The following is a 57,671-nucleotide window of genomic DNA, read 5'->3' as shown; positions in this document are numbered from 1 at the left end:
AGAGAAACTAAAATCCGCCGGACTGAATGCCGTATGGAAAGATAGTCGTGAACTGATCGTTACAGATAACAATTTCGGTAATGCAGCTGTCAATTTTCTGGCAACTAACCATCAGACTACCCAATACTATCAGCAGCAGACAGCAGACTTTTTTGTACTGCCAGGCTTTGTTGCGGCAACCAGTGACAATGAGACCACCACACTTGGTCGCGGCGGATCTGACTACACTGCCGCTATCATAGCTGCTGCACTGCATGCAGAAGTATTGGATATATGGACAGACGTTAGTGGTATGATGACTGCAGATCCCCGCATAGTTTCACAGGCAATACCTATTCCACACATCAGTTACGAAGAAGCAATGGAATTGTCTCACTTCGGCGCTAAAGTGATCTATCCACCAACCATACAACCGGTAATGGATAAACGTATTCCTATCTGGATCAAAAATACTTTTGCTCCGGATGATTACGGCACGCTCATTCACTCTCAGGATGGCGATGGACGTGTATACCCGGTAACAGGTATCAGCGGTATACAGAAAATAGCGCTGCTTACACTGGAAGGCAGTGGCATGGTAGGTATACCAGGTTTTTCCAAACGCCTGTTTGAAGCATTACTGACTGAAAGAGTGAATGTGATACTCATCACCCAGAGCTCATCAGAGCACTCTATAACTGTCGGCATACATGAAGCAGATATGCTGAAAGCTAAGACTGCAGTAGACAGCGAGTTTTCGCAGGAGATATTAGAGAAACGTATAGAACCACTGATTGTTGAACGGGATATGAGCATCGTGGCAGTGGTGGGTGACAAGATGAAAAACCACCATGGCACCAGCGGAAAACTTTTTGCAGCGCTGGGACGTAATGGTGTTAACATCCGCGCGATTGCACAGGGTTCTACTGAAAAGAACATTTCTGTAGTGATCAATAAAGGCGATGTAAAAAAAGCGCTGAACGTTATACATGAAGCCTTCTTTGAAGAGCCGGTGAAACAGGTCAACGTATTCATAGCAGGTGTAGGCAATGTAGGTGGCAAGCTACTGGAGCAGCTAAGTCAGCAGCATAAATATCTGGTGAACGAATTAGGATTACAGGTACGTGTTGCTGGTATTGCTAACAGCCGGAAGATGGCCTTTGGCCATGAAGCTATCAACCTGTCTGACTGGAAAGAGGTATTAGACGCAGGAGAGGCATCAGATATGACTGCTTTTGCACAAAAGATAAAATCACTCAACCTTCGCAACAGCGTATTTGTTGATAATACTGCCAGCAAGGAAGTAGCGGCGATATATGGCGAGTTCCTGCAACATGGTATATCGGTAGTGACTTGCAACAAAATAGCCTGTTCTTCAGATTATGAATACTATAAATCACTGAAAGACCTGGCACGTAAGTACAATGCGTCCTTCCTCTTTGAAACCAACGTAGGCGCAGGTTTGCCAGTTATCAATACATTGAATGACCTGATCCGCAGTGGTGATAAAGTGAATAGTATAGAGGCAGTATTGAGTGGTAGTCTGAACTTTGTATTTAATAACTTCGTGAATGGCGCATCTTTCCGTACCGTTGTGAAAGCTGCACAGGACGAAGGTTACACAGAACCAGATCCACGTATTGATCTGAGTGGTGTGGACGTGATGCGTAAGATACTGATACTGGCACGCGAGAGTGGTGCCAGGATGGAACTGGACGACATCACCAATCATTCCTTCCTGCCAAAAGAGGCCCTGGATGCGCCATCAGTAGATGCTTTCTATGAGCAGCTGGATGTACATGCCGCCCATTTCCTGGCGTTGCGTGAAAAGGCAGATGCAGAAGGCAAACGCCTGAAGTTTGTAGCGCGCTATGAAAATGGTAAGGCTTCTGTTGGTCTGCAGTCGATAGCTCCTGATCATCCGTTTTTCAAGCTGGAAGGAAAGGATAACATCGTACTTTATACTACTAACAGGTATGCGGAACAGCCGCTGATCGTGAAAGGCGCTGGTGCGGGGGCTGATGTAACTGCCTCCGGCATATTTGCGGATATCATCAGATCTGCGAGATAAATCAATTAGGTATCAGGAATTAAGTATCATAGATAATACTGTATGCTGCTTAGTGCTGATGCCTGACTTCAAATTACTAAACACTGACTCTTCATGGAAAATGACTGCATAAAAGTATTCGCCCCTGCTACTGTTGCCAATGTGGCCTGCGGCTTTGATGTTATCGGACTGGCAATGGATGCACCCGGCGATGAAATGATTATGCGCAGAAGCGATAAACCTGGCGTAACTATCACAGCAGTACATGGCGCTTCTTTGTCTACTGAGCCGTCGCAGAATGTGTGTGGCGTGGCCATACAGGCATTATTGCAGAAATACGGACAGCCGGATGTGGGCATTGAGTTGGAGCTGTTTAAAAACATACCTCCAGGTAGCGGCATTGGTTCCAGCGCAGCCAGCTCAGCCGGTGCTGTAGCCGGCGCGAATTATCTGCTGGGTAAACCATTCACACAAAAGCAGCTGGTACGATTTGCAATGGAAGGTGAAAGACTGGCCAGTGGCGCTGCACATGCGGATAATGTGGCACCGGCTATCATGGGAGGATTTACACTGGTGAGGAGTTATAAACCACTTGACATCACTGGCCTGCATACACCGGCTGACCTGTGGGTAACCGTAATACATCCGCAGATAGAAGTGAAAACATCTGATGCGCGTGAGATATTAAAACAGAAAGTGCTGATGACAGATGCCATCCGCCAGTGGGGCAATGTAGGCGCACTGGTAGCAGGCCTGTACCAGGAAAATTATGACCTGATCAGCCGTTCACTGGAAGATGCTATTGTAGAACCAGTACGCGCGATCCTGATACCGGCGTTTTATGAACTGAAGGTGAAATGTAAGGAAGCCGGCGCATTGGGAGGAGGTATTTCCGGTTCAGGTCCTTCCGTATTTATGTTGAGCAGAGGGGAAGAAACTGCGCGCAAAGTCGCGGCTATGATGGATACGGTATATGCTCCACTGGGAGTGGATTATAAAATCCATGTTTCGCAAATAAACAGGGAAGGTGTGAAAATTACAAAAGCGTAAATTCTTATGAAATATTTCAGTCTGCAGAATAAACAACACATTGTATCTTTTGAAGAAGCGGTAGTACAAGGCTTAGCGCCTGATAAAGGGCTGTATTTCCCGGAGCGTATTCCTGCTTTCGATAAGGCATTCCTCGATGATATCGTTAACAAAGATGATCTTGACATTGCCTATGCAGCAATACAACCGTTTGTAGGCGATGAAATTCCTGCAGCGGTACTAAAGCAGATCATTGCTGATACCCTCAGTTTCCCGTTTCCTTTGGTAAACGTGGAAGACAACATATACTCCCTGGAACTGTTTCATGGCCCTACGCTGGCATTCAAGGACGTGGGCGCACGTTTTATGGCGGGATGCCTGGGTTACTTCAGAAGGAATGACAGCCGGCCGGTAACAGTATTGGTAGCTACCTCCGGCGATACCGGCGGAGCAGTGGCAGCAGGCTTTTACAATGTTCCAGGTGTCAGAGTGGTAATACTCTACCCTTCCGGCAAGGTAAGCACCTTACAGGAAAAACAACTGACCACCCTGAACGGTAATATTACAGCCCTGGAAATAGCAGGAACGTTTGATGACTGTCAGCGGATGGTGAAAACAGCGTTTCTCGATGCTGAACTGCAGGCACATTGCCTGCTGACGAGCGCCAACTCTATCAATGTTGCCCGCTGGCTGCCGCAGATGTTCTACTATCTGCTGGCATACAAGCAGCTGATGGCCAAACACCGTGATGTCGTATTCTCTGTTCCCAGCGGCAACTTCGGTAATATCTGTGCCGGTATGATGGCAGCAGCCATGGGATTGCCGGTGAAGCATTTTGTAGCCAGTACCAATGTGAATGATACGGTACCCAGGTTTATGCAGACAGGTGCGTATACGCCGGGTAAGGCTACCGCTACCCTTTCCAATGCGATGGACGTGGCAGACCCCAGTAATTTTGTACGCATACTGGAGTTGTTTGCGAACAGTTTGCCGGCATTGAAAGAGAAGCTGACCTCCATGTCCTTTGGCGACGCAGATACAGTGACGACGATGGAACAGGTATGGCGTGAGCACCAGTACATGCTGGACCCCCATGGTGCTGTGGGTTACCTCGGACTTAAAAAATACTTATCAGCCGCGGGACCAGTGGCTAATACAGCAGGCGTATTTCTTGAAACGGCGCATCCGGTTAAGTTTGCCGATACTGCGCCGGTATCCCTGCAGGATAAAATTGTTACACCGGAACGTGTACAGTCGCTGTACGACCTGGAAAAGCAATCTGTTGAGCTCCCGGCTGAATATAATGCATTAAAGCAATGGCTGACGGCCAACTGATCCGGCATGCAATAAAGATCAGGCAGAATGGCTGACCGAAAGGTTGGCCATTCTTATTTATACCACCAGTCAGCCCCGCTACATTTTATCATAACTGCGGAATTTCCAGCATTTTTTATATAATTGTCTTATGAAATACCTGTTGCTCTTATCTATTCCTTTTTTTGCTTCCTGTCAGGGTGGCCAGCAGGAAGCAGCTGCCGCCAAAGCGGATGCTGACTCAGCTCTTTATGCCCCGCTGGTACAACCATTAACGGACTCAATCGCTCAGTTTCCCGATAACGAGGCCCTGTACTTCCGCCGGGCGTTGATACTGTTTAATACAGATCCGGCATTGTCGCAGAAAGATTTCGAGAAAGCAGCAGCTATCAAACCGGCTGTTACTGATTTCTGGGCGGGCGCAGGGGAAGCTGCCCTGGTACTGGAACGTTATCCGCAGGCGATCGCTCATTTTGAGAAGGCCTTGGAGACAGCGCCTGGTTATCCATATCTGCAATACCGGCTGGCAACTGCAATGATTGAAGACAAACGTTATCAGTCGGCCGATAGCGTAGCTGACGTACTGGCCCGGTCGGCAGGCACGTATGATAAGGCCTACTATCTGAAAGCAAGGATTGCAGAGGAGCATCAGGATACTGCACTGGCAATTAGTCACCTGACAGCAGCCGTTGACCGGGCAGGCCTGCATAGTGATTTTGACGCAGTGATGGAGCTGGGAGATCTGTTGCTGACAAGGCGTTCACCAAATACACCCAAGTACTATCAGCTGGCAGCGAAACTGGATACGTTAAGTGCGGAGCCATTGATTGCGCTGGGGCAGTACTATGAGCAGTCGGGCAATATTGCCGCAGCCATTACTGCTTATAACAGTAGTATCACTGCTGATCCGGATGATGAGAGGTCTTACATGGCCCTGGGTACGATCAACGTACGGAAGAAGAACTGGAAGGAAGGATTGCGTTATTTTGACCTGGCAGCCAAGGTATCTCCGAATAATGCCGAGGCATATTATAACAGGGCGCAGTGTCTGGAGCAGCTGGGACGTAAGGAAGATGCGATTGATGATTACATCAAGGCGATGACATTCAGGAAAGATTACAAGGAAGCCAAAGCCGCTTTGGACAAACTAAAAAAATAAACAAGTATATTCGTAACGATGAATAGCCGTATCGGCCAGGGTTGAATGGCAGGTACGTGATCACTAATCTTTAAACGAGTGGCTTTGGAAAACAGAAATACTTTTATTGCACCGTCCCTCCTGGCGTCCAACTTCCTGGAACTGGGAAAAGAGGTTGACATGCTGAATCACAGTGAGGCGGACTGGTTGCATCTGGATGTAATGGATGGAAGATTTGTACCTAATATCAGTTTTGGCCTGCCGGTCATCTCGCATATCAGAAAGGCTACTACAAAGTTCTGTGATGTGCACCTGATGATCGAAGAGCCGGAGAAATATGCAGAAGACTTCAAAAAAGCCGGTGCAGATATGCTGACCGTGCATTATGAAACCTGCAATCACCTGCACAGAAACATACAACAGATCAAGGATCTGGGCATGAAAGCCGGCGTGGCGTTGAATCCGCATACGCCTGTACACCTGCTGGAGAATATTATTAATGATGTAGACCTGGTACTGATCATGAGTGTGAATCCAGGATTTGGCGGACAGCACTTTATTCAGAAAAGCCTGGAGAAGATCCGTCAGACGAGAGAGATGATCAATCATTACAAAGCGCATGCGCTGATTGAGGTGGACGGTGGTATTACAGTGGAAAATGCCGGCAGTATACTGGATGCGGGCGCAAATGTGCTGGTTGCAGGTAGTACGGTCTTTTCATCAAAAGATCCTGCTGCAACGATCAGGGCCCTGAAGCATGCCTGATAGGAGTAAATACTATAGGGTTAGTATATACGATCCGGTAACATACATTTAATATGTTTTAACACTTACCGGGCGCAAATAAAAGGGGGTTATGTCGCTGATGACATAACCCCCTTCTATATACTAAAAATGTTTGTTGGGTTAACTGGTTTGTAACTTAGTAATGATTTCGCTGGACAAGGGTTTGGTCAGGTAGCCTTTCACGAAAGAGTAAGTGTCTACTTTCCTGCGATCCTTGTCGTCAATGGAAGACGTCAGTACAAATATGCCGATCTGTTTGGCCAGATCTTTATAGAAACCCGCGTAATCATTGAGGAAATCCCATCCGTCCATAACTGGCATATTAAGATCAAGTAAGATCAGGTCGGGCAATTGTTCTGCCTCAAATGAGTACTGACGAAGGTAGTCCAGTACATCCTGTGCGTCAGAAAAAGCCCTTACATTTTCACCTATACCCTGTCTTTTGATCATGATGTTAGCGATCTGCTGATGGATCGGATCATCATCTACGATAAAAATCATATTGTGCAATTGCATACAGGGATTTATTCTGTTTTAAAGGTAATAATAAATTTCGTACCCTGGCCAGGTGTACTTTCTGCGCGGATGCTTCCGCCCATGGCCTCTATCTGTGTTTTGGTAATAAAAAGGCCGATACCTTTGGCGTCTTTGTTCTTATGGAATGTCTTTCTAAACCCGAAGAGTTTATGTCCGAAGCGTTCCATGTCAATCCCGAGGCCATTATCTTCGACGGTCAGCATGGTATATCCGTTTTCACGCCAGCTCTTCAGATGAAGGCGGGGTTTGTGTTCCAAAGTACGGTAACGGATCGCGTTGGTGATCAGATTCTGCAGGATACTGTCCAGGTAAGGGCGCGGAAACTCCAATGATGGAGCGTGCTCAAAATTTGTTGTAAGCAATATGCCGCTATTTTCGATATCCACGTACAGAACGTCTTTCACATACTGAAGGCGCTCGGCAAAGATAAGCTCTTCCCGTTCTACATCCACATCTTTCCTGATCTGGACAACATCTACGAGGTCATTCAGGGTTTCATCGATCTTAAAGATGACCTCCCTGACCAGGCTCAGGTACTGCTCACGCTCGTGTAGCAAGGCAGAATCACTGTGCATCTGCATCAGTGCTTTAAGATTGGCTATAGGAGCACGCAGGTTGTGAGAGGTGATGTGGGCGAAGTCTTCCAGCTGCTGATTCTGGTTTACGAGGCTACGATTCAGCCTGTTAAGCTGTTTATTGGCGCGGAACAGGTCTTTTTGCATGTTCCGGCTATCGGTAATGTCCCTGATAAAGACAGAAACTGTACCGTCGCTCATGGGCGTGATCAGGAACTCGTACCACTTGTACCTTCTGGGAAAGTAACTGCTGAAAGATTGAGAGATGTCATCTGCCAGGGCAGCGGAAAAGCGTGTTTTGAAGGGACTGGCATTTTCCAGTTCCGGCAGCATACTGAAGATATTTTCTCCAGGCAGCACACGTCGGCCGGCCATCTCCTCGCCTTTGGTATTAACGAAAGAGAGGGTCCCGTCGCGTTCCATGGTAGCATAGCCCATATCTACCGCGTCAAAGAAGAGGTGCAGTTGTTCAGTATTGCGTTGCAGCAGGTGTCGGATCTGCCTTTCCAGTTTTTTGTCGGTAATATCATTCACCAGTACGACAACTATCTGTTCCTGGTCTACAGGGTCGCGCAGCGGGAACAGGGTAAGGTCAAGCCATACTTCGCGGTTCTGGGCCGTCCAGCGGCTGTCTTTCGAGAAGTCAAGCTGCTTTTCGACCCGGAGCATCTTATTGTGCACCATCACATGCAGGAAAAGTTCATCCAGGCCGTACAGGCGGGCGAAGGGATCGTTTACCACATTGAAGGGGGTATCTTCCCTATTGGAATCGTACTGGAAGAAGGCGCGCTGGGTCTGGTTGATCCTGCGGATAAATCCGAAGTGATCGAACTGTATATAACCGATGGGCAGATTTTCTATAACGAGATCGAGGAGGCGGGCGCTCTTTTTGAGCTGCATCCTGGAAAGTTGCTTTTCGGTGATGTCGCACATCATCATTACCAGCTCGGTAATAGTTCCTATATGGTCTTTAACCGGGAAGACAGTCACTTCGTAGTAGGCAGGTAGAATCCGGGTGACATGGTTGACAGCATGTTCCCGATAGCCTAGCGCTACCTCGCGGCTGGCAGGTTCGCCGGTATGGAGCGTGGTAGTAAAAAGGTCGGAAAGGCCGGTCTCCTGGAAGGCCGGTTCTTCAAACAGGTTGTATCCCGGTATTGTAAGTCCGGGATCTATTGCTTCCCATATGTCATATTGCAGTTCGTTAGCGTTACGGTGGATCCCCTCGGGGCTGAAGTGCTGTAAACCGAGCGGAAAGGCATGGAGGACGGAGCCTGTTTCAACCGTCTTTCTGCCGGTGATATCGGTGCCGTACAGGAGGAACTGGTCAGCGGCAGGAGTCAGTTGCCATTGGGTCCAGCGGTGGTGATGATCGTACTTCTCGACGCAGGCGGGCCGGCCCATTTTGAGCAAGTGACATAACATGGGCCAGTACAAGCCTGAACTTCTACCGATAACTTCATTAAAATGTAAACAGTTGGTATTTCCTGGCGGATGAAATTCCCCCTCTGGAATCTGGAGCCATGCTGAAGCCGGTTGGTTGGCATACAGGAGGTTACCATGCAGATCCAGTAACAGCGCCGGAATGACATTGGCCAGCGCGTTACCCATAATGGCATTCATCATAAATCCCGAACAATAATCCCTTTAAAAATACTCAATATATGATTAAAAATATTCATTCTTGATAACTATCTGCCGGGGAGACAGTCATTTGTATTATTTAAGGGCTTAATTTTGTGATTTCGGGAACTATGACAGGTATCTTTCTGGCAGATTTGCAGGCGTGGAGCTCCAAAGAAAGAGTATGAGTACCTGATAATATTGGTAACATGCTTTGGCGTGGTTATTGAAGCAGTCTGTATAGCTAATGCACGTCGTAGTGTAACGTATGCATTTGGTTATCTGTCGGTTTTGGAGGCACTGCTAGTCAAGCGGTTTGCCGGGCAGACATAAAACAACAAAGTTATAAACTAGCAGGTTTTTTTAATGTAGGGGGTTTAAGGTATATTGCCTTACAGACTTTACAATAGAATACCTCAAACGATCTAAATAAAATAGCACTTGACAGAATCAATTATCAGCTTAGATAGTATTAACCCTATCGAGTTCTTCGGAGTAAACAATGGAAAACTTGATCTGCTAAAGAAGAAATTCCCATTGTTAAAGATCTTATCCCGTGGTACACAGCTTAAACTTTCCGGCGCACCGGAGGAGGTGGCTTCAGCGCAGGAAAAGATCACTCAAATCATCTCATACCTGGAGCGTAATGGCAATCTGAGCGAAAACTATTTTGAGCAGATACTTGGCGATGAGGAGAAAGTCGATCATTTCAAAGACCGTAACGCCAACGAGATCCTTGTATTTGGACCAAATGGCCGTAATGTAAAGGCCAGAACAGCGAATCAGAAGAAGATGGTATCGCTGGCAGACAAGAATGACATTATCTTCGCGATCGGTCCGGCCGGTACCGGTAAGACATATACAGCGGTTGCGCTGGCAGTGAGGGCCTTGAAGAACAAGGCAGTGCGTAAGATCATTCTGACACGTCCGGCAGTAGAGGCAGGTGAGAATCTGGGTTTCCTCCCCGGCGATTTAAAAGAGAAGATTGATCCGTACCTGCGTCCGCTTTATGACGCGCTGGACGATATGATTCCTGCGGATAAGCTGAGTTACTTCATGACTAACCGTGTGATTGAGATTGCTCCGCTGGCGTATATGCGCGGACGTACGCTGGATAATGCCTTTATTATCCTGGACGAGGCTCAGAACGCTACAGAGTTACAGCTGAAGATGTTTTTGACGCGTATTGGTGCTTCTGCGAAGGCGATCATTACCGGTGACCTAACGCAGATTGACTTACCAAAGAACCAGAAATCTGGTTTGGAAAAGGCTACACGTATTCTCCGCAATATTGATGGTATTGGTTACCTGCAGCTGGATGAGGAAGATGTAGTAAGACACAGGCTGGTTAAGGCTATCATACGTGCGTATGATGCTGCTAAGGACAAGGAGGAGCGCTAACAATTAACACTTCCTTAACAGGGTTTTGAGTATGTTCACGGCTTAGAACCGTAAACTGTTAAAAGTCTTCCTTGCCTATATCGGTTTACATTGGGGAAACCAACAATTTTCAAAAACAGGTTTGAAGCTAAAATTTACAACCCGCTGCACTAGCTGCTTTTTGTAATTTTCTAACTTTCCTCCTATTTTTGTTAACTGTATTATAATGAACAATTGCATGACCAGTTATCTGCGCATTCTCACCTTGGTATTATTTTTCGGTACTGTACTTGGCAGTTGCAAAAAGAGTGCTTCACCTCAGGAGGTGGCGCTGAACTTTATGCATGCTATTCAGGACTCGAATTTTGATCTGGCGAGGGATTATGCAACTAAAGAATCGCAGCAGGTAATACAGCTATACTCCTTCTTCGACGCCCGACGTAATGATTCTGAAAGGGATAAGATTAAAAAAGCAGGTATAAAGGTGATTGATACAGAAGAAAACGGCGATAAAGCAACCGTAACTGTATTGAACTCCTCATCCCAGCAAAAGGAAAGGTTGCAGTTGATCAAGGAAAACGGCCGCTGGAAGATATCTCTCACATTTGAAAGTATCATTCCAAACTATTTACCTCCGGCAAGTGCGCCGCTGGATTCCGCCATGCTTCCCCAAGATTCTGCAGCTCTGCTCCCTACAGTTAATTAAAATATTACAAATCAGCTCATATCTGTTTATTTTTCTGTAATTACGAAAATACAGTTGAGTTCATTATTTTTGCGCTGCGCCAGCAGGCTCAATTCTAAATTCCACATTAGCATACGGTAAATCAGTTGCCAGGGTCCCTATTAAAGACTTTGCGACGTTATGCCTTTGCGATGCAGAATAAATGTTGGCGCCGAAACAATATTACTAAAAAACACAAGTTGATGATGACGACGAATAATCCATGGCATAGTGTCAGCACAGGATCAGAAGCGCCGAAAATAGTTAATGCTATTATTGAAATCCCCAAAGGCTGTCGCGCTAAATATGAGTTGGACAAAGAAAGTGGCCTCCTCAAACTCGACAGGGTACTCTATTCTTCTGTGTATTACCCGGCTAACTACGGTTTTATCCCTAAGACCTACTGTGACGACCATGATCCTCTGGATATCCTCATCCTCTCTCAGGTAGATGTGGTGCCTATGTGTCTCATGGAAGCTAAAGTGATCGGTGTTATGCAGATGATCGATAACGGTGAAGCTGATGACAAAATCATCGCTGTTGCTGCTAATGATATGAGCGTTGCACACATCAATGACATTACAGAACTGCCTCCTCACTTTACAGCAGAGATCCGTCACTTCTTTGAAGAATATAAGAGGCTGGAACACAAAACTGTAAAAGTGGCTGAGTTCCAGAACAGAGAAGTTGCAGAGCGTATTATCCTGGAAAGCATTGAGCTCTACAACAAGACTTTTACTGATAAATAATTACAACGGCCAACTGTTACAAAAAGAGGATGTATCAAAAATAAACGAACGTTCTCAGCATTGCTTAAATGACTACCTGATTCCATCAGGTACCCGAATAAAAAGAGGCTGCTCAATACTTTTGAGACAGCCTCTTTCTATTATATCTTACCGTATCAGAAGTACCGTTTGATAATACGGAGCTTGTGCGTTCTCACGCCAGTATCAATATTGGTGATACCTTGGTTGTCAATAGGGTCTACCCTTACCTTACCGGATGCATGTATGATCTCGTGATCGTTCAGTAATATTCCTACATGTGTGATACGGCCTTCGGCATTATCGAAGAAAGCCAGATCACCGGTCCGAGCCTCTTGCAGAAAATCTACTACCGAACCCTGTGTAGCCTGCTGATAGGCATCCCTTAACAAATGGATGCCCAATGTTTTAAATATGGTCTGTGTAAAGCCGGAGCAGTCTACACCGAACACAGACTTCCCTCCCCATAAATAAGCTGTATTGAGATAAAGAAAAGCTGCTTTTAACAATGCAGGCACTGATATATTTGCACTACTACCGATCTCCGCCGGTGTCTCCTCAAGTTGTACCGTTACCCTTCCCCAGTTTGTAACGGCAGTTGAGCCATGCTTTAACAAGCATCCAAAGGGTACTTGCATCGGCTTTCCATTCAGATGCACCTGGTTGATCCAACCAGCAGTGTAATGGGTATAAGGCGCATTAAAAAGGGCCTCATCGATTGTTTCCAGGTGGTTAACAGTAGCCCAACCCTCATACCCGTCATACTGACATTTCACTCGCACCCAACCATCTGCACCGGTACTAATTATTTCACTGCATTCCCCCCACAAGGCTTGTGAGATAATTTCACTTTTATGAGATTGTTCCGCCCGCAAGGGCATAATAGGAACAACGGTAATCGCGTATGGCATATTAATTGTCTAAAATAATTATATGTCAAAAGACAAGAAAATGAACTTTTTTGTCTTTTAAATGTAAATATAGGTAACACTATGCTACAGCAGTTAACTAATTTATCAGATAAAGAATTGATTTCCCGGGCCAGAAAGCTCAAGGATCAGGAAGCCGAAGGTATACTCATGGAGAGATACAGTCACCTCATGGTCGCCGTTTGTTTACCCTACCTTAATAGTGGTCCTGCTACAGCGCCTGAAGAAGTTTACCCTTCGTTACTGCAACGTCTTAGTGAAAGTCTGAAGACCCAGACTATCCCGAAAGCTAATGAGTGGATACACTATACTATCAGGGCAGCACAAGCCCGGACAGCGAACAATAGTCCATTTTTTCCAAGTACGGAATCCAGAGAGCTGCAGCAGCTTGAAAATAATGTTGAAAAAGCAGCCACCAATCTCAAGGAACAGCAACTGCTGGCAGGTAGATTCACACGTGCACTGGATAAACTGACTGCAGAAGACAGTCATTTTCTAAGAGAATTTTATGTGAACAATAAATCATTTGCTGAGCTGGCGGAAACCAGAAAGTACTCAGTCGTAAAAACGCGGCAGATACTTCAACAGGCAAAGCAAAAAATGGCTTCCTTATTGATGAATGAAACCTATGAGTAACTTGGAAAACAATGAGAAGATACTGAAGATTTTCAGTAACATTCGCTGTCTGAACAGGGATCAGTTGCCCCGTTACCTGGATGGCCGTCTCACAGATGTCGAAAAGCACCTTGTGGAACAGCACCTGGTGGATTGTGACCTCTGTTTTGATGCTTTGCAGGTACTCCAGCAACAACAATACAGGGAAAAATATCAGCCGCTATGCAATAGCATGCAGCAGTATATAAGAAATAGTATAAAAAGCGTTTCCCATGCACACAAAGCTGAACGCTACCAGCGTCAGGAGCAGAAGAAAGAAAGCTTTCTGATCTACTTCTGGGTTGTAGCAGCCATTGCCGCGGGAGCAGGTATTATTTACCTCGTACAACAGCAGGGTAAATTCAAACCTCCCGTAACAAAAGCACTGGCTAGTAACACCGAAATCGCTGCTACACCGATTGATAATCCTCCAGTGCAGGAAGCTGTTATAACACCTGTTCGTGCAGAAGCTACGGATACAGTAACACGACGTCCCATCGCAGTAGCTCCCGCCCCGGTTGCAGTGCCTGCAAATACAGCACCGGCTGAACCTGAGCCTAAACCTGTTACAAAAGACACGGTTAAAGCCACTGTTAAGCCACCTGTTACTACACTGGTAAATAAGGATAGCGTCAAAAAGCAGCCCCCTCCCGCGCCTAAACCGGCAGAGGAAAAAGAGGCAGTAAAGCCACCTGTAGAACATAAAGACACCCCTTCTATAGCTAAAAAAGCAGAGGAGAAACCAACTCCGAAACCCGTTCCGAAAGAGAAGAAAGAAGAAGAACACAAACCTGCGCCAGAACCATCAGGTGGTACTGACGAGTTTCTATACAAGGCCGCTATGGTATACCACCAGCAAGGAGACCTGAATGAGGCTATATCCCGCTATAAACATCTTTCCAGCAGTGCAGGCAAATACGGAGAGCTCTCCCGTTATCAGCTGGCAGTATGTTATCGCAGTAAGGGACAAACGGGTAAAGCCAGACGAATGTTCAAAGAAGTAGTGCGTATGAATGGTAGTATGAAAACGAAAGCCCAGGCAGCCCTGGACAACCTTTAAATTGTAATGCTGATACCGTCAGCAACGCTCATCATACCAGTCCATAGGATATCCCGGCAACGGCATCTTCTATGGACTTTTTTATTGCACTTATTTTTATGGAATCCGGCTGGGTAATGCATCTTAATATTATAAGTATTTTATCTTTATCCAGTGAATTATAAGAACAGCCAGGAATTAACAGACGAAGAACTGCTGGAACGGTATAAAGCCGATGAGAACAGCAATTGGATAGGCATCCTGTTTGACAGGTATGCAATCCTGCTATTGGGTATGTGCATGAAATACCTTAAAAATGAGGAAGATGCGAGAGATAGTGTACAGCAGATCTTTTTAAAAGTACTGGCCGACATCAATAAGCACAAAGTACAGTACTTCCGCGCATGGATCTACCAGGTGGCAAAGAATCATTGCCTCATGCAACTTAGGCATAAAAGCCAGGTCATACAAGAGGAGGTTAGTGAAAAACACCTCAATGATCCTGGTGAAGCAGAAGAAGATAAAGCAAGGTTCGTAGAAAAAGATAACTTGCTGGAAAATATGCAGCATGCCCTGGAACAATTAAACCCGGAACAGCGTGCCTGCGTTAAACTTTTTTATTTGCAGAAACTATCATATCAGGATATAACAGCACAAACAGGGTATTCCCTGTTGCAGGTTAAAAGTTACATTCAGAATGGCAAACGTAACCTGAAACTATTATTAGGAAAGCAGGGCTAGCAGCATAGATATGCCGCGTAATAATTATTGAGGATACATTTTATGAACGAAGAATATCAGGATATTTTCACCACGACTACCTGTCCCACACAACAGCAACTGTTGGATTATGTACAGGGCAGGTTAACGGCGGACGAGCAACATGAAGTAGAACTTCATCTTGCTGATTGTGACATGTGCAGTGAGGCAGTGGAAGGATTGTCTGCCTTTAAAGAGAAAGAAAAAATTCCGGTATGGTTACGGCAGATGAAATGGCAGATGCTGCGTAAGCTGCGTACCAATAAGCGCCGGAAGAATCAAATCTCTTACTTTACAGAATTAGGTATTATTGTCATTGTAATCATGTTTATATTATTAGCCGCCTTCTGGACATATCATTTTGTATCGAACAAATAAGCTGAACCTCTCACTCTACAGAGATGTCTGGACGTTAATGATAATAGAAAATAAAAAGTCCCGGTCTATAGATGACCGGGACTTTTTTATATGTATTGGTATCAATACGATTAAAGGCTTTCCAGCTTCTTCTTAACTGCTTCTACTTTAGCAGTTTCGTTTTTGATAGCATAGATTTTCTGCAGCGCATACAGGCAGCTTTCAAAAGTCTGTTTGTCGCTAGGCTCCAGGGAACCAGCAGCAGTGAAGTTAGCATCTGCTTTCTCGAAGAAAGGCAGCGCCTGATCCATCAGACCTGTTACTTTAGCCTGCAGTTCTTTTGCTTTAGGAGAGCTTTGAGCTTTACTATCCAGTGAGTTCAGTTCTTTGTTGAAACCTACCGCACGGTTGAAGTACAGTGCACCTAACTGGAAGTTAGCAGTCGCATCATCAGCTTTCAGTTCGATAGCTTTCTTGTAAGCATTTTCAGCTTTGGTCATCAGCTCATCGTAGTTAGCTGGTTTAGTCGCTTCTTCTTTACCATCAGAACGCGGATTTGCCAGGTTATCTACACGAATACCGTAGTCCAGAACGGTCTGGAAATCATTAGGATTTTCAGACATTTTCTTTTCCAGCATACTAAGTAATTCGGAAGTTTTACCGGTTTTAGAGTAGTAGATCATCTCCATATCGTTGAAACGCTTGTCTTTAGGGAACATAGCTTTTGCCTCTTCGATAGTTTTGATCCAGTTTGCGTTATCGCCTTTTTCTTCGTAAGTCTGTGCCAGAATTACGTACAGTGCTGGTTCAGCTTTGAACTGAAGATCAGCAGCTTTTCTCAGGAAAGGCAATGCTTCATCTTTTTTACCAGCCTGGTTAGCAGCGTAACCAGTATAGAAAATCATAGAAGTATCTGTAGGGATGGAACCACCCAGATTTTTACCATTGTAGTATTCAGCAACACCAAAAGCGTCTCTGAAATGCACAAATGCTGAATCCCATTTCTGGTCGTTCAGGTTACCATAACCAGCATTACCTATAGTTGCGTACAGATTAAACATACGCTGGTTCATTTCAAGTAATGCATCAGGCAGTTTAGCATTTATATCCAATGCTTTTTTGTAAGCCTCAAATGCTTCCAGCGCCTGCTGTGCATCTTTTTTCTCGGTAGCAATTGCTTCCAAGATCTTACCCTTTACATACCAGGTTTTAGCGTCACCTTTTGTCTTTTCGTTTTCCAGTGCTGCCTGAATATCTGCTTTCGCTTTCTCATAGTCTTTCTTGGCCAGTGCATCATCAGCACTGTTTACCTTCGCACGTTGCGCTACTGCAACCATTCCAACTCCGCAAAAGATAAATGATACCAGTAATTTTTTCATGTTGCTCAATATTTTTTTGTTTTCTATAAGTATGGCCTTAGATTTTAATGCCTGTTTCAACCATAATAAATACAATCCACCGCAGGTTAACCATTAGTTCGCATTAATATTTTGCGGTTTCTTATAATTATTCTGCAGGCGTCACATCTTCAGTCGCATCTGCCGGAGCGGCTCCAGGTTCAGCCGAGCTACCATTCTGGTCTTGCTCACCACCTTCCATACCTTCCACATCAAGCTTTTCTTCCTCCTGTTCATCCAGGCGGGCTACAGCAGCTATCTCATCACTATCATCCAGTCTGATAAGGCGCACACCCTGGGTTGCCCTTCCCGCTTCTCGGATATCAGCTACCGCCATACGGATCGTGATACCGGACTTACAGGTAATCATCAGGTCATCTTTTTCAGTTACGTCCAGGATTGCGATCAGGCTACCTGTTTTTTCCGTGATATTGATAGTCTTTACACCCTTACCACCGCGGTTGGTAATTCTATATTCTTCAATATCAGTACGTTTACCGAATCCTTTCTCTGAAACTACCAGTACAGTGCGCGATTCATCCTCCTTATTTACACAAATCATACCAACAACCTCGTCCTTGTCGTTATCCACCTCAATACCCCTTACACCGATAGCGCCACGGCCTGTGTCACGTACGGTATTTTCAGGGAATCGGATAGCGCGTCCACTCTTGATTGCCATCATAATCTGGCTGTTACCATTGGTCAGTTTAGCTTCCAGCAACTGGTCGCCTTCGTTAATGGTGATAGCGTTCACACCATTCTGACGCGGACGGGAAAATTCTTCCAGCAAGGTCTTCTTAATAATACCGTTGGCTGTACAAAGCACGATATAATGAGAACTGATGAAGTCTTTATCCCCCAGGTCTTTGATATCAATAATCGCCCTGATCTTATCGTCTGTCGGCAGGTTGATCAGGTTCTGGATCGCACGGCCCTTACCACTCTTCTCGCCTTCCGGAATCTCGTACACCTTCAACCAGTAACAACGCCCTTTTTCAGTAAAGAACAGCATGGTATGGTGAGTAGACGCGACGAACAGGTGTTCAATATAGTCCTCCTCACGTGTTTTACCACCCAATGCACCACGACCGCCACGTTTCTGCTGACGATAATCATAAGCAGAAGTACGTTTGATATAACCCAGATGAGAGATGGTGATCACCACATCCTCTTCTGCGATAATATCTTCCATACGCATTTCACTGGCCAGGTATTGGATCTCTGTCTTACGCTCGTCTCCGAAACGTTTCTTTACATCCTCCAGTTCTTCTTTGATGATCTTGAAACGCAGGCCCTCATCAGATAATACTTCTTTCAGATAAGCGATCAGTTTCATTATCTCTTCAAATTCTTCTTTGATCTTATCGCGCTCCATACCGGTCAGACGTTGTAAACGCAGTTCCAGTATTGCCTTGGACTGAATGTCGCTTAGCCCGAAGCGGCTCATCAGGCCATCTTTTGCTTCATCCGGAGTACGGGAAGCACGAATCAGCGCGATCACTTCATCCAGATGATCCAGGGCTATCAGATAACCCTGTAAGATGTGCGCTTTTTCTTCCGCCTTACGCAGATCGAAACGCGTTCTGCGCACTACCACTTCATGACGGAAGTCAACAAATTCAGACAGCAGATCTTTCAGGTTCAATACGCGCGGACGGCCTTTCACGAGCGCAACGTTGTTGATACCGTAAGAAGTCTGTAATTCTGAATATTTATACAGCTGGTTGATCACCACATTGGCAATAGCTTCACGCTTCAGATCAATGACCAGTCGCATACCATCACGGTCACTTTCGTCACGCGCTTCTGATATGCCTTCAATAATTTTATCGTCTGCCAGCTGCGCGATCTTCTGGTGCAGCGCAGCCTTGTTGATCTGGTAAGGCAGTTCATAAATCACCAGTCGCTCACGACCGGCTTTTGTGGTCTCAACGTTGATCTTACCACGTACTACTACCCTACCGCGACCTGTTTCAAAACCCTGTTTCACACCTTCATACCCGTATATTATACCACCGGTCGGGAAGTCAGGCGCTTTTACATGCTTGATCAGGTCCTCAATTGTAATGTCACGGTTATCAATGTATGCAATCAGGCCATCTATCACCTCTGACAAGTTATGCGGCATGATGTTAGTCGCCATACCTACCGCAATACCTGAAGCTCCATTGATCAGGAGGTTAGGTATACGTGTAGGCAGTACTGTTGGCTCCTCCAATGTATCGTCAAAGTTCAGTGTGAAGTCTACTGTTTCTTTGTCGATATCTTCCAGCATCGCCTCTGCCATACGCTGAAGACGGATCTCCGTATAACGCATTGCCGCAGGCATGTCACCATCCACAGAACCGAAGTTACCCTGACCGTCTACCAGCATGTAGCGAAGGCTCCATGGCTGCGCCATACGCACAATAGTATCGTAGATGGAGGCATCACCATGTGGGTGAAATTTACCCATTACCTCCCCAACGATACGGGCTGACTTCTTGTAAGGCTTGTTACTGTTATTCCCTAACTCGTTCATACCAAACAACACGCGGCGGTGTACCGGTTTTAAACCGTCCCGGACATCCGGAAGAGCACGTCCTACGATCACTGACATAGAATAGTCTATGTAGGCCGTTTTCATCTGCTCTTCAATGTTGATCTGGATAATCCTGCCGTCTTGCTGATTTTCCGTATTTTCTGACATTATATTGTTGGTTTACAATTTATTCCGTTAAAAAATAAATAGACGCAAATATAGCCATTTTAAGCCGTATTCCGGCGTTTTTGACACAGAATGTGAATAAAAAAGGAATTGTCATATGTAGCAAATACAATATGCATTTACAACAATTTCAGGAGATCGCCCGTTTAATGCTTAACTTGTAAGAACTCCTTCAATAAAAATTCCATATAAGAAAAATGTGGAATATTGGGAATTTAAAATATTGGCAAAGATTTTGTTTTTAACCCGATGAAAATCAGAGGGTCACGGACAGTAAACTGAAATGTTACAGGTTAAAACGAATTTTCCTTAAATAATTCGAACATTCAACAAACAACCGATGTTAAATCCCTGTTCTGTAACCATATTAAAGATGAACGAATTAATATGAAGAATATACTCTTGTTTGGTGCAGGCAAGTCGGCTACTAGCCTGATCGACTACCTGGTATCAAATGCCCCACGGCAAAAATGGCATATCACCGTTGCCGATCACGACCTGGCGCTTATAAAATCCAAAACCGGTAAATCCTACTATGTTACCCCAGCCGCGATCGATATCCGGGACGAAGCCGCCAGACAAAAACTTATACAGGAAACAGACCTCGTTATCTCCCTGCTTCCTCCTTCGCTCCACATTCTGGTCGCAAAAGACTGCCTGCAATCACGTAAAAACCTGCTCACAGCCTCCTATATCGATCCGGAAGTAAAGAAACTGGAAAAAGAAATAGAAGACGCAGGCCTGCTCTTTATGTACGAAATGGGCCTCGATCCGGGCATCGATCATATGAGCGCCATGAAACTCATTCATTCCATCGAAAAGAAAGGCGGACAAATCTCTGCTTTCCGTTCCTACTGCGGCGGACTGGTATCTCCGGAGAGCAACGATAATCCCTGGCAATACAAAATTTCATGGAATGCACGCAATGTAGTACTGGCCGGTAACTCCGGTGCCTCCTACCGCGAAAAAGGCAAAGTAAAAGAGATCTCCTACCAACACCTCTTCGACCAGCCTAAAACAATTCATATTCCCAGTCTCGGTAAACTGGCTTACTACCCAAACCGCGACTCGTTAAACTACGTCAGCGCCTATAAACTGGAAGAAGTACCCACCTTTATGCGCGCAACCCTCCGCTATCCTGACTTCTGCGAAGGCTGGAGCACACTGGTAAAACTTGGTCTTACCGACGATTCAAAGAAAGTCCAGACTGATAATATGACCTACTATGACTGGGCCAGCCAACACATAGACCAGGATTCATCCATCAGTCATGAAGAAAATATCGCTAATTACCTCGGCATCAGTGCCAAATCAAAAATATTACGCCAGCTGAAGTTTCTCGGTCTCCTCAATGGCGAGACCATTCATCTCGGCGAACAAACAAACGCCTCCGTCCTTCAGCATGTTATCGAATCCAAACTGGGTATGGAAGCTACCGATAAGGATATGATCGTAATGACGCATGAAATTGAGTTTGAAAGAAGAGGCATGACTACCCGGCTCCATAGCTATATGATCGCGCAGGGCGATGACAACGTACGTACTGCTATGTCCAAAACCGTCGGACTACCGCTCGGTATCCTCGCTAAACTTATATTACAGGACAAAGTCACACTTAAAGGCTTACAGATACCTATCATGCCGGAGATCTACAATCCTGTGCTGAAAGAACTGGAAGAATTTAATATACGGTTTGAAGAAAGCTTTGAATAGTCTGCAGCAATACTTTGCAGTAAGTAATACAGTAATAAAACTAAATGCAGCGAAGAACGGCACATTGCCCACCTTCGCTGCATTTAGTTTTTATCGGCTACTGACACTATAAGCTTATACAATCTTTTCCAGTGCCTCGATCATATCAACAATTCCCTCCGTTGCAGGTTTCTCTATCTTCACCAGGTTATTCCGGTACTCCATATGCGGCAACTTCTTATCAATCACAAAAGCCGGCACGCCGTCCTGCAGAAAGTTTACCAGTCCGGCGGCAGGATATACCACCAATGAAGTTCCGATAACGGCAAAAACATCTGCCGACATTACAATAGCCGCAGCATCCTCAATCTTCGGTACCGCCTCACCAAACCATACGATATCCGGACGTAACTGCCCGCCATCCACCGCCATATCTCCCCAATTGATATCGCCTGTAATTTCATAGTTACGGCGTTCATCCAGAATACTGCGCATTTTAAATATCTCTCCATGCAGATGCAGCACCTTTTTCGATCCTGCACGCTCGTGCAGATCGTCTATATTCTGGGTGATGATTTCAACGTCAAATTTCTCCTGTAAAGCTGCTAATCCGATATGAGCAGCATTCGGCATTGCCGCCGTTACATCCCTGCGACGCATGTTATAGAAGTCCAGCACCAACTGCGGATTCTTTTGCCATCCTTGCGGACTGGCAACTTCGTATACGTCATATCCCTCCCATAAACCATCCGTGTCGCGGAAGGTACGTAAACCACTCTCTGCACTGATACCTGCGCCTGTTAAAACAACCAATCTGGGCTTCATTTATACAAGACATTTTTGATTTTTAAATATACGGGTTTTAACATTTACCGTAACTTTAGCGGATAATTAAATAACGGCAATTGAAGATTCTACAGACGATTATACTGTGCGGCATGCTGTTAGTTCAGCTGCAAACATACGCACAGACCGATACCACCAGCGCCCACCCTACTGATAGCGTTGCAGCTACAGCGGAAAGAACATTGACAGCAGCCGATACCACCATCCGTTACCGCATCAACGGGGCATACCTTGGCAGTATATGGAGCGATCTGAAATACACAGTCGCCCGTCCTGCACACTGGAAGGGAAAAGACTACGTGCGCCTCGGCATTGTACTTGGTACTGCCGGCGGTCTGATGGGACTGGATTACGAGATTAAACAGCTTTTCGCACGCAATCATACCAATTTCTGGACAAGCACCGCCAATCAGCTTGAACCATTCGGGAATGCCTATTCGCCATACCTTGTAGGTGGCATGTACCTGGCAGGTGTTATTGCCAAAGACAGGAAGCTGGAGCATATCTCTCTTATGACAGCCAAATCCCTGCTGATCTCTACATTGATCTATACGTTCACAAAATCCGTTGTCAGACGCGGACGCCCCAGCTACTATAATGACCCATTCGTATACAACGCACCTTTCTCCATGGATAAATTCCATACCTCCTTCCCGTCCGGACATATGCTGACGGTTACTTCCGTAGCAACTGCCCTGGCAGAAGCCTATGGGGAAGACCATCCATGGGTGCCATGGGTTACCTATTCTATCGCTATTGCAACAGGTACCACACGTCTATACCACGAAAGACACTGGGCCAGTGATGTATGGTTAGGCGCTTCACTGGGTTACTTCGTAACAAAGGGCATCTACAAACGACATAAAGCTTTGGAGAAGAAAAAAGCATTAAAAGCGCTTCAGATGTATTAAAGATCATGAACGAGGAATAAGTGCCCGCTTCCTTCTTCTATATCTTCTTATCATCAATACGCCCACGACTAATACCAGCAGCAGGGGCCACATGCCTGCCATGTCGATCACAAAGCTCAGGACTCCGTTCCAGCCATCCTTCATTGAAAATAACATGCGGGAGAAGAAGCCAGGACCTTGCGGCGATGTATTGGCAAACGTCTGAAAGAAGGTCAGATGGATAGTACTCATAGCAACATTGTGATCAATATATTGCAGACGGGCCTGTGCTGCCTCAACCTCTACGCGGATATTCTTCAGCTGCGCTTCTACGCTAAGAATATCTTCCACTGTTTTTGCCTGCTGAAGGATGTCGAGGTAGCGTTGTTCTACTTCTTTCTTTGCTTTCATTCGCGCAGCAACATCAATGTATTCTTCAGTAACATCTTTTGCAGTTATGCTTTTGGTAACCAATGTCTGTGCAGTACCGGACAAAGCGTTCAGGCAGGAGTCAAATCGCTGTGCAGGTACTTTGATTTCAATAGCTGTTTCCCAGGAAATATCAGAACGTTGTTCGTTCTCACTGATGATGTAGCCACCGAAGCGCGCTACGATCTGATTAAGTTCGTTTCTGGCATCGTTGTAATCCCGTACGGAATAACGGATTGTACCTTCTTTCAGAATTTTCTTAGGTACTTCTGCGGGGTTATCATTTGTAGCTACGAATGAACTGAGTTTAGCGGAACCGCTACCAGCAGCGGCATCGTCAACAGCAGCCATTTCTTCCATCTGTACCGCTGCAACATTTGTATTTTCAGGAAGACTGGCAGAGCGCCGTCCGCAGGCGGAAAGTAATAATATACCGGCCAATAAAACTAATACGGGGATAAGGTTGTTGCTCAAAACAAAACATCTTCTTGCCATAGGACCATATTTAATGATAAATAAAGCTATAACAAGAAGATGCCTGCAGGAATAAAATTCCACAAATTTATTTCATATCTCCCATTTCGAGGATTGTCTCAAATTCTTCTTCCGTAACGGCGCAGACTGAGAGGCGTCCCTGGCGGATAAGTGAAAGATTCTCCAGTCTTTTTTCGGCCTTCATTTGCGCCAATGTAACTGGTGTTTTGAAAGGCTTCACAGGCTGCAGGTCTACCACAACCCAGTTTGGATCTGGTGTGGTAGGATCCTGGTAGTGCTCTTTCGCTACTTTCGCGATACCTACTACTGCCAGACCTTCATTACTATGATAGAACAGAACCTTGTCGCCTTTCTTCATGCCTTTCAGGTTATTGCGTGCCTGATAGTTACGCACGCCATCCCAGAAGGTATTCCCATCTTTTACAAACTGGTCCCACGAATACTTAAACGGTTCTGATTTAACAAGCCAGTAGTTCATTATCTGATAATTTGAAATTCGTCCTGCCGACTACCAGCCACTAGCCAGTACGTCAGCGATATGCATAGTTTTAATATTCAGGTCATGCTTGCGGATGTAGCCGTCGAGATGCATCAGGCAGGAAAGATCTGTAGAAATGAGGTAATCAGCGCCGCTGGCTATGGCGTTATTGACCTTCTGCTCACCCATTCCGATGGAGATGGGTTCAAACTTAACAGCGAAGGTACCACCGAAACCGCAGCAGGTCTCGCAATCATTCATTTCTTTCAGTTCCAGCCCTTTTACTTTTGACAACAATTTTCGTGGGCCTTCTTTGATACCGCATTCGCGCAATGCGCCGCAGGCATCATGGTAGGTAGCTACGCCGTTGAGGGTAGCACCAAGATCACTCACGTGTAGTACGTCGGTAAGAAACTCTGTAAATTCATACAGGTTTTTACGCAACATCTTTACGTCGTTATGTGCAGCGGAATTGTCAAACAGTTTACCGTAGTAATTACGTACAAAACCGGTACAGGAACCGCTTGGTGCAACTATATAATCTATGGTATGGAAATCCTTTACGAATTTGTTGGCAACGGTGCGGGCTTCATCCCAGTAACCGGCATTAAAAGCCGGCTGTCCGCAGCAGGTCTGATTGGGATTATAATTAACGTTACATCCCAGTTTTTCCAGCACTTTCACCATATTGAACCCTGTTTCAGGAAACAGCTGATCGACGAAGCATGGAATAAAAAGCTGTACGTTCATTGAGTTAGTTCTTTAATTAAAGGCCGCAGTTGGAAGCTGCAGGCAACAGGAATAAGATATACCGGCTGAAACTGTATCTGCAATGAACATCACATATAACAAGTATGGGGCAGTCGCTGTAACTACAGTTGACGCATCATGGAGATCATTTTCAGGGCCGTGATCGCGGCTTCTTCCCCTTTATGCCCATGTATGCCGCCTAGTCTTTCCTGTGCCTGTTCCATATTATTTACGGTCAGGACACCAAAGATCACAGGTACGGGCAATTCAAGATTTAATTGCATCAGGCCTTCGGTCACACCCTTACAAACATAGTCAAAATGCGGGGTTTCGCCTTTGATCACGCATCCGAAAGCAATAATAGCGCCAGGTTGTCTGGACGTTCCTTTTGTCTGTTCCCAGTACTGTTTGCAGGCGAATGGCAATTCAAATGCACCGGGCACGATCACCTTAGATATTTTGGAAACATTGTATTGTGTCAGGGCGCGATCGCAACCTGCAACGAGTTCGTTGATCACCGTATCATTCCATTCGGTATACACCATAACAACACTGGCATCCTCAAGGTTGAGAATGCCAGCATCGTTCAATAAACTTTGATTATGTATTGACATGATCTGAATTAAAATCAGTTACTGCTCACTTCACCGAGGCGCGCCAGGTATTTATCCATTTCGCGGCCTTCAGCTGTCTGAGGATATTTATCGCGGATCTCTTTGTAGATCGTAATTGCTTCAGCAGGTTTGTTTGCTTTTTCCAGTGCCAGACCTGCGCGGAACAGGTAGGTTGGCGCTGTCAGTTCGTTATCGCTGTGATGACCTGCCTTTTTGTAAGATTCGATACCTTCTTCGGTTTTATTCAGCTCCATATAAGCGTCGCCTGTTAAACCGTAAGCCATAGCCTGTACTACCTGATCGCCTCCGTTGAAAGATGTCAGCAAATCTATACCTTTCTGGAAGTCGCCCAGTTTAACGTAGCTAACGCCAGCGTAATATTTTGCTAACTGACCAGTTTTGGTGCTGCCGTATTTATCAATTACCTGCAGAAATCCTTCGTAGTTACCGTCGCCATTCAGCGCGAGACGGAACGAATCTTTTTCAAAGTACTGCTGAGCATGGAAAACCATGTTCTGCGCCTTAGTTTCGTTAGGACCTTTGATGAACTTGCTGTAGGCAAAAGTACCGCCAACTACTACCACTACTACGAGCAGGGCTATGATGATGCTGTTTTTATTCTTGTTGAAGAAGTCTTCCGCCTTGTGGAGTGAATCTTCCAGTTGGAAGTCCTTAGACACAGGAGTATTTTCAGCTGCGGTCTTATTTGTTGTTTCGGTCATTGTTATTGTGGTCGTTAAATTGTTATTTCTTTATTACGGTACAGGTATGGCTGTTGTAAATTCCCGCAAATATAAAAAAGGTTAGCGAATCTACCCGTTTATCTTAAACGGCCGGGATCGCTAACCTTCATCATATTACTTAGTCAACAATGAACGGGTAATCCTGCTGTACATAAACGTCTTTCAACAGTTCGTCATCAGCTGGCCATGGAGACTCTTCTGCGAACTGAACGCAATGTTCAACTTCCTGTTTCACCTTTTCGTTGATAGCTTCAATTTCAGCTTCCGTAGCCCATTTGTTTTTCTGGATAGTAGCTAATACCTGGTTGATAGGATCTTTGTCCTTATACTCTTCTACTTCCTCTTTGGTACGGTATTTAGCAGGGTCACTCATAGAGTGGCCACGATAACGGTAAGTCTTGATTTCCAGCAAGGTTGGACCTTCACCGGCACGAGCGCGTTTTACTGCTCTCTCAATACCTTCGTGTACTGCTTCTGTGCTCATACCATCAATAGTTGCGCTTGGCATATCGTAGGCATTCGCCAGCTTATAGATATCGAGTACGTTAGAAGTACGTTCTACTGAAGTACCCATCGCGTACATGTTATTCTCACAAATGAAAATTACAGGCAGTTTCCACAGCATAGCCATATTAAATGTCTCATGCAACATACCCTGACGGGCTGCACCATCACCGAAGAAGCAAAGCGCCACATTATCAGTGCCTTTATACTGCTCAGCAAATGCAAGGCCTGCTCCAGTACCAATCTGGGCACCTACGATACCATGACCGCCGAAGAAACCTTTATCAGGAGCAAAGAAGTGCATACTACCACCTTTACCTTTGGAACAACCTGTAGCTTTACCATACAGCTCGGCCATACACTCATCAGGAGTCATACCTTTAGCGATCGCCAACGCGTGGTCGCGGTACGCTGTGATGAACTTATCGTCTGGTTTGGTTGCTGTCATCGCACCTGCAGCAATTGCTTCCTGTCCTATATACAGGTGGCAAAAACCACGAATCTTCTGCATCCCATACAATTGGCCGGCTTTTTCTTCAAAGCGGCGCAGCAAGAGCATCAATTCATACCAGTACAGATATGTCTCTTTGGTGAATTTCGTCTTTACGTCTGTTTTTGTAGCCACTGTTTCTTAATTTGTCCGCAAATATAACAGGAAAATCCTAAAAACTAAATACTTTGCAACTTTGCCGGAAACTACTGCCTCCAAACAGCTATTCAGGATGGGCTGATTTCCAGTCTTTCCCGGACCCAGCACGGATTACGGTAAATTTATTTTTAATTCATAACTGATAATCAGAAGTTTAATTTTGCTGTCGCTCAGAAAGATATCACTCGTCCAGTTTAAAAATTATACAGGAAAAAGTTTCACCTTCCATAAACGCATCGTTGGTATCACCGGCCGCAACGGCTCCGGCAAAACCAATCTGCTCGACGCTATTTATTATATATGCTTTACCAAAAGCTACTTCACCAGCAGCGAAGCCCAGAATACCCAGTATCAGACCAACGGGTTCCGCCTCGAAGGTATTATAGACAGGGAAGGGCATGAAGGCCATATCGTATGCACACTTAAAGATGGTAAAAAGGAAATTGCCCTCAATGACGAACAATATGACCGCTTCTCCCAGCATATCGGCCGCTATCCCGCTGTTATGATCGCCCCTGATGATGCTGAAATCATCCTGGGCGGCAGCGAAGAACGCCGTAAATGGCTGGACGCACTGCTTTGTCAGCTGCACCCGGGCTATCTTGAACACCTCATCACCTATCAGAAAATATTACAGCAAAAAAACACCCTGCTCAAATCCATGAACGGCCAGGGTGGTAACCAGGATACACTGCTCGACGTATTTGACGAACAACTGGTATACCATGGTACTCCGGTGTTTGAATGGAGACGTGCCTTTCTGCCCGGCTTTATCCAGCAGGTACAACAACTGTATGATTACCTTGCGGGAAAACATGAAACCGTAAGTATTCAATACCAGTCCGGCCTTCATGACCAGACCTTCACCGAAATGCTTGCCGCTAACCGTTATAAGGATATGATGTTGCAACGTACTACCGGTGGTATTCATAAAGATGACCTCCTGTTCCTGCTGGATGACCATGCCATGAAAACCAGCGCCTCACAAGGTCAACGCAAAAGCTTCCTTTTTGCACTCAAACTCGCACAGTTTGAAGTCATTAAGGCCCATAAGCAGTTCCCCCCACTCCTGCTGCTGGATGATGTATTTGAAAAACTTGATCAGGATAGGGTCGGCAGGTTAATTAACCTTGTCAGCAGCCCCGTCTACGGCCAGGTATTCATTACTGATACGCATGCCTCCAGGATCAGGGAAGCATTTAAAGAAAATGAAGATAACTTTCAATTAGTCGAGATGTAGTAACCTTGAAATACGTATCTTTGCGGCATGCGTTACGGAATTACATCAATGGAGGATGCACTGAAAGATTTTATGTCAAAAAGCCGGCTCAAACCGAGGCTGACCGAAGTGCGCATACAAGAGAACTGGGAACAGCTGATGGGACGAACTATTTCCCGTTATACTGAAAACCTACAGCTGATTGATGGCAGACTGCATATCGCTACAACTGTTGCTCCTCTTAAACAGGAACTCAGCTACTCAAAAGACCGTATTATCAAGCTGGTAAATGAAATGCTTGGTGAGCCGGTAGTAAGAGAAGTCATCGTACGATAACTATTACCTGATTCATATAATTAACAGGGTGTACTATATACAGTACACCCTGTTTTTGTTATAATAACTCAATTAAGCCTGCCAAACCCTACGCACAAAAACACAGCAACCCCGACTGCACCACCACAAAGCATACGTAGCATAACTACTCATACAAATCAGGTATATGTACGCTTTTCAGAAAGAAAGGAAGCCGGTAATTTTGTACTCACAACCCCATTATACGTTATTGAATTTTTTAACCCCCAATTGTTTACGTCATGAAATTCACCAATCTTCAGGAACAGGTTATTCAAAAACCTTTCGTACGGGAACTGGCTATCTGGGACAGATTCTATTCCAGCACCGTTCTTAACTTCAATATGGAAGCTCAAACGCAGTCCAACTGGTGCTGGGCCGCTACTTCCAAAAGCGTTTCCTTCTTTTACTCTGCATTGCTGAACCCATGGACACAATGTAAGATCGCGTCTTCTGAACTCGGACAAACCTGCTGTACATCACCCGTTCCAGGCCCTTGTAATGTACCCTGGTACCTCAATAAGGCCCTCACCCGCACCAAAAACTTTGTAGAAATGAAAAGCGGTACCCTTAGCTGGGAAGCCGTTAAAGAACAGATAGATGCAGGCCTCGTTGTAGGCACGCGTATCGGCTGGTCTGGTGGTGGCGGACACTTTATGGTCATCTACGGTGTGTCAAAAGTATTAAGCACGAAATACTTCCATATCGACGACCCTATCTACGGAAAAAGTGTACTCACCGTTAGTCAGTTCTCCACTAACTACCAGGGCAGCGGCTCATGGACGCACAGTTACATCACGAAAAAACACTTTTACTTTATGTGGATCAAAGACCTCGTATTCAAAACGGAACTGCTCAAACCTATCCCTGATATACGTCCGCTCATCCGCTTACAACGTCCGGATATCAAAGCCGACAAAAGCGCTGCGGAACTAGAACTGAGCTTCGCCCATCATGCCTATGTGGTAGGACTTACCGACATCGATAAAGATATCGTGGTACCTGAAAGACCTGCATCACTACGTGTGATAGAACTCGATCAGAAAAAACCGATTGCACTTTATGATCTGGCCACTACAGAAGAAGATCCGCAGGTACTACAGGTAAGCACGGATGATGATTACCTGAACCGTATTGAAAACGGTATGGAGAAAATCAAATCCAGTCTGCAGGAAAAAGAAATAGAAGGCGAAATGAGCGTATTAAAGTTCCCGGCACTAAACCTGGAAGCGCTCTGGCTAAGAACAGAAGGCAGACAAAACGACCGCTATTACCTGATCCGTCACTTTGGTCAGGAAGATACCGTACTCGATGAAGGCCGTTTCAAAGAACTAATACTAAGACAGAAAGCTGTCACTGAAAAACAGGATGACCTGATGGGTGCCTGACAAATAAAAAAAGCCAGTCTGACGCAGACTGGCTTTTTCAGATATATCACAGATGGATCAATTTTTAGCAAATCCCTTTATCAGCATATTCACATCATTTATATGCAGCGTGGTGCGAAGATTCACCATTACAAACTCTCCTTCATCCTGTACCAGGATCACCACATTCCCTAACTCGTCGTCTGCACCTTTGTTAAGCAGGTATACATTAGCTGTTTGTTCCCGCACCTCCACCAGTGGCTCAAACCCGTCTTTATCAATCAACGTCTGTTTAAGCCTTTGTATTGCTGCTTTATCAATCGGAGACACGCCGTCGGCCTCCAGCGCGTACACTTTTATCTTACGCACTTTCCCCAGGATCTTTTTCAATGGCACTCCCTCTTCTTCCATAACGCTGCGCGGAATAATCCAGCTGGCAAGTTTAAGGGGCACTATTCCTACACCGATACGGATGCCATCCATCTCTCCACGGTACTCACGATAGAACTTACGAAGTGATTTTTTCTGCGCGATGGCCGGACTAATTGCCAGTAAAAGCGATGCTACAAGAATAGGAAGGAATTTCATAATGATGAATTGATCTGTGGTGATTTAAATAGGTTATTTCTTGACGTGCTGCAGTTTATCAAAACCGTTTATATTCATGCTATTGGCCAGCTGACTGATCTCGTTCAGGTCGATATCTCCTATCAGGCTCATAGCAAGAAACTCAGCGTCGCTGCCTACCAGCATGATTAGCTCGGCAATATTACCTTTGGCATTCTCTTTTACCAGGAAACGAAGATCGTCTTTTCCATCGCGAACAGTCATCAGCTCTTCAAATTCTTTGTTGAGCATTGCTGACGCTTCTTTGAATAAGGCGTTCCCGCCTTTGGCATTTTCTCTGGCAAGGATACGTAATCCGCGGATCTTTTTTACAATCTGCATGAACTGTTTTCCTTCCATAGAATGTATATCCAGCTTGCTGAACATACTGAACATCTTTGGTGTTACGCTGATCAGCGTAAAGCTCTGATCGTTCTCATACTTCTCAAAAAAACGATCAATACCACTACCCTGCTGGGCAAAGAGTTGCAAACCGGCTACTGTCAACAACAGCGCCAATAACAAAAAGCGTTTCATAAGTTTTTTTTTATATCAGATTATTAGAATGGCCGGTATTAGTTTGCTTTGAGCTTGTCTGTCGCTTCATTGAAGTAAGACAGCTTCTGTACCTGCGATGTACCTTTGTTGAGATTGCGAGATAGCAGTGCCAGCGCTTTCTGTGTCATGGCAAATGCCTCTTCAGGATCATCATAAGTATCGGCCTCGATACTTCTTTCTGCCAGCACCTGCTCATGCCTGCTCTCAAAGCGTTGGGCGGCGTAGCCAATTCCTACAGCCATCAGTACTACAGCGGCATATTTCATCCAGTGATGCCATGCCATTGTTCTCACGACGCCCTGCGGCTGTGATTGTGCGATCAGCAATTCAATATCAGGGAATACAGGTTCAGGAATATCTGCTTCTGCAGCGAAGTAGCCAAACAGTGGCTGTACATCTTTCAGATCAGCAGGCAGATCATCCCGCTCTGTATTGAAAAAAACACGCAGCGCTTCTTCTTCTTCCAATGTGGAAGCTCCATCCCAGTAACGGTCTAATAGTTCCCTGACCTTGTTAAACTCCATACACTTGCAGTTTTTGTAATTGTTCACGTACCGTTTTCCTCGCCCGGTGAAGATTGATCTTCACCTCACTCAACTCAATAGCCAGTGCATCGGCTATTTCCTGGTAACTGTATCCTTCGATATCTCTTAATTGTATAATAGTACGGTATTTCTCAGGCAATGCACCGATAATACGATGCACCCTGTTCATCACGTCCTGCTTTTCTGCAACGGTATGCGGACTTTCCTGGTGTACAGCCGGTAACGCTGTTGCTTTGTCCAGGTCTTCCGCACGTCTGTATTTCCTCGCTTTCAGTTTATCCAGCGCCAGGTTACGTACAATCCGCATACACCATGCTTCCATGTTCTGCAGGTCAGACATCTTCTCCTGTTGCTGCCATACTTTTAGCAGGGCATCCTGTGTTACATCCATCGCATCATCCTCGTTTTCCAGTAACCTGTAGGCAAAGCGGTACAGCTTCTGCCTGACGGGAACTACCTGGGAGAGAAAGATTGATAAAGACATATAAAACAGATTCCTTGTGCTAAGTTACAGTATACCGTTGCTGCTTCCGATTCCGATCCACTCTCCTTCCATCCGGGATGCTACAGGGCGTTTACATAAAGAAGACGACTGGTAAAATACTTTGTTACAGAAAAAGGAAAACTTTTTTTGAGATAATACTAACCTAATAATAATGAAGTGGTTACAACTTTATACGTGGATCTACAATGGTATATAGGAGGTCGGCCAGCAAGTTAATGATCACAAATATGCCTGCTGTAAATAATACAGATCCCATCAGTACGGGGAAGTCAAACTTTTCCAGGGCATCCACTGTAATTTTGCCAATCCCTTTCCATCCGAAGATATATTCTACAAAGAACGCCCCGGCAAGCAACTCTGCAAACCAGCCCGTAATGGCTGTGATAACAGGGTTAAGCGCATTACGTAGCGCATGTCTGAATACAACTATCCGTTTGGGCAATCCTTTGGCATAGGCAGTGCGGATATAGTCCTGGTGCAACACGTCCAGCATAGCGCTCCGCGTCAGTTGTACAATGATAGCCAGCGGACGGATACCCAATGTTATAGCTGGCAACACCAGGTTGCGCAGGTTAAGTGTACGGCCTGCAAATGCGTCGGTTTCATACAGACTACCCGTCATATGCAGACCGGTATACTCGCTGAACACAAAACCGAACAGGTATGCGATGACAATCCCCATAAAGAAGGAAGGTGCAGAAATACCGACTACACTCGCAAATACAGCCCCTGTGTCCATCCAGGTATTCTGTTTTACTGCGGATAATACGCCCAGTGCAATACCGGCCACTGTGGCAAACAACATAGCGGCAACAGCAAGGGTGAGCGTGCCAGGTAATGCTTCTGTCAGTATTTCCCATACATCCTTTTTCCCCTGGTAAGAGCGGCGCAGATAAGGCGTCTTCAATACCAGCAGCCTGTCTGCGGGTAAAGCGGCCAGCTTCAGGTAATTCAGGGATGTTGTTGCTTCTTCAACCGAATGTACTGCTATCGGTGAGAGGTCATTTACATACAAAAGGAACTGCACCGGTAGTGGTTGATCCAGGTGCAGTTCCTTTCTTACATTTTCCAGCGAAGTCACATCTGCGCGCTGTCCCAGCGTCAACCTGGCCGGATCGCCCGGCAGTACGTTGAACAGGAAGAATACAAGTACTACTACTCCAAACAGTACCAGTATGCCATAACTGAGTTTACGCAGCAGAAATCTGAACATGCGGTTTATGGTATATCGTTATAATGCCATTTTCCTTTGATGGTACCTTTTTCCAGTAGAATCAGACAAGGATTACTTCTGCCGGCTGTTTTAATAGCGGTTCCATCCATCTGAACGAATGGGAACTGCAACCCGTGCGCAGCGGTAAAAGCCGAGATATCTGCTTTTGAGGAAGCGGTTACACCGTAAATGTAAATTTTTCCGGCTTTCATCTGCTCCTGGAGTGCATGCATCTTTGCATCCCAGCCCTCTCCGGCTTCATGAACATTCTTCACCAGGAAGAGGTATACCGGTGACGGTTCGGCCAGGATAGCCTGGGTCTGATTTACCCCGTCTGCATCTGTCAGGATGAAATCTTTTACCGGCGCTTCTCCTACTGCTTCTCTAACCAGTTTATCCCGACGGTCTACATATACCCAGGTACTGTCTGACCATGGATAGTTATCTGCCGTAAACTCTTTCTCTTTGCCATCTTTGGCATAGATCAGTACTGTCTCATATTCAGCAGGGCGTGCACCTGGCGGCAGTTTCATTTTCTCCGGAATGTTGTTACCTACTTTGTAACCCAGGCAGTCTACTATAGGCAGATGCTCCAGCGTATACCATTGCAGGCCGCCGGCAAAGGCAATGGAAGCTATGACCAGTCCCAGGGTCAGTCTCCTGCTGAACACAGGCTTGATACGTTTATTATACAGGAAGATGATGAGTATCATTACCAGCAGGATCACATCCTTCCAGAAAGTCTGTGCAGCAGTCAGCTTGATACAGTCACCGAAACAGCCACATTCTTTGATCTCTCCGCTATACAATGCATAGCCGGTCAGGAAGGTAAAGAAAGTGATCATAATCAGCAGCAGTATCGATACCAGGCGCATGCTGTAACCTAATAATAAGGCAGCACCAAGAGCGATTTCCAGCACATTCATGATGATAGAATATGCCAGGGAATAGGGAGAGAGGAAGGTCATATGCAACACTTCAAAAAACTCTTCCATCTTATAACTGAGCCCCAGCGGGTCATTTGCTTTGACCAGACCGGAGAAGATAAACAATACGCCTACAATAATTCTTAATAGGTTCAGGAGCAATTTCATGGACATCTTTTTTTCGGTGCTGACATACTTACTTGCAGATCACCACATTATTCTATTTTTGCTGGGCAAAATAATCAATAAAATGCAAATGGATACTATGGAAGGGAAGAACGGCGAATATCCCACGATCAATTGCCAGGGCAAGCTGTTAGACTTGTCCAAACCAGTTGTGATGGGTATTATTAACATCACGGAAGACTCGTTTTTTGCCGGTAGCAGAACACAGCATATTGATCTTATCCTTCAGAGAGCCGCCCAGTTGCTGGAAGAAGGCGCTCAGATACTGGACATTGGCGCACAAAGCACCCGTCCCGGATCGGTTTCTGTAGGACCAGATACAGAACTCGAGCGCCTGTTACCTGCTGTACGATTGCTCAAAGAGCACTTTCCGCAGGCTATCCTATCCATAGACACTTACTATGCAAAGGTAGCGGAACAGACTGTTAATGCAGGTGCAGCGATTATAAATGATATCAGTGCAGGCGACCTTGATACTGACATGATTCCCACAGCAGGCCGGTTGCAGGTACCCTACATTGCCATGCATATGCAGGGTACGCCCGCAGACATGCAACAACAGCCCCACTACGAAAATGTAGTGCAGGACGTGCTCGACTATTTCATCCGCAAACGCGCCCAATGCCTGGAAGCGGGTATCAATGATATTATCTTCGACCCCGGATTCGGCTTCGGTAAAACAATGGCGCATAATTATACCCTGCTTAAAAGACTACAGGTTTTTCATATGCTGGAATGCCCCCTGCTGATCGGTGTGTCAAGGAAATCTATGATCTACCGCCTGCTAGACAGTTCGCCTGCAGAAGCCCTCAATGGTACTACCATACTCAATACCATCGCCCTGCAGCAGGGCGCGCATATACTAAGAGTACATGATGTGAAAGCGGCCATCGAAGCCATAAAGATTACCCAGTATATGAATAGACTATAGCTATATAAATATTCGCTATTTTTACAATCTATGGAGGACTTATTTAGTTTTTACGGATACCGTTTCCACTGGCTCAATATACTGGACCTGGCCATCGTCATCTTCCTGGTTATACAGCTATACAGACTGCTGAAAGGAAGTCTGGCCTTCAATATCTTCGTGGGGTTGTTAATGATATATCTTGCTTACTTCATTGTACAGCGCCTCGAGATGCCGATTCTAAGCACCCTGCTGCAAAGTTTCATCAACGTTGGCCTAATCGCCATTATCATCATCTTCCAGCCGGAAATACGTAAGTTCCTGCTGGTACTGGGCAAGAAAACGCCGTTAAGTAAAGACAGCTTCTTTACCAAACTGTTCCTTCCTGACAAATTCAAGAGCTATAAAGAAGAAGAGAATATCATCAATGAAGTGATCACTGCTGTAGCCCGTATGGCCGGCAGCCGCACAGGTGCACTGATCGTCATTGCTAATACTTACCGCGTGAAATTTGATACTGCGTCCAGCATTGCTATTGACAGTAATATCAATGCCAAACTACTGGAAAGTATCTTCTGCAAAGGAAGTCCGCTGCATGACGGCGCACTGATCATCGTTGGCAACAAGATCCTTGCGGCCAAAGTCATCTTACCGGTGTCAGAAAACCCTAACCTGCCTACCCGTATCGGTCTTCGTCACCGCTCTGCCGTAGGTATTACAGAGCATAGCGATAACCTGGCAATTATTGTGTCTGAAGAGCGGGGTACTATATCATACGCCCAGGACGGGAATCTTGTGCAGGACATTTCGCTGGAGGAGCTGAAGGTGAAGATGTATGAGGTGATGGTGGATGGGTATGCATAATCTTATTCGCAGTAGCAGGATCGTTCCTGATTAACTATCTGCTTAAAGCAAAAAGGCGACGTCATTACTGACGTCGCCTTTTTACTATTAAAAGAGATCTTGCTCTTATTTACCGTTCTGCAGTGCAGCAGGAGCGATCGGAGCGTTCGCAGCTGCTTCAGGAGCACCTTTCACTACATCCAGCAGCTGTACGTCGAAGATCAGTACAGAGTTAGCAGGGATAGGACCACTTGCCTGTAAGCCATAACCTAAAGTAGAAGGGATCAGCAGGGTTGCTTTTGTACCTTTCTTCAGGGAAGCGATACCAACGTCCCAACCTTTGATCACGAAACCGCGACCGATAGGGAATCTAATAGGCTCAATACGTGCGCCCGGTCTTAAAGTTGTATCCTGGCTGGAATCAAACACTTTACCATCAGTCAGTTTACCAGTGTAGTGTACTACTACAGTATCGCCATCCTGTGGTTTTTCGCCTGTACCTTCCTGAGAAACGGCAACATATACGCCTTCAGGAGTAGTGGTAGCAGTCAGTTTATTTTTATCCAGGTATTCTTTGATAATCTTATCGTCTTTAGCTTTCTGTTTTGCACCAGTGTAAGTACCTACTACTACGAAAGTCAAATTCAATTTATCACCAGCTTTCGCCATTGGCGGGCGCTGAGGTAAGCTATCGATAGGAATGGAGAAAGTAGCGCTATCGCCTTCTTTCAGCATTACCAGACCATCCATCAGGTCGTATTTGTTTGTAGATTTAGAGATCACGAAAGGTACAGGACCGCCTGCAACTTTGCGGGATTCAACGATTACGGAATCGTTCAGGCTCTGGATGATATTCAACAGTACAGTGTCGCCCAGCTTCAGCTGCGCGCCGCTTCCTGACTTATGAACTACGAAATCCACGCCACCTGGAGTTTTTTTGGCACCACCACCGGCGCCGCAGCTAGCCAGGATGAGGCCTAATGCTGCAACTAGCAACTGTTTGTTCTTTTTCATTTGACTGTATTAGTAGGATTGAATAACTTATTGTAACTGCTCTTCGTTTTCTTTAATGGCTTCGATAAAATCTTCTACTGTCTTATCAAGTGTCTCTGAGCTATGCCCGCCGGAAGCGTGGAAATGGCCGCCGCCGTCAAAGTATTTCCGGGCGAAAGTATTCACGTCGAAGTCTCCTTTTGAACGGAAAGATAATTTGATTTCTGAGTGACGGTCAATGATCAATGCCGCCAGTTTAATACCCTGAATCGACAGGAGGAAGTTCACCACTCCTTCCGTATCGCCAGTCTGCAGGTCAAAACGCTTCAGGTCAGAATAAGGAATTGCGATTAAAGCAGTGTTATATTCGTAGTAAACTTCCATACGGTTCAGCAGGCTATGCCCCAGGAACCGAAGGCGGTTTTCAAGGAAATTGTCATAAATAGCGGAGTGGATGATCTCATGTCTCAGACCGCGATCAAACAGATCAGCCACCATACGGTGTACCCTTGCAGAGGTAGACGCAAACCGGAAAGACCCGGTATCTGTCATTGTACCTGCATAGATACACTGTGCCATGTCTTCGTTAATATAGTTCTCATCACCCAACTTATAGATCGTTTCGTATACCAGCTGTGCGGTAGAAGCCGCTGTGGTATCGCTGATGCCATAGTCAAAACTTGGATGCGGCTCCAGGTGGTGGTCTATCAGGACCTTGGTACAGGCCATCTGTGTCAGATAAGGCTCCATGCTCTTCGTACGATACAAGGCATTGAAATCCAGGCAAAACAGCAGATCAATACCGTCCAGCGCCTTCAGCGCTTTCTCCTGCATGGACTCAAAATCAAGTACTTCTTTCGCTCCCGGCATCCAGATCAGGAAGTCCGGATAGTTTGTAGGGGATATAACGGTTACATCGTGCCCTTTCTGTTTCAGATAATGATACAGGGCCAGTGATGAGCCCATTGCGTCTGCATCGGGTTTCTGATGCATTGTTATTACCACTCTTTTAGGGGTCTCCAGCAAAGGCTTAATTTCCTCTATCCGCTTCATTCTTAACCTTTAAATATGCAGGCTTACCTGCTTTTATATTAACAATAAAATGTAACCGTTTTTCATCAAAAAATGAAGTGCGAAGTTCTCTTTTTTTTTTCACTAAACAAATTCTAGCTACATTTGCGCGCAAATTAGTTAATTAGGAATTCTAAATATATGGCTAACAACAGAACTTTTACAATGATTAAGCCGGATGCCGTAGAAAACGGGCATATTGGTGGCATTCTGGACAAAATTAACGCAGCAGGTTTCCGTATTGTAGCGATGAAAATGACCCGTCTTTCTGCAGAGAAAGCTGGCGAGTTTTACGCAGTACACAAAGAAAGACCTTTCTACGGTGAGCTGGTTGAATTTATGAGCAGCGGTCACATCGTGGCAGCAATCCTCGAAAAAGCCAATGCTGTTGAAGACTTCCGTAAACTGATCGGTGCTACCAACCCTGCTAACGCAGAAGAAGGTACTATCCGTAAACAGTATGCTGAGTCTGTAGGCCGTAACGCTGTTCACGGTTCTGACTCTGACGAGAACGCAGAAATCGAAGGTAACTTCTTCTTCTCCGGTCTGGAAAAATTCTAATCCGCTGACCGGTAGTCTCCTGCCGGTAGAAAATATCAAAGGTCGTCCGTAGAACGGACGGCCTTTTGTGTTTAGCGCCCTTCTTTCTTATCTTGCCGCCTATGTGGGATATTTATCTTAGAGGATTCCGGTCATATCTTCAGCTGGAACGTTCGCTCTCTGCCAATTCTATTGAGGCATACATCCGCGATGTTGAAAAATTAACGCAATATCTGCTGTCTGCCGGTAAACAAATGCCGCCTGCTGAAGTGACCCTTGCCGAACTGCAGGAATGTGTACAGTGGATCGCTACCCTGGGGATGACCGCTACCTCCCAGGCCCGCATTATTTCCGGTATCAAAGCATTTTACCGCTACCTGGTGCTGGAAGACGTTGTACAACAGGACCCTACCCTCCTGCTGGAAGCGCCTAAAACCAGCCGTGTACTACCTGACGTCCTCAATTTTGAGGAAATAGAACAGATCATTGCCCATATCAAGGCAGGTACGCCTGAAGGCCAGCGTAACCGGGCTATCCTGGAAACCATGTATAGCTGCGGCCTGCGTGTCAGCGAAGTGATCACCCTGAAAATCTCCCAGCTGCATTTTGATGCCGGCTTCATACGGGTAGTGGGTAAAGGTAATAAGGAGCGGCTTGTGCCTATCGGCAGCGATGCCATCAAATACATCAATATCTATAAGGACGAAGTCCGCGTACACGTTCCCGTTCAGCGGGGACAGGAAGATATCCTGTTTTTGAACCGTCGAGGCGGTGCCCTCTCCCGTGTAATGATCTTCCTCGTTATCAAAGACCTGGTAGCCCAGGCAGGTATAGAAAAACAGGTCTCTCCCCATACCTTCCGCCACTCTTTTGCCACTCACCTGGTGGAAGGAGGCGCGGACCTCAGAGCTGTGCAGGAAATGCTGGGCCATGAAAGCATCACCACTACCGAGATCTATACGCACCTGGACCGTGAGTACCTCAGAGATACCCTCCGCAGGTTCCATCCCCGGTTCTGATAAATACAGGTCTATCTTATATATCAAATCTTCCCGACCGCCAGGCGTACATGACAGTCCTCTCCTCCCAGACTGCTTCGGACTGCTGCATGTCTTTACCACTACTTCCACGACCGCAGGATGAAGACAGTCATATGCCCTATTATTACCGTAATGTTAACTCTGTTTTTGCGATAGTTGGAACGCCTGTGATCTGTGTCTTGTATGTAAATCCTTTACTCTGTATAAACCTAAACCTACAAAATGAAAACTCAACGTTTCCTGCCTGTTGCCGGCATTTTATTGTCTGCCGTATTCTTTTCCGCATGTTCAAAAGACGATGCCGCCCAACCTCTACTTCGTGCAGACAATGAAGTAGCGGTTACCACACAGGCTGTAGCTGTAGCTATGAACAGCTGGATGACAGGCATTGCTGACAACACCAGCATCGCGGCCCTGTCTATCCCAGGCACGCATGACAGTGGCGCACGTGTAGAACCTGTAGCCGGTACTGCCAAATGCCAGGACCTGACCATTGCACAGCAACTGGAAGCGGGTGTACGTTTCCTTGACATCCGTTGCCGCCATTTCGGCAATGCATTCACCATCCACCATGGCGCTGTGTATCAGAACATGAACTTTAATGATGTACTGCTGGCATGCACCAACTTCCTGACTAGCCATCCGAAAGAAACCATCGTGATGAGCGTGAAAGAAGAACACGATGCGGCTGACAACAACCGTACATTCGAACAGACCTTTGACACCTATGTACAGCAGTACTCCAAATTCTGGTACACCGGCGCTACTGTTCCTAACCTGGGCCAGGTAAGAGGAAAGATCGTATTATTGAGAAGATTCGGCGCATCTTCCACACCTAAAGGTATTGAGGCAACCAACTGGGCCGACAATACAACATTCACTATCAGCAACAGTAACGCAACGCTGAAAGTGCAGGACCAGTACGTTGTGCCTGACAACAATGCAAAATGGACTACCGTAACAAACCTGTTCAACGAGTCGCGCACACAGCAGAACAACACCCTCTACATCAACTTCACCAGCGGTTACAAATCACTGATCTTCGGTATCCCAAGCATCACTACTGTTTCTGGCAACATCAACCCAAGAATCAATACCTACTTTACCAGCAATACACAGGGTAGGTATGGTATTATTCCGATGGATTTTGTGAATGCAGAAAGGGCGTCTATGATTGTAAATACCAATTTCTAATCCGGACAATTTATTACCTGATAAAAGCGGCCGCCTGCGATGCAGGCACCCTTTTCAGGCCAATGGTACAAACGCCTGAAGGGCTGGTCTTTACAGACCGGCCTTTTTCAATGCAGAAGCTTTCTGCGAAACCAGCGCAGGCTTATTGTTTACCTGTGTGAAATATTACCTTTTCCCCAGCTATCCTCTTTTCATATGTGGTCGTGCCGGTCATCTGCGTCCCTGCAATTGTTCGTCATCACGAATATCACTATTCCGGGAACACTGGACGTCACCGGCTTAAATTTCAGCACCGGGGTATTAAAGGGTACTTTCAAATCACTGATCAGCCGGGAGGCTTCTTCCGAAGGTTTTAAAAATCCTGCAACTATTATGGGCAGCTTTGATCTGCGTGCCCTTAACTGATCACTGCGCTACTGCGGTGATATGTCGCTTTTATTCGTCAGCGCCTGATTATTTTATTATTGGGGGTAGGCTGAATATGGGTTAATGTTTCATATTATTTCGTTGTCAAAAGGTCACTAAGAGGTCACTTCGATATCCCGGGGATATTGAGGTGACCTCTTAGTGACCTTTTGGTGGTTATATGGATGGAAGATGAAACCGAAACCAAGCCATTAACTGCGGCTTGGGAAAGGGGATTTTGCAGAAGATGGCAGCGGCGGGCCGGCGGGCAGGTATGGAGCAGTCAGCTTGTTGGCGTAGACTGGTGTAAGGTGTGCAACGCCTGTATTTACGGTTGCGGAAGTTATTGGAGCGTCTGTATAGGACAAAAAAAAACGGCTGTCCCTGATTGGGGAGCAGCCGTTATAAGTTAGTGTGTATGTGCGGGTTACCAAACGAAAGATGTGGGCTGGCAGTACTTCATATAGGTTAAATAGTGCTGAAATATGTTAGTGTCTGACCAGTGAAGACTTTCGTCCGGTTACTGCCCAGCTGCCCAACCAGCCGGGTGTTTTTCTGAAGGCGCTTTCCCTGATATTGATATTAATCGTTGTGCAGGGTGCTACAGATCTTCTTCCCGGCATCATGGCTGTTGCGGGATCTTCTTCCCATACCAGCTGTTTATCGCGGTAGACCTTAAAATAGATATCAGGTCCATTTTCATGACCGGGTTCGCTGACAGTTGACCATTTGGAGGTCAGCTCCTTTTTGCTGAAGCGGAGCTGATACTTACCCTGGTCATCGGTGCGTGCGCATCCCAGTAGGCGATGGTTTCCGACATTGTACGCTTCGACTCTAAGTTGTGATTGTCCCTCGCTGGCCTGTAATCGCCTGACTGTGCCGGCGATTATCCATGTACCATAATTGGCCCTGATCTGACTCCAGCATTCTACTGGAATAACGTATGCATAAGCGGCGACGTATCGCTGTCCTGAACGGGTCCAGTGCGGCACCACGGTACTCAGGTGATAGTTGGAGACTATTCCCCTGATGCCTGCCTGTTCGGGCATATGGTGCAGGCTGATATCCAGTTCAAGTGGTTCCGTAAAAAGGTGCAATTGTTCCCAGGTCAGCGTAAAGTTTCCCCTCTCATCTAACGTTGTCTCAGCGAGCAGGCGTTCCTGCTTGGCTTCGACCTGTGCGCTGGTAAGCTGACCGGGACCATTGTAAATATAGTTTTTGGGGTCGTTTCCGGTGGGGCAACGGCCATCTGGCAAGTATACGCGGAGGCGTGCATTTACCAATGGCTCTGTACAATCATCTGAGATAAATGCAGAAATGTTTCCGATTAACAGGTAACACATAGCTGAAAGCTTTAAATATTAAAAGAAGGGGTTAACAATAAGGTAACCTCAATCTGGCTGATATGGATAGCCGCTTTTTTTTCTCTGCATGTCTAACAAAGGAAGAACAAACATGGGTAGAAAGGCCCATTGCTATTGCTCGTATGAGTCAAAGAACTTAACCATAACTCACGATGCAAAGATTAGGAAGTTCTTACAGTGAGACAAGCGTTATACTACTGTTTGGAGAGAATGCGTAGTTCTACGCATTTTTCCTGTGAAAGTACGCGGTCTATACTGTGTTACGGCGTACAAATATTTGTATAAATCACTGATTATCAGATGAAAGAATTTCCTGGAACACTTCATCATACAAAGATGTTATATACGTAGATGCTTTGCCAAGTGATTATTTATAATAATTTTACCACCAACTTAAAACCACAGCACAACATGGACATTCCTAAACACTTCCCCCCAGACACGGGCGATTTCATCTCCAGAAAGGAAGCCGATAGACTAAGGGACAATTACTTCAAAAAGAAGCACAAAAAACACGGTAATGAATTTATCCAGGCTTATTTCTTTGGTAAAGAGAAATTACTGGAATTACTGAATTGTCAGGAAGATATCGCAGGCTTACGTATTTACTACGGAGATGACAGCGACATGGATGGAAAAGACGACAAAAAAATGGTGATTTACGCTGTTGATAAAGCAGGTAAAAACATCCTTTACCGGAAAAAACAACAAACAGAGGTGAACGCTTTCGCGGCTACAGCTGCAGCTAAAGGCAGCGTGAATGATGAAGACGACGGTGGAGCACTGGATAATGGTCTTCCATGCCCTGCTGATTGTCCGTGAGTGGTTCATCAATTAAACCCAAACTAAGTGTACATTCATCTGATTTTGTTTTACATTATGGGGGGGATCGAATGCTTGCTTTTGATCCCCTTTAGCATTCACTACGGGAGGCTTGACAAAAGCAGTAAGTGGATTTTTTATTTCCTGATATCCAGTATCATTTTCGCCGGCGGTTCAAAATTAATTGCGCAGATATGGGGTAATAATCTCTGGTTCTACAACACGATGTATTCCCTGCAGTTTATAATTCTTTCCCTTTATTTCCATGCAGTGATCAAATATAAAACGGTGCGCACGATCATCCTCGCGATGATTCCTCCGGTTCTAGCTTTTGTCATTCTGGATTATGTGAAACTCGAGGGGCCTAATGCATTCAACTCCTATGCTATATCAGCCGAGACCTTTATCCTGATGATCTATTGTGCTATCTTTTTCTACCAGCTGCTGCGTGACGATGAGCTGGTCAGACAATCGGTTTTTATTAACTCATTGCCTGACTTCTGGTATAACTCAGGAATCTTCGTTTATCACTGCGGTTATTTTCTCTTTTCCCTTGCTTATAACCTAATGAACTTCGGATACCAGGGTGTAAAAGGATCTACAAGGCTGACACTGGCGGTAACCTTTATTGCCGGTATTATTCAGCTGATCCTTTTGTATATTGGTCTCACAAAAGTTAAAAAGATCCGTTCATGATTTTTTCAGACCTGCTTATTATCGGGACCGCTGTGATGTTATTACTGAGTATCCTGGTGATCGTACTTGTGATTTTTCAGCAGAAACAGGTAATACAACATAAACTGGCCATCCGCGATAAAGACCTCCAGCTACAGAAAGAGCGATTAATGGCTATCTTGCAGGGCCAGGAGCAGGAAAGGAAACGTATTGCAGAAGACCTGCATGATGAGGTGGGCGCACAGTTATCCGTACTTAAACTCAATCTTAACCAGTTACAACCATTATTGAAGACCGAAAACAAAGAACTGGAACAGTTAAAAGAGACAAAAGACTTTACTGATACGATCATTCAACATCTCCGCTTCATCTCCCAAAGCCTCCACCCGCAGGCGCTCGAAAATCTTGGATTATCCAAAGCCCTTGATTCGTTCTGTAACCTGATGAACAAAAACAAACAGGTGAAGATCTCTTTCAAAGACGAAGGGAACCCGCACCACGTTGATATAGAAAAGGCACTGAACATTTATCGTGTAGTACAGGAACTCATCAATAATATCCTGAAACACGCGCAGGCAACCCAGATTGAAATTACTTATCAGTGCAATGCAAATGCCTTGCAGATCAACGTAGTGGACAATGGTAACGGCTTACTGGTGGCATCTCTGGAAAAACCAGGCCCAAGAACGGGTAGCCTGGGACTGAGAAATATAGAAAGCCGCCTCAACGTTATTGGTGGAACGATCTCTTACAGCGCTGGCATCGGCGGTGGTACCAATGCAGAAATAAGAGTGGAAAATTATCAAAGCGCTGAGGAATAAGACGATTTTTTCTAGCTTTGTCCTGCTGAACAGCCGATAATCCTTGACCGGGGAACTTCGTACCCGTTATACTGTCACACAATTATGCTGTTCTGCAAGGGACAATTCTATCAAAATACTTAAACAGCCTCCCCTATGGTGAACAACATTAAGGTGGCCATTGCCGACGATCATAAGATCTTCCGCAGCGGTGTTATTAATACCCTCACCCCATATGAGAACATAAGTGTTGTATTTGAAGCTGAAGATGGGGCGCACCTCCTGCAGATAATGGAAGATCAGCAACCTGACGTTATCCTGATGGATCTGAAGATGCCTAATATGGACGGCATTGAGGCCACTAAAAAAGTGCGTGAGAAATACGCAAATGTGAAAGTCATTGTACTCACAATGTATGAAGACGACAACTTCATTGTACACCTCATCGAAAATGGTGCAAACGCATATCTGTTGAAGAATGCGGAACCCGGAGAGATCTATGAAGCTATCTGTACCACGTATGAAAAAGGTTTTTACTTCAATGAGAACGTAAACCTGGCCCTGCTCAAAAAAGTGATGCACAAGAACAAGCAGCACTTTAAGCCCACTTTCAGAAACGAAGTACAGCTTACTGACCGTGAGCTGGAAGTATTACGACTGATCTGTAATGAGTATACCACACAGGAAATTTCAAAGGAAATATTCCTCAGTCCACGTACAGTAGAAGGGCTTCGCCAGAAGCTGCTGGAGAAAACAGGTGCAAAGAATATCGTCGGTCTAGTCATGCATGCTTTCAGAAACGGACTAATAGAATGATAAGTGGGTTGATGGTATGGTAAAGAAAGTTCATCTTTGCAACTCATTAAACCACCAAACGAAACACATATGAAACCGTTATTCCGTTACCTGTCAGCAGGTTGTTCCCTGCTGCTTTGCGCACAGTTATCTTTCGCTCAGGGCGTTAAGATGCCGGCGCCAAGCCCTGGTCAGACAATACACCAGGATTTTGCACTGTCATTTGTTGAAGTGAACTATTCCCGTCCGGCAGCGAAAGGCAGAACGATCATGGGCGACCTGGTTCCTTACGATAAAGTATGGAGAACAGGCGCAAATGGCGCTACTGTTATCACCTTCGGTGAAGATATTAACTTTGGCGGTACAGCTGTAAAAGCAGGTAAATATGGTCTGCTGACCATCCCTGGTAAATCTGAGTGGACTGTGATCCTGACTAAAAGCCTGGATGTTACCAGCCCTGCAGCTTACAAGCCAGAGAACGACGTAGTACGCGTAAAAGTAAAACCAGTTGCACTGCCTTTTTCTATTGAGAACTTCATGATTGGCTTTGACGATGTGAAACCATCTTCTGCTAACCTGATGCTGATGTGGGAAAAAACAATGATCCCTGTTAAACTGACTGCAGAAGTAGACGACAAAATCATGGCGCAGCTGGAAACAGCTATGAAAGGCGATAAAAAACCTTACTTCCAGGCAGCTACTTACTACTACGAAACAAACCGTGACCTGAAACAGGCCCTGACATGGGTAGACGCAGCTATCCAGGAAAACGCTTCCGCTTTCTGGATCGTTACCCTGAAGGCTCGTATCCAGGCTAAATCCGGTGACAAAAAAGGTGCGAAAGCAACTGCAGAGAAAGCAATTGAGCTGGCTAAAACAGCAAAAAATGATGACTATGTAGTGATCAATCAGAAGATTATCGCTTCTTTATAAGTTATTCTTTTCACAGGATAAAAAAGGGTGTATCAACTGTTGATACACCCTTTTTTTATTTCAGTAGCCTGCCAGAGACAGGCAATTATTTATATTACATCAGCAGCCGGCATGCCACTATACCTGCACTTCTATTGAGCCACTATTTATTATTGCCAGTAATTCCGCTGGTTGCTGTGGACTGTCGCTTCCCGATGAAAAGCTGCAGCACAGCAGCTATGATAATAACCAGGAAACAGCCTATAGCATTCAGCCACAGGAAGGATACAATGTCCAGCAGATATATAACAATCACGCCCACCTCTGATATGATAGCCGCCCAGAAGGTAGCAGCCCCTCCTATCCACTTGCAGTAGAAGGCCACCAGGAAAATACCCAGGATGACACCATAAAAAAGAGAACCGAGAATATTCACCGCCTCTATCAGGCTGCCAAGCTGACTGGCAAACTGTGCGACAACAATGCAGAACAGCCCCCAGAAAACCGTCCACCACCGGGATACTGACAGGTAATGTTCATCTGTCCCGTCTTTTCTGATCATACGCTGGTAGATATCAATTACTGTGGTAGATGCCAGTGAATTGAGCGCCGCAGCAATACTACCCCAGGCCGCCAGGAATATAATAGCAATCAGTAATCCTACCAGTCCTTTGGGCAGATTATTCACTACAAAATGCAGGAAGATATAATTGGTGTCGTTCGTATCAGCTGCAGGATCAGCTTCTTTGATCAGTGCAATGGCATCTTCACGGGCAGCAGCAGACCGGGCTTCTGTATCTTTGAGCAAAGCCTTCTTCTCCGCGATAGCAGTTTCATTACCACTGCTGATTGCAGCCGCCATATCTTTCACCTGCTGCTGTTTCAGGGTAGCCAGCTGATTATATTTATCTTCTGCCTGTCTGAAGGCAGCTCCCTGTTCTGACTTATATACTTTGTTAATCTGCGCCTCATTGAAGAAAACCGGTGCGCGGAAATAGAGATAGAATACAAATACAAGCGCGCCAATCAGCAGTATCAGAAATTGCATAGGCACTTTTACAAGGCCGTTCATCAGCAACCCCAGACGGCTTTCTGTAACAGAACGCGCCGTCAGGTAACGGCCTACCTGCGACTGGTCAGTACCAAAGTATGATAGGGCCAGGAAGAAGCCGCCAATCAATCCGCTCCAGATATTGTAGCGGTCTTTCCAGTCAAAATCTGTTACAATCACATTCAGCTTGTCCATTTTACCGGATACCTGTAAGGCTTCTTTGAAACCTACACCTTCCGGCAGCAGGTGAACTACCATCCATCCCGCCAGAAACATGGCAGCAAAGATGATCACCAGCTGAAACGTCTGCGTATAACTTACCGCTCTTGTCCCCCCTGATACGGTATAGATAATGAGCAATCCACCCATGATCACATTCGTCAGGTAGATATTCCATCCCAGTAATGAAGACAAGATAATTGAAGGTGCATAAATACTGATACCAGTAGAGAGTGCGCGTTGCAGCAGGAACAAGCCCGATGTCAGGGTACGCGTTTTCAGATCGAAGCGTTGCTCCAGGTATTCATAGGCAGTATATACTTTCAGTTTGTGAAAGATGGGCACAAAGGTGATACAAAGGACCACCATGGCTAATGGCAGACCAAAGTAGTACTGTACAAACCTCATCCCGTCAGTATACGCCTGCCCAGGTGCAGAAAGGAACGTCACCGCACTGGCCTGCGTACCGATGATAGACAATAAGACTATATACCAGGGCATAGACTGGTTATCCAGGAAATACCCCTGCATATCGCGTTGTCCGCGACTCTTCCATACGCCATACAAAATGATACTCACCAGTGTGACTCCCAGTACGATCCAATCAGCTACGCTCATGAAAATACTTTAGTGAAAAAATAAAAGCCTCCTATCAGGCATGCCAGCCAGATTATGACAACGGCATACCAGTGCCTCCATCTTGGAAAAAGAGGAGGATGTTCGTTATTATCAGTCATAGCGTTAATTTCTTTTCCGTATCATATTTCCGCTCAACAGGCCAAGCGCTAATCCTATCAACAGGCCGATATGCACTTTTTTGATCCCGAAACCTATTACAAGTCCTATGATGATGCACATAACACCTACAATGGTCAGTCTGGATCCGCTTTGCCGTTCTTTGCTCATGGAATGAATTATTTCTTCTTAGAAATAAGATTAACAAATAAGCGGTATGCACCTGGCACACCGGCAGGCAGTTCGCGGAAGAAGGCCAGCGATGTATATACAAATCTTCCTTTACCGTAATTGGCTACCAGCGTAGAACCCTGCAGGTCTTCTTCACCTTTATCATGCATGGCGAATACTTTTTGGTAGGAAGGATCGGCCATCTGCGTGAAATAAAGTCCTCTTTCCTGTATCCAGCCGTCAAAGTCATTCGTCGTGATCTTATTCGGATAATGCATGATATCGTTCTGTGGTTGCAGGACCGTTACCGCAGCTGTTTCATCCGTTACGCGGTCGCGGGTGATAGTGAAAGGATACGGACCAATATTGGCTGTCATCAGCGGACTGCTCACATTGTACTGTACCAGGTAGGTACCCCCGTTCTTCACATACTCCATCAGGCGTGGCTGCCAGTATTTGATGCGGGAATTGATATTATATACCCTTACACCAGCGATGATCGCATCATATTGCTGCAGATCCCCGTTCATGATTTCTTTTTCGTCCAGGATAGTCACTTCGTAACCCACCTGTCTCAGAGAAGCCGCTACCATATCACCTGCACCCGGGATATAACCCAGTTTACGGCCATTGCGTTGCAGATCTACAGTAACAAGTCTGGCGGTAGCTTTGGGAAAGATGGTGATATCCGGAATATGATCATAGGCGATGGTACGTATGCTGCGGGTATAAACTTTCCCTTCACTACGGATTTCTACACGCAGCGTATCCGTACGATTAATGCCGGCTACTTTCTGTGGAGCAATATGGAAAGTCACCACAGTTTCGTCTCCTTTGGAAGAAAGCTCATATGGCTGTTCTGCTTCCTGGCTGGTGAAACCGGCAGGCAGCTGTAAGCGGATCGTACCTTTGTTGGGCTGTCCTGTGGCGCGCAGCTTCACCTGTACAGGTTGGGCCTGTGTCTGGGTGAAGATGAATACGTTGTTATTCAGGTTAGCAACTACCGGCGGCGCTACTACGAGTGGTTCATACAGTTCGCCTTTAACCGGGTCGGTAAATTTATATTGTACCGGTCTGGTTACAGTCAGTGGCTCACCATTAATACGTAACCGGATCACTGCTTCCAGCGAAGGCTTGTTCTCCGGATAACCTACATGCATCGGATCTTTAATAGTATAGATACCAATAGGGTGAGGTGCCTGCAACCAGTAAGGCTGAGAGGCTTCGAGGCCGGCAGGCAATGTCATCATTTCATTAATAGTGCGCAGGCGGTTATATTCCAGTGGCAATTTGCTAAATATAGTATCCTTTCCACCGAAAGTGATCTGTTCTACAGATACATTCGCCTGACTATTGCACAGCAGCTGAACGCTACCCTGCATAGGCTGACCCGGTACCACGACCTGGGTATTGCTATAGGCTTCCATCCAGAGACCTGCGCAAGCAAACAGTAATTCTTCAGTTTCTTTCAGTTTCTGGTTACGCCAGTAGCCTTCAGGTAATGCCTGGATAGCTTTGCGAATATCCAGCAGGGCAGGTACTGACGCCCCTGGATCTTCTATTTTATAGGCAGCCTGCGCTTTGCTGATCATTTCTCCGACAGCCTTCCCACCAGGGATGCGGCTCCAGGTAGTATTTACCCCTTCCAGCAGGCTGTAAGAGGGCTTACCACCTTTGATAGGCGAGAAATATTCGTAGGAGCTACCTCTGGTAGCAGGTACGCCAAAGCCCTGGCTCTTGTGCTGGGAGCGGCTTTCAGCAGCAATTTCCCCATAGCCCCTGCCCAGCAGGTAGTTAAAGGTACCGACGTTCATTTCGTATAACTGACCGGCGGAGTTATCTACAGCGCCTCCCCAGTTAAAGGTGTTCCACATAATGCGGTGTGCCTTCCAGGGTTGCAATTGCTTGAGTTGTTCAGGATAACGTTTAGGATCAGCAGCGGCTTCAAATGCTTCTTCTGCCAGCATCGCTGAGGCAGTATGATGACCATGACCTGCACGGCTATCCGGAGGGAAGCGGCAGACAATAACATCGGGCTGGAATTTACGGATCATCCATACCACATCGCCGAGTATCTTGTCTTTATCCCAGATGGTGAATGTTTCAGCAGGGTTTTTAGAAAAGCCGAAATCAAGGGCACGGGTGAAGAACTGCTCTGCACCGTCTATTCTGCGGGCAGCCAGGAGTTCCTGGGTACGGATCAATCCGAGCAGTTCGCCCTGTTCATCTCCTACCAGGTTCTGACCACCGTCGCCTCTTGTGAGGGAGAGGTATCCGGTACGGTATAGCTTCTCTTTCGCCAGGTATCCCAGTAACCGGGTATTCTCATCGTCAGGATGAGCGGCGATATATAAAACACTTCCGAGCGTATCGAGTTTTTTGAATTGCAGCTTTATATCTGCCGCATTTACCAGCGGAGAGCGTTGTGCCCAGGCGGTAGCCGCGAACAGGCCTGACATCAGTATTAAACAAAATCCTTTAACCATTGCTTTTGCTTATTAAACAGTGGCCAAAAATAGTGATTAAATATAGCTGTAAAAGAAAATGTGATAAAAGGTGAAAGGTATTATTTCTTAAACATGAAGTAAACGGCTCCGAGAATGAACAGGAAAGAGACGAGATAGTTCCATCTAAGCGGTTCTTTAAGGATAAAGACGGCGAAGAGGCTGAAGACGGTGAGGGTGATAACCTCCTGGATTGTTTTCAGCTGAAAGCCTGAGAAACCTTCCTGAGCGCCGAAGCGATTGGCTGGAACCATGAAGCAGTATTCAAAGAAGGCGATTCCCCAGCTGATAAGGACAACTTTCCATATAGGAACGTTTTCGTATTTGAGGTGGCCGTACCAGGCGAAGGTCATGAAGGTGTTGGAAATAAGGAGGAGAATAACTGTACGCATGAGAATAAGTGGGTAAGGAAAGATATAAAGATAGACGATAGATCAAAAATAATTCCATTTCCAGAGGGCAAGCGTGGTGAAATTACCAGTCATCTATCGTCTTTCCTGCTGAGGAATACTGAGGTGAGGGAGAATGTTAGCTGAATGAGCTATGATGCATGATGATATAAAAAAAATAAACCGGCCCAGAAGAGCCGGCCGGTTGTTACAGGTCTCAACTTTCCTATCATGCTTAGGAGTTGTAAGTTTTAACGCCAAAGCGGTTTTTTAGTCCAGCTTTATTTCCCCCAGGTCTGTTACTTTGCCTTCTTCGACTTTCACGTCGTTGAGGGTGGCGTCTTTATAAGGATCTTTAGCGTCGATAATCACGGTATAGGTACCTGCTTTAGCAGGCTGTACTGAAAAAGCGCCGTCGGTAACGGAGGCCTTCAATGTATCCGGACCTGAAATTGCCCAGACTTCGGTAGCCCCGTCTACCGGCGTAACTTTGCCACTAATGGTTCCCCCGTCAAAGGAATTGAAGGCCAATGCTCCAATTACCATGGCGACAAGTGCCGATAGGCCAAACTTTGTCGTTTTCATACAAATTGGTTTTAGGTTTTTTACAATATCAAAATGGTTATAAAAAACTCTTTTAAACCGCACTTGTTTAGCAGGCGCCTGCAAAGTGCCGCTTTGTTCACTGTCTACATATACAATACATCCAGTTCAGACTTTACCATTAGTCCTTTTGAAAAAAAACTTCGCTTTTTTTTAGCATTTCGGCTTTTTCCGTCAAAAGCCGCTACTGTAGCGGATCTTATTTTTAAACTTTCTGAAATCTCTGGTTCTGAGCGCCGTTGGTCCGTCAATTAGCTGATAAATTGATATAATAAAGTAATTTTGCCTTGTTCTGTTTTTGATAGCCGACTTTAGTCCGTTGCAAATAGCAAATACAATATAGATTAGAAAAGATAAGTTACAGGATGCTGCCGCTCAACAATACAGATATAGTTAATGGGGTCCGGAACAGGGATAAACAGGTATTTGAAATTATATTCAATCAGTTTTCACCCTCGATGTTCAGTATTGCCTTGCGCTACCTGCGTGATCAGGACGAGGCACAGGATATTGTGCAGGATGTGTTCCTGAACTTATGGCGTACGGCAGACAATCTGGACGAGCGCGCTCCTATTCAGCATTATCTGGCGAGAGCCACGGTTAACACTTGCCTCAACCGGATCAAAAAGACCCAGAGACAGCAGCAATATGCTAAAGAACAGCAATTTACAACTACGGAATCTAAGGTTGAGCACCTGCTTCTGGAGCATAAGGAACTGGAAGCCCAATATTTATCCATACTTGAAAAACTACCGGATCAATGCCGCCGGGTATTTGAAATGAGCCGGTTTAAAGGATTGTCACCCACAGAAATATCCCAGCAACTGAATATTTCCATCAATACCGTCTATACGCATCTTACTACTGCACTGAAGAAAATCAGGCTTGGTCTGTTAAACCAGCAATAAACGGAAACATTACCTTTATATGATCTGTTACCTGCTATATATAATATATGTAGCATAAGCTCAACAAGGGACAAACACCCTAAAAAGGTTTTTTTTAAAAAAGACTAATGGTAAGGGTATTTTTGATTGTATTAATACTAAGAGATGAAACAGCAACCTGATATCGATGTCGTTATCCGCTACCTGGAGGAACCAGGGAATGAGGAGCACAAACGTTCACTGGATGAATGGTTGCAGCTCGACGCTGCCAATCTTGATATCTTCCTCGAAACGAAGGCATTATGGCAGGGAGAGGTTTTACCTGCGGCTGCATCTTATGACATTGCTCATCAGTGGCAATTGCTGGACGCTCAGCTGACAGCTACCAGCCTTCCTCCGGTTACAGCTACTGTTACTCAGGTGCCAGCTTCCCAGCCGGTGGCTAAAGGTAAAGTAAAGTCCATGACCGTCAGAGTATGGTGGGCGGCAGCAGCAGCGGCCATCCTTGTAGCAGCCGCTGTTATCATTTACAGGCAGCCTGCTTACATCGCACAACAGACCGCTCAGAATACCGATAGTCTTTTACTGCCTGATGGCACTCGTTTATTCCTGAATGCGCATACCAGCGTAAAATATCCTCGGAACTTCCAGAAAAACAGCCGTGAGATATTTGTGCAGCAAGGTGAAGTATTCGTGGATGTTAAACATATGCCGGAGAAGCCATTCTCTGTTCATCTTAAAAACGTTGATATTGAAGTACTTGGTACCTCCTTTGACGTTAAAGAGACCAAACAGGGTGTGAAAGTCTTCGTACAAAGCGGAAAAGTGAAAGCGGTATACCGGAATGGGAAAAAATCTGTAATCCTGACACCTGGCGAAGAAGCAGAAATGCTGCTGGCAGGCACAACGATCAGTACCCGTCATCACCGCAACAATAACCCTATTGCCTGGAAGACCGGTCAGCTAACCTTCGTGGATGCACCACTTTCAGAAGTAGCGGAAGTACTCGCAGATTACTATAAAGTAAATATTGTTCTCAAAGGAGATGGTCTGACAGACAAAAAGCTGTTGGCCACTTTCCATAAAGAATCTCTGTCAGAGGTACTGGATATACTGTCCAAAACATTACAGGTACAGGCCGTACAAAAAGATAGCCTCGTAGAAATTTATTAGTCGTCCGGAGGATAATGCAGTTTATCATACAAGCATTCCGTAAGGCGACTTACTATAAGCGCTGGTGCATACTATTGTTTTTAGTATGCGGAGGGCTGTCATTTTCCTATTTATCCTATGCCAACCCCTACCCCACAAACTTTAACTCAGCAAACTTCCAGGACGGTGACTCTATAAAAGTCACCCTTAAAGTTTCAAGGACTAGTCTCCGGCAGGTCATTCGCCTCATAGAGAAACAAACCGGACTTACCTTCGCCATCTCCTCTACTGTTCTTGATAATGCCCGCTCTATCACGCTTCAGGCAAATAAACAACCACTCACCACTGTATTACGCCGCATCTTCACCAATACCGGCTACGCGTTTGAAATCCGGAATAAGCAGATTATCATTTATCCCGAAGCTGAAACATCCTCCACTCCCGGCATAACCCGCCGCCCAGTAAGCCAGGAAGCGGAGAAATATGTTGTAACCGGCTTGATTACAGACGGAGAACGTCCACTGGCCGGCGTGTCTATACGGGAAAAAGATACACATAGCGGCGCAAGTACTAATGAAAATGGACGCTTCCGTATACCGGTAGTCAACGGACAAGCAGTACTTCAATTCTCCCTGATTGGCTATGAGGCACGAGAAATATCTCTGCGCGACCGCAAAACATTAGAAATCGTTCTTCAGAACGACCCTAAGACATTAAACGACCTGGTAATCATTGGTTACGGTCTGCATACGAAAGCTAACATCACCGGTGCAATCACAAAAGTAGAAGGCCGTCGCCTGAAAAGCCGGCCGGTCACTAACGTCATGGCCGCCCTGCAAGGTACAGCCCCAGGATTGCTGGTTACCCGCAACAATGGCCAGCCAGGGAAAGAAGGCTTTAACCTCCAGATCAGGGGACTGTCTTCCGGCAATTATAGTGAACCACTTGTACTGGTAGATGGCGCTCCTGGTTCTATCTCTCTCTTGAATCCTAATGATATTGAGTCTATTTCCGTACTGAAAGATGCAGCGGCTGCATCTATTTATGGTCCGCTGGCAGCTGGTGGCGTAGTGCTGGTTACCACAAAAAGAGGCAAAAGCGGCAAAGTAGCGGTTGAATACAGTAGTCTGTTTGGTATTGAAACACCTATTTCTATGCCCAGGCGGATGCGCTCCTGGCAGGCAGCATCGCTACAGAATGAAGCTACAGGGAATGCAGGCCTACAACCAGTATGGACGTCCCGCGACATTGAGCTGCTGAAAGATCCGGCAATTAATTACCTCCCGCGCCTGGACGGTACACAAAACTTCAATTATTACGACGACATTGACCCATTGGATGATGTCACCCGTGGTAACAGTACAACATCCACCTATAACCTGACTGCCAGAGGTGGTAACTCTGATCACCAATACCTCTTCTCCTTCGGACAGTTTTCCCGCCAGGGATTGTTTAATACTGGCTGGGATAAAACCTCCCGTACCAACCTCCAGGCTAATTTTAACAACCGGTTCAGCGATATACTTAGCCTGGAAACCAGTCTGCAATATGCAAAAAGCAACACACTATCTCCTGGATGGCGTGTCGATGGTAACTATGGCATACTTAACTTCCTTTATCAGCAGCCAGGCAGCGTACCGCTGTATGTGCCAGGCTCAAATAAATATACCGCAGGATATAACGGACATGCATTACTGAAAGATGGAGGTAAACGGGACGAGCGTACGTCGTATGCAGATGCGGTATTTACACTAAAAGCAGAAAACTTATACAAAGGCCTGACGCTGAAAGCAGTGTATAGTCCGCAGCTGACCACTACACATGATGGTCTGGGGAAACGCACTGTGAACTTCTATAACGGAGATGGATATGTCAATGGCGTCAATGATCCAAATACACTCAAACGAGGCTATCTGCTGGAAGTGCAGCATAGTCTGCAATTATTGGCAGACTACGACCTTTCCGCGGGCAAAGCAAACACTGTACATATCCTTGGAGGATATGCCTATGAAAGTCACTATCAGCATCAGCGGGTTAGAATAGCAGATCGGGTCAGTGAGAATGAAATGTCTCAGATGTCCTTTAATGATCCGCTACTGGCTACTTCCAGGCACTTCAAGGGATCAGGCTCACTGGCGTCAGTATTTACTCGTATCAATTATAATTACAAGGACAGGTATTTACTGGAAGCCAACCTGGTAGCGTCACAGTTAAGCTATAATAGCACACAACAGAAGAAGATGCAGCGGGAACACCTCTACCCTTCCTTCTCTGCCGGCT

At 45.7% G+C, this 57,671-nt stretch carries 57 protein-coding genes (2 of these 57 running past the window's edge); 31 read left to right on the top strand and 26 right to left on the bottom strand.

Going from position 1 to position 57,671, the window contains the following annotated elements; translation table 11 throughout:
* The 5 genes from thrA to rpe form a co-directional block, all read left to right on the top strand.
* Positions 1-2,050, top strand: the 3' portion of a protein-coding gene (gene thrA, locus K1Y79_RS25255; RefSeq protein WP_220252997.1) for a bifunctional aspartate kinase/homoserine dehydrogenase I. Its footprint begins 398 nt before the window's first position; 2,050 of the gene's 2,448 nt are visible here — the last part of the coding sequence; its start codon lies off the left edge, out of view; it ends in the stop codon at positions 2,048-2,050.
* A 93-nt stretch (positions 2,051-2,143) separates the two neighbouring features.
* Positions 2,144-3,079 (top strand): homoserine kinase, encoded by a 936-nt coding sequence (locus K1Y79_RS25250; RefSeq protein ID WP_220252996.1) that lies wholly within the window; start codon positions 2,144-2,146, stop codon positions 3,077-3,079.
* Positions 3,080-3,085: 6 nt separating this feature from the next.
* Complete coding sequence (gene thrC, locus K1Y79_RS25245) at positions 3,086-4,393, top strand: threonine synthase (RefSeq protein ID WP_220252995.1); 1,308 nt, start codon at positions 3,086-3,088, stop codon at positions 4,391-4,393.
* Positions 4,394-4,523: 130 nt separating this feature from the next.
* Positions 4,524-5,531 (top strand): tetratricopeptide repeat protein, encoded by a 1,008-nt coding sequence (locus K1Y79_RS25240; RefSeq protein ID WP_220252994.1) that lies wholly within the window; start codon positions 4,524-4,526, stop codon positions 5,529-5,531.
* Between the two features lie 84 nt (positions 5,532-5,615).
* Positions 5,616-6,275 (top strand): ribulose-phosphate 3-epimerase, encoded by a 660-nt coding sequence (gene rpe / locus K1Y79_RS25235; protein WP_220252993.1) that lies wholly within the window; start codon positions 5,616-5,618, stop codon positions 6,273-6,275.
* 141 nt (positions 6,276-6,416) lie between these two features.
* Here rpe and K1Y79_RS25230 read toward each other — a convergent pair whose 3' ends face one another.
* Both K1Y79_RS25230 and K1Y79_RS25225 read right to left on the bottom strand, forming a co-directional pair.
* Positions 6,417-6,812, bottom strand: a complete 396-nt coding sequence (locus K1Y79_RS25230; RefSeq protein WP_220252992.1) for a response regulator — start codon at positions 6,810-6,812, stop codon at positions 6,417-6,419.
* An 8-nt stretch (positions 6,813-6,820) separates the two neighbouring features.
* A complete protein-coding gene (locus tag K1Y79_RS25225; protein WP_220252991.1) occupies positions 6,821-9,034 on the bottom strand; it encodes a sensor histidine kinase in 2,214 nt (737 codons plus the stop codon).
* A gap of 438 nt (positions 9,035-9,472) precedes the next feature.
* On the opposite strand from K1Y79_RS25225, the gene K1Y79_RS25220 reads away from it, so the two are divergent.
* The 3 genes from K1Y79_RS25220 to K1Y79_RS25210 all read left to right on the top strand — a co-directional run bounded on the left by K1Y79_RS25220 (position 9,473) and on the right by K1Y79_RS25210 (position 11,884).
* Positions 9,473-10,432: a PhoH family protein gene (locus K1Y79_RS25220; protein ID WP_220252990.1), complete on the top strand. Its 960-nt coding sequence runs from the start codon at positions 9,473-9,475 to the stop codon at positions 10,430-10,432.
* A gap of 205 nt (positions 10,433-10,637) precedes the next feature.
* Positions 10,638-11,117, top strand: a complete 480-nt coding sequence (locus K1Y79_RS25215) for a DUF4878 domain-containing protein (protein WP_220252989.1) — start codon at positions 10,638-10,640, stop codon at positions 11,115-11,117.
* Between the two features lie 221 nt (positions 11,118-11,338).
* A complete protein-coding gene (locus tag K1Y79_RS25210) occupies positions 11,339-11,884 on the top strand; it encodes an inorganic diphosphatase (protein ID WP_220252988.1) in 546 nt (181 codons plus the stop codon).
* A gap of 155 nt (positions 11,885-12,039) precedes the next feature.
* Here K1Y79_RS25210 and K1Y79_RS25205 read toward each other — a convergent pair whose 3' ends face one another.
* Positions 12,040-12,813, bottom strand: a complete 774-nt coding sequence (locus K1Y79_RS25205; RefSeq protein WP_220252987.1) for a C40 family peptidase — start codon at positions 12,811-12,813, stop codon at positions 12,040-12,042.
* 81 nt (positions 12,814-12,894) lie between these two features.
* Here K1Y79_RS25205 and K1Y79_RS25200 point away from each other — a divergent pair, with 81 nt between their 5' ends.
* From K1Y79_RS25200 to K1Y79_RS25185, 4 genes are all read left to right on the top strand, one after another.
* Positions 12,895-13,467, top strand: coding sequence for an RNA polymerase sigma factor (locus K1Y79_RS25200; RefSeq protein ID WP_220252986.1), 573 nt, complete (start codon positions 12,895-12,897; stop codon positions 13,465-13,467).
* A complete protein-coding gene (locus tag K1Y79_RS25195) occupies positions 13,460-14,545 on the top strand; it encodes a tetratricopeptide repeat protein (RefSeq protein ID WP_220252985.1) in 1,086 nt (361 codons plus the stop codon). Before K1Y79_RS25200 ends, K1Y79_RS25195 begins: the two co-directional genes overlap by 8 nt.
* Before the next feature lie 153 nt (positions 14,546-14,698).
* Positions 14,699-15,265: an RNA polymerase sigma factor gene (locus K1Y79_RS25190; protein WP_220252984.1), complete on the top strand. Its 567-nt coding sequence runs from the start codon at positions 14,699-14,701 to the stop codon at positions 15,263-15,265.
* Positions 15,266-15,307: 42 nt separating this feature from the next.
* Positions 15,308-15,661: an anti-sigma factor family protein gene (locus K1Y79_RS25185; protein WP_220252983.1), complete on the top strand. Its 354-nt coding sequence runs from the start codon at positions 15,308-15,310 to the stop codon at positions 15,659-15,661.
* A 110-nt stretch (positions 15,662-15,771) separates the two neighbouring features.
* Here the strand turns inward: K1Y79_RS25185 and K1Y79_RS25180 are convergent, their stop codons facing one another.
* Positions 15,772-17,019: a tetratricopeptide repeat protein gene (locus K1Y79_RS25180; RefSeq protein ID WP_220252982.1), complete on the bottom strand. Its 1,248-nt coding sequence runs from the start codon at positions 17,017-17,019 to the stop codon at positions 15,772-15,774.
* A gap of 127 nt (positions 17,020-17,146) precedes the next feature.
* A complete protein-coding gene (gene gyrA / locus K1Y79_RS25175; RefSeq protein WP_220252981.1) occupies positions 17,147-19,729 on the bottom strand; it encodes a DNA gyrase subunit A in 2,583 nt (860 codons plus the stop codon).
* 405 nt (positions 19,730-20,134) lie between these two features.
* On the opposite strand from gyrA, the gene K1Y79_RS25170 reads away from it, so the two are divergent.
* Complete coding sequence (locus K1Y79_RS25170; RefSeq protein WP_220252980.1) at positions 20,135-21,460, top strand: saccharopine dehydrogenase C-terminal domain-containing protein; 1,326 nt, start codon at positions 20,135-20,137, stop codon at positions 21,458-21,460.
* A 114-nt stretch (positions 21,461-21,574) separates the two neighbouring features.
* Here K1Y79_RS25170 and K1Y79_RS25165 read toward each other — a convergent pair whose 3' ends face one another.
* Complete coding sequence (locus K1Y79_RS25165; protein WP_220252979.1) at positions 21,575-22,264, bottom strand: Sir2 family NAD-dependent protein deacetylase; 690 nt, start codon at positions 22,262-22,264, stop codon at positions 21,575-21,577.
* Between the two features lie 113 nt (positions 22,265-22,377).
* On the opposite strand from K1Y79_RS25165, the gene K1Y79_RS25160 reads away from it, so the two are divergent.
* Positions 22,378-23,196: a phosphatase PAP2 family protein gene (locus K1Y79_RS25160; protein ID WP_236059837.1), complete on the top strand. Its 819-nt coding sequence runs from the start codon at positions 22,378-22,380 to the stop codon at positions 23,194-23,196.
* A gap of 3 nt (positions 23,197-23,199) precedes the next feature.
* On the opposite strand, the gene K1Y79_RS25155 is transcribed toward K1Y79_RS25160, so the two are convergent.
* The 6 genes from K1Y79_RS25155 to pdhA all read right to left on the bottom strand — a co-directional run bounded on the left by K1Y79_RS25155 (position 23,200) and on the right by pdhA (position 27,813).
* Positions 23,200-24,099 carry a DUF4349 domain-containing protein gene (locus K1Y79_RS25155; RefSeq protein ID WP_220252977.1) on the bottom strand — a complete coding sequence of 300 codons (900 nt, stop codon included), beginning with the start codon at positions 24,097-24,099 and terminating at the stop codon, positions 23,200-23,202.
* Positions 24,100-24,166: 67 nt separating this feature from the next.
* Positions 24,167-24,577: an EVE domain-containing protein gene (locus K1Y79_RS25150; protein WP_220252976.1), complete on the bottom strand. Its 411-nt coding sequence runs from the start codon at positions 24,575-24,577 to the stop codon at positions 24,167-24,169.
* Between the two features lie 30 nt (positions 24,578-24,607).
* Positions 24,608-25,327, bottom strand: a complete 720-nt coding sequence (locus K1Y79_RS25145) for a (Fe-S)-binding protein (RefSeq protein WP_220252975.1) — start codon at positions 25,325-25,327, stop codon at positions 24,608-24,610.
* Positions 25,328-25,449: 122 nt separating this feature from the next.
* Positions 25,450-25,941 (bottom strand): 6,7-dimethyl-8-ribityllumazine synthase, encoded by a 492-nt coding sequence (gene ribH, locus K1Y79_RS25140; protein ID WP_220252974.1) that lies wholly within the window; start codon positions 25,939-25,941, stop codon positions 25,450-25,452.
* Between the two features lie 14 nt (positions 25,942-25,955).
* A complete protein-coding gene (locus K1Y79_RS25135) occupies positions 25,956-26,663 on the bottom strand; it encodes a tetratricopeptide repeat protein (protein WP_220252973.1) in 708 nt (235 codons plus the stop codon).
* Positions 26,664-26,802: 139 nt separating this feature from the next.
* Positions 26,803-27,813 (bottom strand): pyruvate dehydrogenase (acetyl-transferring) E1 component subunit alpha, encoded by a 1,011-nt coding sequence (gene pdhA, locus K1Y79_RS25130; RefSeq protein ID WP_220252972.1) that lies wholly within the window; start codon positions 27,811-27,813, stop codon positions 26,803-26,805.
* 184 nt (positions 27,814-27,997) lie between these two features.
* Between pdhA and recF the strand changes: the two genes are divergently transcribed.
* The 3 genes from recF to K1Y79_RS25115 all read left to right on the top strand — a co-directional run bounded on the left by recF (position 27,998) and on the right by K1Y79_RS25115 (position 30,798).
* Positions 27,998-29,077, top strand: coding sequence for a DNA replication/repair protein RecF (gene recF, locus K1Y79_RS25125; protein WP_220252971.1), 1,080 nt, complete (start codon positions 27,998-28,000; stop codon positions 29,075-29,077).
* A gap of 27 nt (positions 29,078-29,104) precedes the next feature.
* Positions 29,105-29,392 (top strand): DUF721 domain-containing protein, encoded by a 288-nt coding sequence (locus tag K1Y79_RS25120; RefSeq protein WP_162331206.1) that lies wholly within the window; start codon positions 29,105-29,107, stop codon positions 29,390-29,392.
* A 260-nt stretch (positions 29,393-29,652) separates the two neighbouring features.
* On the top strand, positions 29,653-30,798 hold the full coding sequence (locus tag K1Y79_RS25115) for a papain-like cysteine protease family protein (protein WP_220252970.1): 1,146 nt from the start codon (positions 29,653-29,655) through the stop codon (positions 30,796-30,798).
* Between the two features lie 57 nt (positions 30,799-30,855).
* On the opposite strand, the gene K1Y79_RS25110 is transcribed toward K1Y79_RS25115, so the two are convergent.
* The 6 genes from K1Y79_RS25110 to K1Y79_RS25085 form a co-directional block, all read right to left on the bottom strand.
* Positions 30,856-31,365, bottom strand: coding sequence for a DUF4252 domain-containing protein (locus K1Y79_RS25110; protein WP_220252969.1), 510 nt, complete (start codon positions 31,363-31,365; stop codon positions 30,856-30,858).
* A gap of 33 nt (positions 31,366-31,398) precedes the next feature.
* Positions 31,399-31,920, bottom strand: coding sequence for a DUF4252 domain-containing protein (locus K1Y79_RS25105; protein WP_220252968.1), 522 nt, complete (start codon positions 31,918-31,920; stop codon positions 31,399-31,401).
* 38 nt (positions 31,921-31,958) lie between these two features.
* Positions 31,959-32,465: a hypothetical protein gene (locus tag K1Y79_RS25100; RefSeq protein ID WP_220252967.1), complete on the bottom strand. Its 507-nt coding sequence runs from the start codon at positions 32,463-32,465 to the stop codon at positions 31,959-31,961.
* The gene (locus K1Y79_RS25095; RefSeq protein WP_220252966.1) at positions 32,455-32,970 is read right to left on the bottom strand and encodes an RNA polymerase sigma factor; all 516 of its coding nucleotides are present in this window, start codon (positions 32,968-32,970) and stop codon (positions 32,455-32,457) included. The genes K1Y79_RS25100 and K1Y79_RS25095 overlap by 11 nt, the downstream gene beginning before the upstream one ends.
* A 181-nt stretch (positions 32,971-33,151) precedes the next feature.
* Positions 33,152-34,204: an ABC transporter permease gene (locus K1Y79_RS25090; RefSeq protein ID WP_220252965.1), complete on the bottom strand. Its 1,053-nt coding sequence runs from the start codon at positions 34,202-34,204 to the stop codon at positions 33,152-33,154.
* Between the two features lie 5 nt (positions 34,205-34,209).
* Positions 34,210-35,298 carry a BT_3928 family protein gene (locus K1Y79_RS25085; protein WP_220252964.1) on the bottom strand — a complete coding sequence of 363 codons (1,089 nt, stop codon included), beginning with the start codon at positions 35,296-35,298 and terminating at the stop codon, positions 34,210-34,212.
* Positions 35,299-35,380: 82 nt separating this feature from the next.
* Between K1Y79_RS25085 and folP the strand changes: the two genes are divergently transcribed.
* Together folP and cdaA are read left to right on the top strand one after the other, a co-directional pair.
* Positions 35,381-36,247 carry a dihydropteroate synthase gene (gene folP, locus K1Y79_RS25080; RefSeq protein ID WP_236059836.1) on the top strand — a complete coding sequence of 289 codons (867 nt, stop codon included), beginning with the start codon at positions 35,381-35,383 and terminating at the stop codon, positions 36,245-36,247.
* A gap of 30 nt (positions 36,248-36,277) precedes the next feature.
* Positions 36,278-37,090, top strand: coding sequence for a diadenylate cyclase CdaA (cdaA, locus tag K1Y79_RS25075; protein ID WP_220252963.1), 813 nt, complete (start codon positions 36,278-36,280; stop codon positions 37,088-37,090).
* 105 nt (positions 37,091-37,195) lie between these two features.
* On the opposite strand, the gene K1Y79_RS25070 is transcribed toward cdaA, so the two are convergent.
* The 3 genes from K1Y79_RS25070 to K1Y79_RS25060 are packed head-to-tail and all read right to left on the bottom strand — an operon-like array spanning position 37,196 to position 39,248.
* Complete coding sequence (locus K1Y79_RS25070) at positions 37,196-38,083, bottom strand: FKBP-type peptidyl-prolyl cis-trans isomerase (RefSeq protein ID WP_220252962.1); 888 nt, start codon at positions 38,081-38,083, stop codon at positions 37,196-37,198.
* Between the two features lie 27 nt (positions 38,084-38,110).
* Positions 38,111-39,115, bottom strand: coding sequence for a DHH family phosphoesterase (locus K1Y79_RS25065; protein WP_220252961.1), 1,005 nt, complete (start codon positions 39,113-39,115; stop codon positions 38,111-38,113).
* A complete protein-coding gene (locus K1Y79_RS25060; RefSeq protein WP_220252960.1) occupies positions 39,093-39,248 on the bottom strand; it encodes a hypothetical protein in 156 nt (51 codons plus the stop codon). The genes K1Y79_RS25065 and K1Y79_RS25060 overlap by 23 nt, the downstream gene beginning before the upstream one ends.
* 26 nt (positions 39,249-39,274) lie before the next feature.
* Here K1Y79_RS25060 and K1Y79_RS25055 point away from each other — a divergent pair, with 26 nt between their 5' ends.
* From K1Y79_RS25055 to K1Y79_RS25040, 4 genes are all read left to right on the top strand, one after another.
* Positions 39,275-39,694, top strand: coding sequence for a nucleoside-diphosphate kinase (locus tag K1Y79_RS25055; protein ID WP_220252959.1), 420 nt, complete (start codon positions 39,275-39,277; stop codon positions 39,692-39,694).
* A 101-nt stretch (positions 39,695-39,795) separates the two neighbouring features.
* Positions 39,796-40,692: a site-specific tyrosine recombinase XerD gene (gene xerD / locus K1Y79_RS25050; protein WP_220252958.1), complete on the top strand. Its 897-nt coding sequence runs from the start codon at positions 39,796-39,798 to the stop codon at positions 40,690-40,692.
* A 243-nt stretch (positions 40,693-40,935) separates the two neighbouring features.
* Positions 40,936-41,907, top strand: coding sequence for a phosphatidylinositol-specific phospholipase C (locus K1Y79_RS25045; protein WP_220252957.1), 972 nt, complete (start codon positions 40,936-40,938; stop codon positions 41,905-41,907).
* A gap of 39 nt (positions 41,908-41,946) precedes the next feature.
* On the top strand, positions 41,947-42,312 hold the full coding sequence (locus tag K1Y79_RS25040) for a hypothetical protein (RefSeq protein ID WP_220252956.1): 366 nt from the start codon (positions 41,947-41,949) through the stop codon (positions 42,310-42,312).
* Positions 42,313-42,800: 488 nt separating this feature from the next.
* Here the strand turns inward: K1Y79_RS25040 and K1Y79_RS25035 are convergent, their stop codons facing one another.
* Entirely contained in the window at positions 42,801-43,655 is an 855-nt protein-coding gene (locus tag K1Y79_RS25035) for a hypothetical protein (protein ID WP_220252955.1), read from the bottom strand.
* Between the two features lie 432 nt (positions 43,656-44,087).
* Between K1Y79_RS25035 and K1Y79_RS25030 the strand changes: the two genes are divergently transcribed.
* From K1Y79_RS25030 to K1Y79_RS25010, 5 genes are all read left to right on the top strand, one after another.
* Positions 44,088-44,498: a hypothetical protein gene (locus K1Y79_RS25030; protein WP_220252954.1), complete on the top strand. Its 411-nt coding sequence runs from the start codon at positions 44,088-44,090 to the stop codon at positions 44,496-44,498.
* Between the two features lie 288 nt (positions 44,499-44,786).
* Positions 44,787-45,194, top strand: coding sequence for a hypothetical protein (locus K1Y79_RS25025; RefSeq protein ID WP_220252953.1), 408 nt, complete (start codon positions 44,787-44,789; stop codon positions 45,192-45,194).
* Positions 45,191-45,994 (top strand): sensor histidine kinase, encoded by an 804-nt coding sequence (locus K1Y79_RS25020; protein WP_220252952.1) that lies wholly within the window; start codon positions 45,191-45,193, stop codon positions 45,992-45,994. Before K1Y79_RS25025 ends, K1Y79_RS25020 begins: the two co-directional genes overlap by 4 nt.
* 135 nt (positions 45,995-46,129) lie before the next feature.
* A complete protein-coding gene (locus K1Y79_RS25015) occupies positions 46,130-46,789 on the top strand; it encodes a response regulator transcription factor (protein ID WP_220252951.1) in 660 nt (219 codons plus the stop codon).
* Between the two features lie 69 nt (positions 46,790-46,858).
* Positions 46,859-47,701: a DUF2911 domain-containing protein gene (locus tag K1Y79_RS25010; RefSeq protein WP_220252950.1), complete on the top strand. Its 843-nt coding sequence runs from the start codon at positions 46,859-46,861 to the stop codon at positions 47,699-47,701.
* Positions 47,702-47,843: 142 nt separating this feature from the next.
* On the opposite strand, the gene K1Y79_RS25005 is transcribed toward K1Y79_RS25010, so the two are convergent.
* The 4 genes from K1Y79_RS25005 to K1Y79_RS24990 all read right to left on the bottom strand — a co-directional run bounded on the left by K1Y79_RS25005 (position 47,844) and on the right by K1Y79_RS24990 (position 53,334).
* On the bottom strand, positions 47,844-49,568 hold the full coding sequence (locus tag K1Y79_RS25005) for a sodium:solute symporter (RefSeq protein ID WP_220252949.1): 1,725 nt from the start codon (positions 49,566-49,568) through the stop codon (positions 47,844-47,846).
* Positions 49,569-49,864: 296 nt separating this feature from the next.
* On the bottom strand, positions 49,865-52,315 hold the full coding sequence (locus K1Y79_RS25000) for a PIG-L family deacetylase (protein WP_236059835.1): 2,451 nt from the start codon (positions 52,313-52,315) through the stop codon (positions 49,865-49,867).
* A 107-nt stretch (positions 52,316-52,422) separates the two neighbouring features.
* Positions 52,423-52,752 carry a DMT family protein gene (locus K1Y79_RS24995; RefSeq protein ID WP_220252947.1) on the bottom strand — a complete coding sequence of 110 codons (330 nt, stop codon included), beginning with the start codon at positions 52,750-52,752 and terminating at the stop codon, positions 52,423-52,425.
* A 267-nt stretch (positions 52,753-53,019) separates the two neighbouring features.
* A complete protein-coding gene (locus K1Y79_RS24990) occupies positions 53,020-53,334 on the bottom strand; it encodes a carboxypeptidase-like regulatory domain-containing protein (protein ID WP_220252946.1) in 315 nt (104 codons plus the stop codon).
* A 383-nt stretch (positions 53,335-53,717) separates the two neighbouring features.
* On the opposite strand from K1Y79_RS24990, the gene K1Y79_RS24985 reads away from it, so the two are divergent.
* From K1Y79_RS24985 to K1Y79_RS24975, 3 genes are all read left to right on the top strand, one after another.
* Entirely contained in the window at positions 53,718-54,260 is a 543-nt protein-coding gene (locus tag K1Y79_RS24985; RefSeq protein ID WP_220252945.1) for an RNA polymerase sigma-70 factor, read from the top strand.
* Positions 54,261-54,404: 144 nt separating this feature from the next.
* Positions 54,405-55,412: a FecR family protein gene (locus tag K1Y79_RS24980; RefSeq protein ID WP_220252944.1), complete on the top strand. Its 1,008-nt coding sequence runs from the start codon at positions 54,405-54,407 to the stop codon at positions 55,410-55,412.
* Positions 55,413-55,426: 14 nt separating this feature from the next.
* Positions 55,427-57,671, top strand: partial view of a SusC/RagA family TonB-linked outer membrane protein gene (locus K1Y79_RS24975; protein WP_220252943.1) — the 5' portion only. The gene runs 1,205 nt beyond the window's last position; only the first 2,245 of its 3,450 coding nucleotides appear in the window; the start codon lies at positions 55,427-55,429; its stop codon lies beyond the right edge, outside the window.

This window comes from Chitinophaga rhizophila (genome assembly GCF_019492185.1).
Lineage (GTDB): Bacteria > Bacteroidota > Bacteroidia > Chitinophagales > Chitinophagaceae > Chitinophaga > Chitinophaga rhizophila.
This window is presented reverse-complemented; position numbering and strand designations above follow the sequence as displayed.

What these genes read in the sequence shown, in the direction of transcription:
- K1Y79_RS25250 (WP_220252996.1), top strand. Translation starts at nt 2,144, where the DNA reads ATGGAAAATGACTGCATAAAAGTATTCGCCCCTGCTACTGTTGCCAAT.
- thrC (WP_220252995.1), top strand. Translation starts at nt 3,086, where the DNA reads ATGAAATATTTCAGTCTGCAGAATAAACAACACATTGTATCTTTTGAA.
- K1Y79_RS25240 (WP_220252994.1), top strand. Translation starts at nt 4,524, where the DNA reads ATGAAATACCTGTTGCTCTTATCTATTCCTTTTTTTGCTTCCTGTCAG.
- K1Y79_RS25230 (WP_220252992.1), bottom strand. Translation starts at nt 6,812, where the DNA reads ATGCAATTGCACAATATGATTTTTATCGTAGATGATGATCCGATCCAT.
- K1Y79_RS25225 (WP_220252991.1), bottom strand. Translation starts at nt 9,034, where the DNA reads ATGATGAATGCCATTATGGGTAACGCGCTGGCCAATGTCATTCCGGCG.
- K1Y79_RS25215 (WP_220252989.1), top strand. Translation starts at nt 10,638, where the DNA reads ATGAACAATTGCATGACCAGTTATCTGCGCATTCTCACCTTGGTATTA.
- K1Y79_RS25210 (WP_220252988.1), top strand. Translation starts at nt 11,339, where the DNA reads ATGATGACGACGAATAATCCATGGCATAGTGTCAGCACAGGATCAGAA.
- K1Y79_RS25205 (WP_220252987.1), bottom strand. Translation starts at nt 12,813, where the DNA reads ATGCCATACGCGATTACCGTTGTTCCTATTATGCCCTTGCGGGCGGAA.
- K1Y79_RS25200 (WP_220252986.1), top strand. Translation starts at nt 12,895, where the DNA reads ATGCTACAGCAGTTAACTAATTTATCAGATAAAGAATTGATTTCCCGG.
- K1Y79_RS25195 (WP_220252985.1), top strand. Translation starts at nt 13,460, where the DNA reads ATGAGTAACTTGGAAAACAATGAGAAGATACTGAAGATTTTCAGTAAC.
- K1Y79_RS25185 (WP_220252983.1), top strand. Translation starts at nt 15,308, where the DNA reads ATGAACGAAGAATATCAGGATATTTTCACCACGACTACCTGTCCCACA.
- K1Y79_RS25180 (WP_220252982.1), bottom strand. Translation starts at nt 17,019, where the DNA reads ATGAAAAAATTACTGGTATCATTTATCTTTTGCGGAGTTGGAATGGTT.
- gyrA (WP_220252981.1), bottom strand. Translation starts at nt 19,729, where the DNA reads ATGTCAGAAAATACGGAAAATCAGCAAGACGGCAGGATTATCCAGATC.
- K1Y79_RS25170 (WP_220252980.1), top strand. Translation starts at nt 20,135, where the DNA reads ATGAAGAATATACTCTTGTTTGGTGCAGGCAAGTCGGCTACTAGCCTG.
- K1Y79_RS25165 (WP_220252979.1), bottom strand. Translation starts at nt 22,264, where the DNA reads ATGAAGCCCAGATTGGTTGTTTTAACAGGCGCAGGTATCAGTGCAGAG.
- K1Y79_RS25160 (WP_236059837.1), top strand. Translation starts at nt 22,378, where the DNA reads ATGCTGTTAGTTCAGCTGCAAACATACGCACAGACCGATACCACCAGC.
- K1Y79_RS25155 (WP_220252977.1), bottom strand. Translation starts at nt 24,099, where the DNA reads ATGGCAAGAAGATGTTTTGTTTTGAGCAACAACCTTATCCCCGTATTA.
- K1Y79_RS25150 (WP_220252976.1), bottom strand. Translation starts at nt 24,577, where the DNA reads ATGAACTACTGGCTTGTTAAATCAGAACCGTTTAAGTATTCGTGGGAC.
- K1Y79_RS25145 (WP_220252975.1), bottom strand. Translation starts at nt 25,327, where the DNA reads ATGAACGTACAGCTTTTTATTCCATGCTTCGTCGATCAGCTGTTTCCT.
- ribH (WP_220252974.1), bottom strand. Translation starts at nt 25,941, where the DNA reads ATGTCAATACATAATCAAAGTTTATTGAACGATGCTGGCATTCTCAAC.
- K1Y79_RS25135 (WP_220252973.1), bottom strand. Translation starts at nt 26,663, where the DNA reads ATGACCGAAACAACAAATAAGACCGCAGCTGAAAATACTCCTGTGTCT.
- K1Y79_RS25120 (WP_162331206.1), top strand. Translation starts at nt 29,105, where the DNA reads ATGCGTTACGGAATTACATCAATGGAGGATGCACTGAAAGATTTTATG.
- K1Y79_RS25115 (WP_220252970.1), top strand. Translation starts at nt 29,653, where the DNA reads ATGAAATTCACCAATCTTCAGGAACAGGTTATTCAAAAACCTTTCGTA.
- K1Y79_RS25110 (WP_220252969.1), bottom strand. Translation starts at nt 31,365, where the DNA reads ATGAAATTCCTTCCTATTCTTGTAGCATCGCTTTTACTGGCAATTAGT.
- K1Y79_RS25105 (WP_220252968.1), bottom strand. Translation starts at nt 31,920, where the DNA reads ATGAAACGCTTTTTGTTATTGGCGCTGTTGTTGACAGTAGCCGGTTTG.
- K1Y79_RS25100 (WP_220252967.1), bottom strand. Translation starts at nt 32,465, where the DNA reads ATGGAGTTTAACAAGGTCAGGGAACTATTAGACCGTTACTGGGATGGA.
- K1Y79_RS25095 (WP_220252966.1), bottom strand. Translation starts at nt 32,970, where the DNA reads ATGTCTTTATCAATCTTTCTCTCCCAGGTAGTTCCCGTCAGGCAGAAG.
- K1Y79_RS25090 (WP_220252965.1), bottom strand. Translation starts at nt 34,204, where the DNA reads ATGTTCAGATTTCTGCTGCGTAAACTCAGTTATGGCATACTGGTACTG.
- K1Y79_RS25085 (WP_220252964.1), bottom strand. Translation starts at nt 35,298, where the DNA reads ATGAAATTGCTCCTGAACCTATTAAGAATTATTGTAGGCGTATTGTTT.
- folP (WP_236059836.1), top strand. Translation starts at nt 35,381, where the DNA reads ATGCAAATGGATACTATGGAAGGGAAGAACGGCGAATATCCCACGATC.
- cdaA (WP_220252963.1), top strand. Translation starts at nt 36,278, where the DNA reads ATGGAGGACTTATTTAGTTTTTACGGATACCGTTTCCACTGGCTCAAT.
- K1Y79_RS25070 (WP_220252962.1), bottom strand. Translation starts at nt 38,083, where the DNA reads ATGAAAAAGAACAAACAGTTGCTAGTTGCAGCATTAGGCCTCATCCTG.
- K1Y79_RS25065 (WP_220252961.1), bottom strand. Translation starts at nt 39,115, where the DNA reads ATGAAGCGGATAGAGGAAATTAAGCCTTTGCTGGAGACCCCTAAAAGA.
- K1Y79_RS25055 (WP_220252959.1), top strand. Translation starts at nt 39,275, where the DNA reads ATGGCTAACAACAGAACTTTTACAATGATTAAGCCGGATGCCGTAGAA.
- xerD (WP_220252958.1), top strand. Translation starts at nt 39,796, where the DNA reads ATGTGGGATATTTATCTTAGAGGATTCCGGTCATATCTTCAGCTGGAA.
- K1Y79_RS25045 (WP_220252957.1), top strand. Translation starts at nt 40,936, where the DNA reads ATGAAAACTCAACGTTTCCTGCCTGTTGCCGGCATTTTATTGTCTGCC.
- K1Y79_RS25040 (WP_220252956.1), top strand. Translation starts at nt 41,947, where the DNA reads ATGCAGGCACCCTTTTCAGGCCAATGGTACAAACGCCTGAAGGGCTGG.
- K1Y79_RS25035 (WP_220252955.1), bottom strand. Translation starts at nt 43,655, where the DNA reads ATGTGTTACCTGTTAATCGGAAACATTTCTGCATTTATCTCAGATGAT.
- K1Y79_RS25030 (WP_220252954.1), top strand. Translation starts at nt 44,088, where the DNA reads ATGGACATTCCTAAACACTTCCCCCCAGACACGGGCGATTTCATCTCC.
- K1Y79_RS25020 (WP_220252952.1), top strand. Translation starts at nt 45,191, where the DNA reads ATGATTTTTTCAGACCTGCTTATTATCGGGACCGCTGTGATGTTATTA.
- K1Y79_RS25015 (WP_220252951.1), top strand. Translation starts at nt 46,130, where the DNA reads ATGGTGAACAACATTAAGGTGGCCATTGCCGACGATCATAAGATCTTC.
- K1Y79_RS25010 (WP_220252950.1), top strand. Translation starts at nt 46,859, where the DNA reads ATGAAACCGTTATTCCGTTACCTGTCAGCAGGTTGTTCCCTGCTGCTT.
- K1Y79_RS25005 (WP_220252949.1), bottom strand. Translation starts at nt 49,568, where the DNA reads ATGAGCGTAGCTGATTGGATCGTACTGGGAGTCACACTGGTGAGTATC.
- K1Y79_RS25000 (WP_236059835.1), bottom strand. Translation starts at nt 52,315, where the DNA reads ATGTCAGGCCTGTTCGCGGCTACCGCCTGGGCACAACGCTCTCCGCTG.
- K1Y79_RS24995 (WP_220252947.1), bottom strand. Translation starts at nt 52,752, where the DNA reads ATGCGTACAGTTATTCTCCTCCTTATTTCCAACACCTTCATGACCTTC.
- K1Y79_RS24990 (WP_220252946.1), bottom strand. Translation starts at nt 53,334, where the DNA reads ATGAAAACGACAAAGTTTGGCCTATCGGCACTTGTCGCCATGGTAATT.
- K1Y79_RS24985 (WP_220252945.1), top strand. Translation starts at nt 53,718, where the DNA reads ATGCTGCCGCTCAACAATACAGATATAGTTAATGGGGTCCGGAACAGG.
- K1Y79_RS24980 (WP_220252944.1), top strand. Translation starts at nt 54,405, where the DNA reads ATGAAACAGCAACCTGATATCGATGTCGTTATCCGCTACCTGGAGGAA.